The 49,558-nt window shown below is 70.9% G+C and carries 59 protein-coding genes and 1 tRNA gene; 49 read left to right on the top strand and 11 right to left on the bottom strand.

The window, feature by feature from the left end; all coding sequences use genetic code 11:
- Positions 1 to 53 precede the first annotated feature (53 nt).
- From asd to mshD, 7 genes are all read right to left on the bottom strand, one after another.
- On the bottom strand, positions 54 to 1,226 hold the full coding sequence (asd, locus tag CITRIK5_RS07320) for an aspartate-semialdehyde dehydrogenase (protein ID WP_044659549.1): 1,173 nt from the start codon (positions 1,224 to 1,226) through the stop codon (positions 54 to 56).
- 10 nt (positions 1,227 to 1,236) lie between these two features.
- Positions 1,237 to 1,467: an NF038396 family protein gene (locus CITRIK5_RS07315; RefSeq protein ID WP_044659550.1), complete on the bottom strand. Its 231-nt coding sequence runs from the start codon at positions 1,465 to 1,467 to the stop codon at positions 1,237 to 1,239.
- A 1-nt stretch (position 1,468) separates the two neighbouring features.
- Complete coding sequence (locus CITRIK5_RS07310; RefSeq protein ID WP_044659551.1) at positions 1,469 to 2,029, bottom strand: dihydrofolate reductase; 561 nt, start codon at positions 2,027 to 2,029, stop codon at positions 1,469 to 1,471.
- A gap of 22 nt (positions 2,030 to 2,051) precedes the next feature.
- Positions 2,052 to 2,882: a thymidylate synthase gene (locus CITRIK5_RS07305; RefSeq protein ID WP_002854751.1), complete on the bottom strand. Its 831-nt coding sequence runs from the start codon at positions 2,880 to 2,882 to the stop codon at positions 2,052 to 2,054.
- Between the two features lie 82 nt (positions 2,883 to 2,964).
- On the bottom strand, positions 2,965 to 3,321 hold the full coding sequence (locus CITRIK5_RS07300) for a GNAT family N-acetyltransferase (protein ID WP_041103569.1): 357 nt from the start codon (positions 3,319 to 3,321) through the stop codon (positions 2,965 to 2,967).
- 75 nt (positions 3,322 to 3,396) lie between these two features.
- The gene (locus tag CITRIK5_RS07295) at positions 3,397 to 4,407 is read right to left on the bottom strand and encodes an NUDIX hydrolase (protein ID WP_041103568.1); all 1,011 of its coding nucleotides are present in this window, start codon (positions 4,405 to 4,407) and stop codon (positions 3,397 to 3,399) included.
- A gap of 138 nt (positions 4,408 to 4,545) precedes the next feature.
- The gene (mshD, locus tag CITRIK5_RS07290) at positions 4,546 to 5,499 is read right to left on the bottom strand and encodes a mycothiol synthase (RefSeq protein ID WP_159833413.1); all 954 of its coding nucleotides are present in this window, start codon (positions 5,497 to 5,499) and stop codon (positions 4,546 to 4,548) included.
- Positions 5,500 to 5,600: 101 nt separating this feature from the next.
- On the opposite strand from mshD, the gene CITRIK5_RS07285 reads away from it, so the two are divergent.
- The 3 genes from CITRIK5_RS07285 (at position 5,601) to CITRIK5_RS07275 (ending at position 8,456) form a co-directional block, all read left to right on the top strand.
- The gene (locus CITRIK5_RS07285) at positions 5,601 to 6,407 is read left to right on the top strand and encodes a hypothetical protein (protein ID WP_230594474.1); all 807 of its coding nucleotides are present in this window, start codon (positions 5,601 to 5,603) and stop codon (positions 6,405 to 6,407) included.
- A gap of 187 nt (positions 6,408 to 6,594) precedes the next feature.
- The gene (locus CITRIK5_RS07280) at positions 6,595 to 7,263 is read left to right on the top strand and encodes an FABP family protein (protein WP_036337900.1); all 669 of its coding nucleotides are present in this window, start codon (positions 6,595 to 6,597) and stop codon (positions 7,261 to 7,263) included.
- Positions 7,260 to 8,456, top strand: coding sequence for a folate-binding protein YgfZ (locus CITRIK5_RS07275; protein ID WP_041103565.1), 1,197 nt, complete (start codon positions 7,260 to 7,262; stop codon positions 8,454 to 8,456). Before CITRIK5_RS07280 ends, CITRIK5_RS07275 begins: the two co-directional genes overlap by 4 nt.
- A gap of 13 nt (positions 8,457 to 8,469) precedes the next feature.
- Here CITRIK5_RS07275 and CITRIK5_RS07270 read toward each other — a convergent pair whose 3' ends face one another.
- The 3 genes from CITRIK5_RS07270 to CITRIK5_RS07260 form a co-directional block, all read right to left on the bottom strand.
- Complete coding sequence (locus CITRIK5_RS07270; protein ID WP_041103564.1) at positions 8,470 to 9,222, bottom strand: hypothetical protein; 753 nt, start codon at positions 9,220 to 9,222, stop codon at positions 8,470 to 8,472.
- On the bottom strand, positions 9,219 to 10,250 hold the full coding sequence (locus tag CITRIK5_RS07265; protein ID WP_036317733.1) for a 6-phosphofructokinase: 1,032 nt from the start codon (positions 10,248 to 10,250) through the stop codon (positions 9,219 to 9,221). The genes CITRIK5_RS07270 and CITRIK5_RS07265 overlap by 4 nt, the downstream gene beginning before the upstream one ends.
- A gap of 89 nt (positions 10,251 to 10,339) precedes the next feature.
- A complete protein-coding gene (locus tag CITRIK5_RS07260) occupies positions 10,340 to 11,404 on the bottom strand; it encodes a PspC domain-containing protein (protein ID WP_041103563.1) in 1,065 nt (354 codons plus the stop codon).
- A gap of 96 nt (positions 11,405 to 11,500) precedes the next feature.
- Here CITRIK5_RS07260 and CITRIK5_RS07255 point away from each other — a divergent pair, with 96 nt between their 5' ends.
- Both CITRIK5_RS07255 and CITRIK5_RS07250 read left to right on the top strand, forming a co-directional pair.
- Positions 11,501 to 12,760 carry an ATP-binding protein gene (locus CITRIK5_RS07255; RefSeq protein ID WP_036317738.1) on the top strand — a complete coding sequence of 420 codons (1,260 nt, stop codon included), beginning with the start codon at positions 11,501 to 11,503 and terminating at the stop codon, positions 12,758 to 12,760.
- Positions 12,757 to 13,455, top strand: a complete 699-nt coding sequence (locus CITRIK5_RS07250) for a response regulator transcription factor (protein ID WP_041103562.1) — start codon at positions 12,757 to 12,759, stop codon at positions 13,453 to 13,455. The genes CITRIK5_RS07255 and CITRIK5_RS07250 overlap by 4 nt, the downstream gene beginning before the upstream one ends.
- 47 nt (positions 13,456 to 13,502) lie before the next feature.
- Here the strand turns inward: CITRIK5_RS07250 and CITRIK5_RS07245 are convergent, their stop codons facing one another.
- Positions 13,503 to 14,711 carry a pyridoxal phosphate-dependent aminotransferase gene (locus CITRIK5_RS07245; RefSeq protein ID WP_041103561.1) on the bottom strand — a complete coding sequence of 403 codons (1,209 nt, stop codon included), beginning with the start codon at positions 14,709 to 14,711 and terminating at the stop codon, positions 13,503 to 13,505.
- 173 nt (positions 14,712 to 14,884) lie between these two features.
- Here CITRIK5_RS07245 and CITRIK5_RS07240 point away from each other — a divergent pair.
- The 44 genes from CITRIK5_RS07240 (at position 14,885) to rplQ (ending at position 49,036) form a co-directional block, all read left to right on the top strand.
- Positions 14,885 to 14,957 (top strand) — tRNA-Trp (locus CITRIK5_RS07240).
- A gap of 80 nt (positions 14,958 to 15,037) precedes the next feature.
- A complete protein-coding gene (gene secE, locus CITRIK5_RS07235; RefSeq protein WP_036317743.1) occupies positions 15,038 to 15,289 on the top strand; it encodes a preprotein translocase subunit SecE in 252 nt (83 codons plus the stop codon).
- A 104-nt stretch (positions 15,290 to 15,393) separates the two neighbouring features.
- Entirely contained in the window at positions 15,394 to 16,278 is an 885-nt protein-coding gene (nusG, locus tag CITRIK5_RS07230) for a transcription termination/antitermination protein NusG (RefSeq protein ID WP_036317744.1), read from the top strand.
- Between the two features lie 132 nt (positions 16,279 to 16,410).
- A complete protein-coding gene (rplK, locus tag CITRIK5_RS07225) occupies positions 16,411 to 16,842 on the top strand; it encodes a 50S ribosomal protein L11 (RefSeq protein ID WP_010080374.1) in 432 nt (143 codons plus the stop codon).
- Positions 16,843 to 16,919: 77 nt separating this feature from the next.
- Positions 16,920 to 17,627, top strand: a complete 708-nt coding sequence (gene rplA, locus CITRIK5_RS07220; protein ID WP_036317746.1) for a 50S ribosomal protein L1 — start codon at positions 16,920 to 16,922, stop codon at positions 17,625 to 17,627.
- A gap of 344 nt (positions 17,628 to 17,971) precedes the next feature.
- Positions 17,972 to 18,493, top strand: coding sequence for a 50S ribosomal protein L10 (gene rplJ / locus CITRIK5_RS07215; protein ID WP_002854782.1), 522 nt, complete (start codon positions 17,972 to 17,974; stop codon positions 18,491 to 18,493).
- 69 nt (positions 18,494 to 18,562) lie between these two features.
- Complete coding sequence (gene rplL / locus CITRIK5_RS07210) at positions 18,563 to 18,952, top strand: 50S ribosomal protein L7/L12 (protein ID WP_036317747.1); 390 nt, start codon at positions 18,563 to 18,565, stop codon at positions 18,950 to 18,952.
- A 285-nt stretch (positions 18,953 to 19,237) separates the two neighbouring features.
- Positions 19,238 to 22,744 carry a DNA-directed RNA polymerase subunit beta gene (rpoB, locus tag CITRIK5_RS07205; RefSeq protein ID WP_036381530.1) on the top strand — a complete coding sequence of 1,169 codons (3,507 nt, stop codon included), beginning with the start codon at positions 19,238 to 19,240 and terminating at the stop codon, positions 22,742 to 22,744.
- Positions 22,745 to 22,827: 83 nt separating this feature from the next.
- The gene (locus CITRIK5_RS07200) at positions 22,828 to 26,724 is read left to right on the top strand and encodes a DNA-directed RNA polymerase subunit beta' (RefSeq protein ID WP_036317751.1); all 3,897 of its coding nucleotides are present in this window, start codon (positions 22,828 to 22,830) and stop codon (positions 26,722 to 26,724) included.
- Between the two features lie 310 nt (positions 26,725 to 27,034).
- Positions 27,035 to 27,409, top strand: a complete 375-nt coding sequence (gene rpsL / locus CITRIK5_RS07195; protein ID WP_002854787.1) for a 30S ribosomal protein S12 — start codon at positions 27,035 to 27,037, stop codon at positions 27,407 to 27,409.
- On the top strand, positions 27,409 to 27,879 hold the full coding sequence (rpsG, locus tag CITRIK5_RS07190) for a 30S ribosomal protein S7 (protein WP_010080379.1): 471 nt from the start codon (positions 27,409 to 27,411) through the stop codon (positions 27,877 to 27,879). The genes rpsL and rpsG overlap by 1 nt, the downstream gene beginning before the upstream one ends.
- A gap of 118 nt (positions 27,880 to 27,997) precedes the next feature.
- Complete coding sequence (gene fusA / locus CITRIK5_RS07185; RefSeq protein ID WP_036381535.1) at positions 27,998 to 30,112, top strand: elongation factor G; 2,115 nt, start codon at positions 27,998 to 28,000, stop codon at positions 30,110 to 30,112.
- Positions 30,113 to 30,393: 281 nt separating this feature from the next.
- Positions 30,394 to 31,584: an elongation factor Tu gene (gene tuf, locus CITRIK5_RS07180; RefSeq protein WP_036317754.1), complete on the top strand. Its 1,191-nt coding sequence runs from the start codon at positions 30,394 to 30,396 to the stop codon at positions 31,582 to 31,584.
- A gap of 128 nt (positions 31,585 to 31,712) precedes the next feature.
- Positions 31,713 to 31,853, top strand: a complete 141-nt coding sequence (locus tag CITRIK5_RS07175) for a hypothetical protein (RefSeq protein ID WP_162833779.1) — start codon at positions 31,713 to 31,715, stop codon at positions 31,851 to 31,853.
- Positions 31,850 to 32,317 carry a DUF3817 domain-containing protein gene (locus CITRIK5_RS07170; RefSeq protein WP_041103558.1) on the top strand — a complete coding sequence of 156 codons (468 nt, stop codon included), beginning with the start codon at positions 31,850 to 31,852 and terminating at the stop codon, positions 32,315 to 32,317. Before CITRIK5_RS07175 ends, CITRIK5_RS07170 begins: the two co-directional genes overlap by 4 nt.
- A gap of 326 nt (positions 32,318 to 32,643) precedes the next feature.
- Positions 32,644 to 32,952, top strand: a complete 309-nt coding sequence (rpsJ, locus tag CITRIK5_RS07165; protein WP_002857463.1) for a 30S ribosomal protein S10 — start codon at positions 32,644 to 32,646, stop codon at positions 32,950 to 32,952.
- Between the two features lie 20 nt (positions 32,953 to 32,972).
- Entirely contained in the window at positions 32,973 to 33,623 is a 651-nt protein-coding gene (gene rplC, locus CITRIK5_RS07160; RefSeq protein WP_036317759.1) for a 50S ribosomal protein L3, read from the top strand.
- A 4-nt stretch (positions 33,624 to 33,627) separates the two neighbouring features.
- Entirely contained in the window at positions 33,628 to 34,263 is a 636-nt protein-coding gene (gene rplD / locus CITRIK5_RS07155) for a 50S ribosomal protein L4 (RefSeq protein ID WP_041103272.1), read from the top strand.
- Positions 34,260 to 34,565, top strand: coding sequence for a 50S ribosomal protein L23 (gene rplW / locus CITRIK5_RS07150; RefSeq protein WP_002857471.1), 306 nt, complete (start codon positions 34,260 to 34,262; stop codon positions 34,563 to 34,565). The genes rplD and rplW overlap by 4 nt, the downstream gene beginning before the upstream one ends.
- A gap of 37 nt (positions 34,566 to 34,602) precedes the next feature.
- Positions 34,603 to 35,442 carry a 50S ribosomal protein L2 gene (rplB, locus tag CITRIK5_RS07145; protein WP_010080386.1) on the top strand — a complete coding sequence of 280 codons (840 nt, stop codon included), beginning with the start codon at positions 34,603 to 34,605 and terminating at the stop codon, positions 35,440 to 35,442.
- Between the two features lie 15 nt (positions 35,443 to 35,457).
- On the top strand, positions 35,458 to 35,739 hold the full coding sequence (rpsS, locus tag CITRIK5_RS07140) for a 30S ribosomal protein S19 (RefSeq protein ID WP_002857475.1): 282 nt from the start codon (positions 35,458 to 35,460) through the stop codon (positions 35,737 to 35,739).
- A 51-nt stretch (positions 35,740 to 35,790) separates the two neighbouring features.
- Complete coding sequence (rplV, locus tag CITRIK5_RS07135; RefSeq protein WP_017487837.1) at positions 35,791 to 36,156, top strand: 50S ribosomal protein L22; 366 nt, start codon at positions 35,791 to 35,793, stop codon at positions 36,154 to 36,156.
- Positions 36,157 to 36,158: 2 nt separating this feature from the next.
- Positions 36,159 to 36,977, top strand: coding sequence for a 30S ribosomal protein S3 (gene rpsC, locus CITRIK5_RS07130; RefSeq protein ID WP_002857479.1), 819 nt, complete (start codon positions 36,159 to 36,161; stop codon positions 36,975 to 36,977).
- The gene (gene rplP / locus CITRIK5_RS07125) at positions 36,977 to 37,393 is read left to right on the top strand and encodes a 50S ribosomal protein L16 (RefSeq protein WP_036317764.1); all 417 of its coding nucleotides are present in this window, start codon (positions 36,977 to 36,979) and stop codon (positions 37,391 to 37,393) included. The genes rpsC and rplP overlap by 1 nt, the downstream gene beginning before the upstream one ends.
- Positions 37,394 to 37,397: 4 nt before the next feature.
- Entirely contained in the window at positions 37,398 to 37,667 is a 270-nt protein-coding gene (gene rpmC, locus CITRIK5_RS07120) for a 50S ribosomal protein L29 (protein WP_036317766.1), read from the top strand.
- Complete coding sequence (gene rpsQ, locus CITRIK5_RS07115) at positions 37,664 to 37,945, top strand: 30S ribosomal protein S17 (RefSeq protein WP_036317768.1); 282 nt, start codon at positions 37,664 to 37,666, stop codon at positions 37,943 to 37,945. Before rpmC ends, rpsQ begins: the two co-directional genes overlap by 4 nt.
- A gap of 342 nt (positions 37,946 to 38,287) precedes the next feature.
- Positions 38,288 to 38,656, top strand: coding sequence for a 50S ribosomal protein L14 (gene rplN, locus CITRIK5_RS07110; RefSeq protein ID WP_002857487.1), 369 nt, complete (start codon positions 38,288 to 38,290; stop codon positions 38,654 to 38,656).
- A 4-nt stretch (positions 38,657 to 38,660) separates the two neighbouring features.
- A complete protein-coding gene (gene rplX, locus CITRIK5_RS07105; RefSeq protein WP_002857489.1) occupies positions 38,661 to 39,002 on the top strand; it encodes a 50S ribosomal protein L24 in 342 nt (113 codons plus the stop codon).
- Positions 39,002 to 39,577: a 50S ribosomal protein L5 gene (gene rplE, locus CITRIK5_RS07100; protein ID WP_036337950.1), complete on the top strand. Its 576-nt coding sequence runs from the start codon at positions 39,002 to 39,004 to the stop codon at positions 39,575 to 39,577. Before rplX ends, rplE begins: the two co-directional genes overlap by 1 nt.
- A gap of 73 nt (positions 39,578 to 39,650) precedes the next feature.
- Positions 39,651 to 40,049, top strand: a complete 399-nt coding sequence (gene rpsH / locus CITRIK5_RS07095) for a 30S ribosomal protein S8 (RefSeq protein ID WP_002857494.1) — start codon at positions 39,651 to 39,653, stop codon at positions 40,047 to 40,049.
- 30 nt (positions 40,050 to 40,079) lie between these two features.
- Positions 40,080 to 40,613 (top strand): 50S ribosomal protein L6, encoded by a 534-nt coding sequence (gene rplF / locus CITRIK5_RS07090; RefSeq protein ID WP_036381545.1) that lies wholly within the window; start codon positions 40,080 to 40,082, stop codon positions 40,611 to 40,613.
- Positions 40,613 to 40,987 carry a 50S ribosomal protein L18 gene (gene rplR / locus CITRIK5_RS07085; RefSeq protein ID WP_002857498.1) on the top strand — a complete coding sequence of 125 codons (375 nt, stop codon included), beginning with the start codon at positions 40,613 to 40,615 and terminating at the stop codon, positions 40,985 to 40,987. The genes rplF and rplR overlap by 1 nt, the downstream gene beginning before the upstream one ends.
- Positions 40,984 to 41,733 (top strand): 30S ribosomal protein S5, encoded by a 750-nt coding sequence (gene rpsE / locus CITRIK5_RS07080; RefSeq protein ID WP_002857500.1) that lies wholly within the window; start codon positions 40,984 to 40,986, stop codon positions 41,731 to 41,733. The genes rplR and rpsE overlap by 4 nt, the downstream gene beginning before the upstream one ends.
- 3 nt (positions 41,734 to 41,736) lie before the next feature.
- On the top strand, positions 41,737 to 41,961 hold the full coding sequence (gene rpmD / locus CITRIK5_RS07075; RefSeq protein ID WP_002857502.1) for a 50S ribosomal protein L30: 225 nt from the start codon (positions 41,737 to 41,739) through the stop codon (positions 41,959 to 41,961).
- Positions 41,954 to 42,406 (top strand): 50S ribosomal protein L15, encoded by a 453-nt coding sequence (gene rplO / locus CITRIK5_RS07070; RefSeq protein ID WP_036317776.1) that lies wholly within the window; start codon positions 41,954 to 41,956, stop codon positions 42,404 to 42,406. Before rpmD ends, rplO begins: the two co-directional genes overlap by 8 nt.
- 165 nt (positions 42,407 to 42,571) lie before the next feature.
- Positions 42,572 to 43,879 (top strand): preprotein translocase subunit SecY, encoded by a 1,308-nt coding sequence (secY, locus tag CITRIK5_RS07065; RefSeq protein ID WP_036317778.1) that lies wholly within the window; start codon positions 42,572 to 42,574, stop codon positions 43,877 to 43,879.
- 51 nt (positions 43,880 to 43,930) lie between these two features.
- On the top strand, positions 43,931 to 44,548 hold the full coding sequence (locus tag CITRIK5_RS07060) for an adenylate kinase (RefSeq protein WP_044659554.1): 618 nt from the start codon (positions 43,931 to 43,933) through the stop codon (positions 44,546 to 44,548).
- A gap of 4 nt (positions 44,549 to 44,552) precedes the next feature.
- Positions 44,553 to 45,395, top strand: a complete 843-nt coding sequence (gene map, locus CITRIK5_RS07055; protein WP_159833411.1) for a type I methionyl aminopeptidase — start codon at positions 44,553 to 44,555, stop codon at positions 45,393 to 45,395.
- A gap of 204 nt (positions 45,396 to 45,599) precedes the next feature.
- Positions 45,600 to 45,821, top strand: coding sequence for a translation initiation factor IF-1 (infA, locus tag CITRIK5_RS07050; protein WP_010080397.1), 222 nt, complete (start codon positions 45,600 to 45,602; stop codon positions 45,819 to 45,821).
- A gap of 35 nt (positions 45,822 to 45,856) precedes the next feature.
- Entirely contained in the window at positions 45,857 to 45,970 is a 114-nt protein-coding gene (gene rpmJ / locus CITRIK5_RS07045) for a 50S ribosomal protein L36 (protein WP_002857509.1), read from the top strand.
- Positions 45,971 to 46,244: 274 nt separating this feature from the next.
- Positions 46,245 to 46,613 (top strand): 30S ribosomal protein S13, encoded by a 369-nt coding sequence (gene rpsM, locus CITRIK5_RS07040; protein WP_073116801.1) that lies wholly within the window; start codon positions 46,245 to 46,247, stop codon positions 46,611 to 46,613.
- A gap of 83 nt (positions 46,614 to 46,696) precedes the next feature.
- Positions 46,697 to 47,101, top strand: a complete 405-nt coding sequence (gene rpsK / locus CITRIK5_RS07035) for a 30S ribosomal protein S11 (protein WP_002857513.1) — start codon at positions 46,697 to 46,699, stop codon at positions 47,099 to 47,101.
- Positions 47,102 to 47,233: 132 nt separating this feature from the next.
- Entirely contained in the window at positions 47,234 to 48,232 is a 999-nt protein-coding gene (locus CITRIK5_RS07030) for a DNA-directed RNA polymerase subunit alpha (RefSeq protein WP_159833409.1), read from the top strand.
- A gap of 75 nt (positions 48,233 to 48,307) precedes the next feature.
- Positions 48,308 to 49,036 (top strand): 50S ribosomal protein L17, encoded by a 729-nt coding sequence (gene rplQ, locus CITRIK5_RS07025; protein WP_159833407.1) that lies wholly within the window; start codon positions 48,308 to 48,310, stop codon positions 49,034 to 49,036.
- Positions 49,037 to 49,558 lie beyond the last annotated feature (522 nt).

Here is a 49,558-nt window from a genome sequence, read left to right as displayed (position 1 = left end):
GGTACGGGGGCCGGGGCTGGGCCGGGTGCGCGCCGCCGCGCCGGCGTCGCGGCTCAGAGGTTGCCGGTGGCGATCATCAGCATGCGGCGCACGGGCTCGGCCGCACCCCACAGCAGCTGGTCGCCGACGGTGAACGCCGACAGGTACTCGGGACCCATGTTGAGCTTGCGCAGCCGGCCGACGGGGATCTGCAGGGTGCCGGTCGCGGCGATCGGGGTCAGGTCGGTGACCGTGGCCTCCTTGGTGTTCGGCACCACCTGCACCCACTCGTTGTCCGCGGCGATGATCTGCTCGACCTCGTCCAGCGGCACGTCCCGGGTGAGCTTGAGGGTGAGGGCCTGCGAGTGGGAGCGCATGGCGCCGATCCGCACGCACAGCGAGTCGAACGGGATCCGGTCCGCCCCGGTCAGTCCGAGCACCTTGTTGGTCTCGTCGTAGGCCTTGCGCTCCTCGCGGGAGACGCCGTCGCCCAGGTCGGAGTCGATCCAGGGGATCAGCGAGCCGCCCAGCGGCACGCCGAACTGCGTCGAGTCCAGGCCGTCGCGCTGCAGCTCGATCACCTTGCGGTCGATCTCGAGGATCGCCGACGCCGGATCGGCCAGCTCGGCCCGCACCGCGCCGCCCAGCTCGGCGTACTGGATGAGCAGCTCGCGCATGTGCCGGGCACCGCCGCCGGAGGCCGCCTGGTAGGTCATGGCGGTGCCCCACTCGACCAGGCCCGCCTTGAACAGGCCACCGAGGCCCATGAGCATGCAGGAGACGGTGCAGTTGCCGCCGATGAAGTCCTTCGTCCCGTTCGCCAGGGCGGCGTCGATCACGCCGCGGTTCACGGGGTCCAGTGCGATCACGGAGGTGTCCGCCATGCGCAGGGTGGAGGCGGCGTCGATCCAGATGCCGTCCCAGCCGGCGGCGCGCAGCTTCGGGTACACGGCCTGCGTGTAGTCCCCGCCCTGCGCGGTGAGGATCACGGGCAGGGCCTTGAGCGCGTCCACGTCGTACGCGTCCTGGAGCACGCCCGGGTCACCGGCCATGCCCTCGAGCACGGGCGCGGGACCGCCGGCGTTGGACGTGGAGAAGAAGACGGGATGGATACGGGCGAAGTCGCCCTCCTCGGCCATGCGCTGCAGGAGGACGGACCCCACCATGCCGCGCCAGCCGACCAGGCCCACGGTGGGCACGGCGGCCGCGTCGGGGGCGTTCACAGATGCGGGGGCAGCGGAAGTCATGCCCTCCAGGCTAGCGGCCCTGCTGCGCGCGCTTCCGCTTGTTCCACGCGATGAAACCGCCCACGGCGAACACCTGGGTCAGCACGAGCAGGAACACCAGCCCGGCGATGGTCTTGCCCTGCAGCACGAGGATCAGCCCGAACACGGCGCACACGAACGCCAGCACGGGCAGGACGACGAGCGCGAGGAACGAGACCGCCTGCGGGGAGAGCAGACGCTGGTCGGAGTCGGTCGGGGCCATGTCAGTCGCGTTCCCATCGTTCGAAGCGGTGGCGCGGGCCGGAGGCGGAGTCCAGCCACGCGTCGGGGGCGGGCTCGACGGCGGTGCGCCGCCAGCGGGCGTCGAGCAGCGGGGCGTGCGTGTCGCCGTCGACGTCGGCGTCGATCACGGTCACCTCGGCGCGCGAGGCCACGTCGAGGGCCTGCTCGTAGAGCGTCGCCCCGCCGATCACCCACACGGTGTCACAGCCGTCGGCCTCGGCCGCGGCGGCCAGGGCCGCCCCGAAGTCCGGCACGACGACGGCGCCCGCGGCCCGCAGCTCCGCGCCGGCCTCCTCGGTGGCCGTCAGGGTGCGGGAGACCACGATGTTCGTGCGCCCGGGCAGCGGGCGGAAGCGCGCCGGGAACGACTCCCACGTGCGCCGGCCCATGATCACGGGGTGGCCGTGCGTGTGGGCCCGGAAGTGCGCGAGGTCCTCCGGGACGTGCCACGGCATGGTGCCGTCGCGACCGATGACGCGCTCGGGGGTCTGGGCCCAGATCATGGCGATCACGGGCTCGGTGGGACGGGTGGCCCGGCTCATGGGGTCGCTGCGCATCCTCGGCTCAGACGGCGATCGGCGCCGTGATGGTGGGGTGGTGACGGTAGTCGAGGACCTCGAAGTCCTCGTAGTCGTAGTCGAAGATCGACGCGGGGGTGCGCCGCAGCCGCAGCCGCGGGTACGGGTACGGCTCGCGGGAGAGCTGCTCGCGCACCTGCTCCTCGTGGTTCGCGTAGATGTGCACGTCCCCGCCGGTCCACACGAACTCGCCGGGAGTCAGCCCGGTCTGCTGCGCGACCATCACCGTGAGCAGCGCGTACGAGGCGATGTTGAACGGCACGCCGAGGAACAGGTCCGCCGAGCGCTGGTAGAGCTGGCATGAGAGCCGCCCGGGGGCGCCGTCCTGACCGGGGGAGACGTAGAACTGGAACAGCGCGTGGCACGGCGGCAACGCCATCTCGTCCACCTCGGCGGGGTTCCACGCGGTGACGATGTGCCGGCGCGAGTCGGGGTTCGTCCGGATCTGCTCCACGACCTTGGCGATCTGGTCGATGTGGCCCCCGTCCGGGGTGGGCCACGAGCGCCACTGCACGCCGTAGACGGGGCCGAGCTCGCCGTCCTCGTCCGCCCACTCGTTCCAGATCCGCACGCCGCGCTCCTGGAGCCACCGCACGTTCGAGTCCCCGCGCAGGAACCACAGCAGCTCGAGCGCGACCGACTTGAAGTGCACGCGCTTGGTCGTGATCAGCGGGAAGGACTCGGCCAGGTCGAAGCGCAGCTGGCGGCCGAACACGCTGCGCGTGCCCGTGCCGGTCCGGTCCGTCTTGACGGCCCCGTGGGCCATCACGTCGGCGAGGAGGTCCTCGTAGGGGGTGGGGATGCTCACCCGGCCCACTCTAGCGATCCGAGCGGACGCGCTGAGCGTCGTCGACGGCCCGGCGGAGGCGGGTACCGGCAGGGCAGGGCCCCGCCCCCGGTCAGCCGTGGAAGACCATGTCCTGGTACTCGGGGTAGCGGCGCAGGTAGTCCTCCACGTAGGAGCACTCGGGCACGATCCGGTCACCCTCCGCGCGCAGCCGGTCCAGGACCATGGTCACGAGGGCGCGGGCATAACCGCGGCGGCCGAACTGCTCGTCGATGATGGTGTGCTGCAGGCGCAGGACCACGGTGTCCTCGCCGTCCGCGCCGCGCACGGTCTCCTGGTCGTAGCCGAGGAACCCGATGAAGGTCCCGTCCTGGCGCAGCTCGAAGCGCTGACGGTCCGGGTCCCGGGTCACCGTGAGGCGCTCGTGGACGATCTTCTCGGGCTGGCTCTGGGCGGCGGTGTTCTCCATGACCCGAGCCTAGGGCCGGGGGCGGGCCCGCTCAACGGTGGCCCGGTCGTGCGGGCCGAGGCCGGCGCGGGCGGCTCAGTCGTCCCAGGGGTCGTAGACCTCGACGGCCACCACGTCGCCGTCGAGGTCGAGCGCGCGGTGCGCCACCAGCACAGCGCCGGGCCGCAGCCACGGATCCTCGGTCGGCAGGGCCCGCAGCACGCGGTCCGCCTGGCCGGCGGCCGCGTCCTCGACCACCTCGAACAGGGTCGGCAGCACCGGCCGGTGCGTGCACACGACCAGCGGCCGGGAGCGGCCCATGAGCTCGGCCATCACCTTGCGGGTCTTCTTGGGCTTCTCCCGGGCCGTGGTCTCCGTGAACGCGCCCTTGGTCTTCAGCGGCAGCCGGCTGGACTTCACGAGCGGGGCCAGCGTCTCCACGCAGCGGCGCCACGGGGAGGAGACCAGCCGCTCCGGCCGCCAGGCCGACACGAGGCCCTCGACGGCGAGCGCCTGCCGCCGGCCCGTCGCCGCCAGCGGGCGCTCCTGCTCGGCGCGGGACCACGAGGAGCGGGGCTTGGCCTTGGCGTGGCGCAGCACCAGCAGCGGCACGGTCCGCAGGCGCCCCCGGGAGGCGGCACGCAGCAGCAGGTCGAGCGGTTCGTGATCCGAGTCGTTCGTCAGCAGCCGCCGGGCCTCGTCCGGCCCGACCCAGCGGACCTCGTCCACCTCGTCGCCGTCGGGGAGGGCGCGCTGGCCGTCGACCTCGGCGGCCCAGTACCAGACCTCCTTGCTCTGACGTGCGCCCCGCTTGCCGGGCACCTCGTACGCCGTCACGCACAGCGGGATGCCCGGCCGCAGCTCGAGGCCGACCTCCTCGCGCAGCTCGCGCACCGCGCACTCCGGCAGGGTCTCACCCGGATCGAGCTTGCCCTTGGGCCACGACCAGTCGTCGTAGCGGGGCCGGTGGATCACCATCACCTCGAGGCCGCCGGGCACGCGGCGCCACGGCAGCATGCCGGCGGCCAGCACCTCGGCGCGGGGGCCTTCCGAGACACGGTCCTCCGTGGACCAGCGGGCGACGCGGTCGGCGTGGGACGAGGGCATGGGGCGGGTTCCTCTCGGGGTGCGGCGGCCGCGACGACTGCTGGGGCAGGGCACGGGGCGTGGCCGACCCCGCGGGGGCCGGCCACACCAGGATACGAGGCCGCCGGGATGTGCCCGGCCGGCCCCCGCCCGAGGGTCTCAGGGGCGGCGGTACTGGGCGTCGGCGGCGAACAGCTCGAAGCCGAGGGACGCGTAGAGCGCGACGGCGGCCGTGTTGTCCGCGTCCACGTACAGGTCCACGACGTCGACTCCCTGTTCCGCCATCCGGTGCAGCCCCGCCAGCGTCAGGGCCCGACCGAGGCCGAGGCCCTGGGCGTCGGGGGAGACGCCCACGGCGTACACCTCCCCGACGCGCGGGCCGTCGGCTCCGGCATCCGGCTCCACCTTCGTCCAGTGGAAGCCGAGCAGCCGCCCGTCCGCCTCGCGGGCGGCGAGCAGGAGGCCGTCGGCGTCGAACCAGTCCTCCGCCATGCGGTCGTCGAGGTCGGCGCGGGTCAGGCTGCCCTGTTCGGGGTGGTCCGCGAAGGCGGCGGCGTTCACGTCCAGCCAGGCCTGCTCGTCCTGGCCGGGGACGAAGCCGCGCAGGGCCACCCCGTCGGCGAGCCGCACCTCCGGCAGGGCGGCGAGCGCCGCGTGCGACAGGCGCATCCGGCGCAGCTCGCGGACGGGCTCGAGGCCGTGCCGCCGGGCGAGCCGGACCGCCCCCGGGAGCATGCCGTGGGCCCAGACGCTCGTGGTCGCCTCCCGCGCCAGGTCCCGGACCGCGGCGGCCGCGGCGTCGGCCAGGACGGTCCCCCGTCCGGTGCGGCGTGCGGTCGGATCGACGACGAGCTCGAGCACGGCCGCCGCGCCCTCCGGCACGAGCACGGCCGCCCCGTCGATCGTCCCGTCCGTGCCCCGGGTGGCCCCCCACCAGAGCTGCCCGCCGCGGGCGAGCAGCACGCGCGTCTGGTCCGAGAGCGGGGGATGGCCGTCCGCCGCCCCGGCACGGTCGGCCAGGTCCAGGACGGCGCTCGCCTCCTCCGGGCGCGGGGTGACGACGCGCGGCATGCCGTCGGCGTCGGAGGTCGTGGGGGTGGGGTGTTCGGCCATGCCGGCCACCCTACGGAAGGAGGACGGTGGCCCGCGAGGTGCGCCCCGCCGTCGCCCGCCCAGGGCCCAGCCGGTGCGCACCTGGCAGGATGGGGCAGGTGATGCGCTTGTCCATGGCCCTGAGTGCGGCCGTCGCCGCCCTCGTCCTGGGCGGTGCCGCGTTGCTGGGCCCGGTCCCCGCCGCCCTCGCCGCCGCCGTCGTGATCCTGGTCATCGCCTGGGGCTGGCCGCGGCAGATGGGGGCGCCCGCGCGCCTCTCGCTCAGCGTCACCCTGGCCGTCGCCGGGGGCATCGCGGTGCTGCTCATGCTGCTGTGGCCGCCGCTCGAGGACGGCCACAGCGGGGCCTGGACGCTCTTCGAGCCGCTCGCCGTCGTCGTCGCCTGGAGCACCATGGCCTCGTTCGTCGTCCAGCTGGTGCGCGGGACCGGCCGGCCGCTGCGCCTCGAGTCCACCGTCGCCACGATGGGCGGGGCGTTCATGGCCGTCGTGACGGCGTGCTGGGTGGCCGTCTCACGCTGGAGCGACACCCCTGCGGTCGCCGGGCTGGTCATCACGCTGGCGGTCACGGTGGCCGCGGTCTCCCTCGTCGGCCTCACCCCGTGGATGCAGGGCCGGCCGGGAGTCCTGGCGCTCGTCGTCATCCCCCTCGGCACGGTGCTCGCCTGGCCCGTCTCGGCGCTGGCCGGCGTGGGCGCCCGGGACCGGCCGGCCGTCACGGCCGCGGCGCTCGCGGTGGCCGTGCTGGTGTCCCTGACCGCCGCCACGGCGCCGTCGTCGCGGCCGCGACCCGAGGACCGGCCGGTGGGCACCACCCTGCGCCCGCGCCGGGCGGGTTACGCCCTCGCGTTGGCGCCCGTGGGCGCGGCCGGCGTGGTGGCGCACGTCATGGTGGGCTTCCTGGCCTGACAGGTCGGGCCCGCTCGGTAGGATGTCCCGCATGGATACCCTTCTTGCGCTCGAGATCTTCTTCCTGGCCCTCGTGGTCCTGGCCGGCCTGGGCATGGCCGCCGTCGCCGCGGTCGTCATCAGCGGCCTCTTCAAGGGCCAGCGCTGAGGACGCGCGGCCCGCTGTCGGGCCGCGCCGTGATCTGCCATGGCGACTGAACTCCCGTACGACCTCACCCCCGAGCTCGCGCCCCTGTCCTGGCTCATCGGCAGCTGGGAGGGCCAGGGCCGCCTCGGCGACGGCTCCGCCGGGACCGAGATCTTCTATCAGCGGGTGGACTTCACCGAGCACGGTCTGCCGTTCGTGGAGTACCGCGCCGAGTCGTGGCTGTGCGAGGCGGACGGCACGCTGCTGCGTCCGCTGACCGTGGAGTCCGGCTTCTGGCAGGTGGACCGGGCGCGGCGCGACGGCGACGTCGGCCCCGGCATGCGCCCGGCGGACATCGTCCCCGCGTTCCGCTCCGCCGAGGACGTCGAGCGGCTGCGCGCCGGTGACGAGGGCTTCGGCCTGACCGCCACCATCACGCATCCGGGCTCGCTGTCCGAGCTGTACTACGGCCGCATCAAGGGCCCGCAGCTGCAGCTGGCCACGGACGCGGTCCTGCGTGGCTCCGCCGCCGGCCCGTACCACCGGGCCACCCGCATGGCCGGTCTCGTGAACGGGCAGCTGTTCTGGCGCTGGGACGTCGCGGACGCCGCGGGCGCCGAGCTCGAGGCGCACGCCTCCGCCATCCTGGACCGCATGCCGAGCGCGGCCGAGGGTCGGCTCGCTCCGGGGGCCGAGCGTCCTCGCGGGGCTCGCGGGGAGCAGTCGTGACGACCTCCCGCAGCCCGCTGCTGGACCTGGCCGTGGCCGAGCCGCAGGGGCCGGCCGGCGGCGCCGTCGAGGGCCGCGGCCCGGACGCCGGCGTCGCCGCGCACTACGGTCGCCCCCTGCCAGAGCAGCGCGCCCTCGCCCGGGGCCGCGCCCTGGTCGACCTCTCCCACCGGGCCGTGCTCTCCGTGTCCGGCCCGGACCGGCTGAGCTGGCTGCACACGCTCGGCACGCAGCACGTCGAGACGCTGCCCCCCGGCACGAGCACCGAGATCCTCTTCCTCGACGTGCAGGGGCGGATCGAGCACGCCGCCCACCTGCTCGAGGACGGTACCGCGGCCTGGCTCGTCACGGACCGCGAGGACGGCCCGGGCCTGGCCGCGTGGCTCACCTCGATGCGCTTCTCCCACGACGTCACGCTGCGGGACCACACCGGGGCGGTCGCCGTCGTGGGCGCCACCGCGCCCGTGCCCGGCTGGGAGGACCGCACCGTGTGGCTGGACCCGTGGCCGCGCGTCGGGGCGGGCGGCTGGGCCTACACGGCCGATCCGGATCCGGCGACCCACCCGGGTGCGGACTGGTCCTGGCGCGAGTACCTCATCACCCGGGCCGACCTCGAGGCCACCGTCCGCGCGCTCGGCACGGGCGTGCTCGCGGGCTGGTCCCTGGCGGGCACGACGGCGGCCGAGGCGCTGCGCATCGAGGCCGGCCGCCCCCGCCGGGCCCTCGACGTGGACGACCGCGCGATCCCGCACGAGCTGGACCTGCTGCGCACCGCCGTGCACCTCGAGAAGGGCTGCTACCGCGGTCAGGAGACCGTGGCGCGCGTGCACAACCTGGGCCGCCCGCCCCGCCGCCTCACCCGCCTGCTCCTGGACGGCTCCGTCCACGCGCTCCCCGAGCACGGTGCCCCCGTGATCCTCCGGCCGGCCGAGGACACGCCCGAGGCCCGCGCCGCCGCCCGTCCGGTGGGGACGGTCACCGCCGCGGCCCAGCACCATGAGGCGGGCGCCGTCGCCCTGGCGCTGCTCAAGCGCACGGTGCCCGTGGACGCCGAGCTGCTGGTCCGCGAGGACGCTCCCGGCGAGGACGGTGCCGCCGAGGGCGGCTGGATCGCCGCGAGCCAGGAGCCGCTCGTGTCCCCGGACGCCGGGCAGGTCGTCGGCCGACCGCGCGGCGTGGGCCGCCTGCGCTGACCGACTCGCCGGCTCAGTCCAGCGCGAGGACGGTCCGCGTGCCCGCCGCCTCCAGCCCGACGGCGATCGCCACGTGGTGCGCGGCTGTGTGGCCCGCCAGCACCTCGGCGAACGGCAGCAGCCCCTCCAGCGCCGCCCGGTCCATCGCCACGGCCACCGCGTAGCGGCCGAGCCCACGACCGCGCAGCCGCGGTGGGGTGAGGGTGCCCAGCGAGGCCAGCACGCCGCCCGTCACGCGATGCCCCGCCGCCGCCACCGCGGCTTCGATCGCCCGTCCCGCGCCGTCGTCGGGAACGAGCGCGACCGAGGACTCCCAGGAGGGGACACCCGCCTCGGCCATGTCGTCTGCGGGGGCCTGCGCGACCACGGCGTGGACGTGGGCGGGGTCGTCGGACACGGCGACGGTGCGCGAGGGGTCGACCGGCGGCGGTTCCTCGGTCGCGTAGAGCGTGAACTCGCCACGCGAGCGCACCGCCTCCCCGGCGGCGGCCCGCACCGCCGTCCGCAGCAGGGCCGACTCCACGCCCAGCGCCTCGGCGGGCACGCCGCGGCAGGCACGCGTGAACCACGCCGGCCCCGCCACGACGGTGGCCCAGGGCAGGGCCAGCACCTCCGCCTCGGCCCCATCCGGCCGGACCACCTCGATGCGGCGCGGCTCGGCGCCCGCCGCCGGGGCGTCGCCGGGCAGCAGCGCGGTGTCGGGCAGGCCGAGCCGACGCGCCAGCCCGAGGGCCAGCACGCCGACGGCGGGGTGGTCGGGTCTCACCGGCCGAACAGGATCTTCGCCTCGTCGTAGCGCGAGACCGGCACCTTCTTGAGGCCCTTGAGGGCGGCGCTCATGGGGATGGAGATGATCTCCGTGCCGTTGGCCGCCACCATCTGTCCCCAGCGGCGCTGCGCGACGAGGTCGACGGCGCCCATGCCGAAGCGCGTGGAGAGCACGCGGTCCGTGGCGGTGGGGGCGCCGCCGCGCTGGATGTGGCCCAGGATGGTGCTGCGCGTCTCGATGCCCGTCATCTCCTCGATCTCGCGGGTCACCCACTCGCCGATGCCGCCCAGACGCGGCCGGCCGGACGCCTCGACGCCGGCCTCGGCCAGCGGGTCGTCGTGGCCCTCGGGGACGAAGCCCTCCGCCACCACGACCAGCGGGGAGCGACCGCGGTCGTGGACCTGCTGCACCCACTCGGCGACCTGGGACATCGGGGTGCGGACCTCGGGGATGAGGATCGCGTGGGCGCCGGCGGCCATGCCCGAGTGCAGGGCGATCCAGCCGACGTGGCGGCCCATGACCTCGGCGACCATGCAGCGGTGGTGGGACTCGCCCGTGGTGCGCAGCCGGTCCATGGCGTCCGTGGCGATCTGCACGGCCGTGTCGAAGCCGAACGTGTAGTCGGTGCCCTGCAGGTCGTTGTCGATCGTCTTGGGCACGCCCACGATCGGCAGCCCGTCCGCGGCCAGGCGGTTCGCGCCGGCCAGGGTGCCCTCGCCGCCGATGGCGATGACGGCGTCGATGTCCAGCTCGCGCAGGTTGCGGAGCATGTTCTCCGGGCCGCCGCCCTCCGCGTTGTAGGGGTGCGTGCGGGAGGTGCCGAGGATGGTGCCGCCGGTGCGGGCCAGGCCGCGCACGCGGGAGCGGGGCAGGTCCTCGACGTCCTTCTCGATCAGGCCGGACCACCCGTTGCGGATGCCCACCATCTCCATGTCGTACGACTTGATGCCGTGCAGGACGGCGGAGCGGATGACGGCGTTGAGGCCGGGGCAGTCGCCTCCGGAGGTGAGCATTCCGACGCGCATGGGGGTCCTCTCGGGCGTTCTCGTGGGGGTCGGCACCACCCTAGGCGTGCCCGCCGCGTCGCGTCAGGGGACGGGCGACGGGCGGCGGGTCAGCCGAGGGCCACGAGGACGGCGACCTGGAGGGCCGTCGCACCCACGAGGATGCCGCTCGCCGGGCCGAGGGTGCCGGGACGACGGCCGCTGAGCAGAGCGCCCAGCAGGACGGGGGCGATCACCGCGAGCGCGGCGACGAGCATGGGCACCGCCAGCAGCGTGGGGGTCGGACCGACGCCGAGCAGCAGGCTGATCCCGAGGGCGGCGAGCGCGGCGAGGACGGCCCCGGCGTAGGTGGCGGCCTGCGCGATCGGCCCGAGGCGCGGCTTCGCGGCCGTGGCTGCGGACCCCGAGCCGGTCGGGGCGGTGGCCGCCCGGGGGGCCTCCTCGGCCAGGCGCGTCGCGGCTCGCCGCTCGCGGGAGTGGACGTGGTCGCGCCAGGTGCCGGTCGCGGGGTCGATCCACTCGGGGCGGAAGCCGTGCGGGTCGGTGACCTCGGCCGCCCGCTCGCGCGGACCTCCGCCGACGTACCAGGCCGGGCGCGGCACGGCGTGGGCGGGCTGGTCGGCGTCGGGGACCCGGCCCGGGGCCACGCGGGCCTGCGCCCGGCCGTCCCAGCGGGTCACGAGCCACCAGACGAGCACGGCCAGCGCGCCCAGGCCCAGGAGGGAGCCGGGGCCGCCCACGGCCGGGGCGATGAGGGTGAACCCGGCGCCGAGCAGCAGGTTGAGGGCGCCGATCGCCCCGATCACGCCGATGGCCACGGTGGCGTCCTGCCACTCCCTGCGGCGCAGGCGGCCGAACTGCACGCGTCCGTCGGCGTCGGGGAGCACGGCCCAGGCGGCCGCGTAGGCCAGCAGGCCCAGGCCCGCGGAGACCATGCACACGGCGACGAACACGCCGCGGGCGAGCAGCGGGTCGATGCGGTAGCGCTCGGCCACCCCGCCGAGCACCCCGCCGACCCACGAGGCCGGCGAGCGGCGCACGCCCCAGCTCAGGACGGCGCGGCGCAGCCAGCCCGGCAGGGCGTCCAGTCCGTCGGGGCCGGTCTCGCCCGAGGCGGCTCCGTCGGGGGCGACGTGGGGGCCGGGGCCGGTGAACGGGTCGTGTGTGCTCGTCATGTCTCCATCCTCGTCCGCCTGCGGCCCCCGCCCATCCGGGAACTCCCGGAATCCTCCCCGGATGTGCCGCCCCGTCCGACACGGCAGGATGGGGGCATGCCCACCCCGTCCGCGCCCGCGCCGGCCCCGCGTCCGCCGTTGATGCGGCACGGGGCCGACCGTCCGGTGTCCGGCGTCGCCGCGGGGCTCGCCCGGCACCTCGGGATGCCCGCCGGCCGCGTCCGCGCGGCCCTGGCGCTGCTGAGCCTGCTGGGCGGCGCGGGCCTGGCCCTGTACGTGTGGCTCTGGCTGCTCATGCCGGAGGAGGGTCCGGACGGCGCCCCCGCCGCCGACGCCCCCACCCTGCGTGGTCGCGCCCCCGAGGTGCTCGAGCGGGTGCGCGAGGGCGGCTGGCCGGTGCTGCTGGCCGCCGTGGTGCTCGGCGTGGGCGTGCTGACCGTCGCGGACGGCCTCGGCCTCACCGTCGACTGGGCGCTCGTGGGCCCGGTGGCCGTCCTCGTGATCGGCCTCGGCCTGGCCTGGATGCAGCTCGACCTGGCGGGCGGGCCCCGGGCCGGGCGGAGCGGACGACTGGTCCGCCTCGTGCTCGGCACGGCCCTCGTGCTGCTGGCGGTGCTGGCCATCGTCCTGGGCGCCGTGAGCTCGGGCGAGCTGTGGCGGGCTCTGCTGGCCGCCGTCGCGATGCTCGCCGGCGCGGCGCTGGTGGCCATGCCCTACGCCCTGGCCTGGCTGCGCCGACGCGACGCGGAGCGGACCGCGTTCGCGGTGCAGGCCCAGCGCGCCGAGATCGCGGCGCACCTGCACGACTCGGTGCTGCAGTCCCTCGCCCTCATCCAGCGGCGCGCCCAGGACGCGGACGTGGTGGCCCGGGTGGCCCGCGCCCAGGAGCGTGAGCTGCGTCAGTTCCTCGCCCTGGACTCCCGCGGCGGCCCGCACTCCCTGGCGGAGGCGCTCGACCAGCACGCCGCCGCCGTCGAGGACGCCCACGGGGCCCGGGTGGAGGTCGTGGCCGTGGGGCGGGCCGCGGGGGCGTGGCTCGAGCCGCTCGCGGCCGCGGCGCGCGAGGCCATGCAGAACGCGGCCCGGCACGCCGGCGACGCGCAGGTCTTCGCGGAGGCCGGTGAGGACGACCGCGGCCGCACCGTCGCGGAGGTGTTCGTCCGGGACCGCGGCCCCGGCTTCGACCTGCCCACGGTCCCGGCCGACCGGCTCGGCGTGCGGGAGTCGATCCTCGGCCGCATGGAGCGTGCCGGCGGGACCGCCCGCATCCGGTCCGGCCCGGGCGGCACCGAGGTCCACCTGACGCTGGCCGAGCCCGAGGGTGCGCGAGCGCGCACCGGACAGGAGCACCCATGACCGACCCCGCCCCGCGCACGGCCGTCATCGTGGACGACCACGCGATCTTCCGCTCCGGCCTGCGCGCCGACCTGGACCCGGACCGACTGGCCATCGTCGGCGAGGCCGGGGACGTGGACGAGGCCGTCCGCACCGTGCTGGACCTGGCGCCGGATGTGGTGCTGCTGGACGTGCACCTGCCCGGCGGGGCCGGCGGCGGGGGAGCGGAGGTGGCCGAGCGCGTCCTCGCGCGCCGACCCGCGCAGCGGTTCCTGGCCCTGTCCGTCTCGGATGCGGCCGAGGACGTCGTCGCCGTGATCCGTGCGGGGGCCCGCGGCTACATCACCAAGACGGCCTCCGGCGCGGAGGTGGCGGACGCGGCGGTCCGCGTGGCCGACGGCGACGCGGTGTTCTCGCCCCGGCTGGCCGGGTTCGTCCTCGACGCCTTCCGCGGCACGGCGCCCGCGCCCCCGCTCGTCCCCGCCGCGGCGGCGAGCGGGGCTGCGGCCCCCGACGAGGACCTCGACCGGCTCTCGGCACGGGAGCGGGAGGTCATGCGGCTGATTGCCCGCGGCTACACCTACCGGGAGGCCGGGGCGGAGCTGTTCATCTCGGACCGCACGGTCGAGACCCACGTGTCCTCCGTGCTGCGCAAGCTCCAGCTCTCCAACCGCCACGAGCTGACCCGCTGGGCCGCGCGCCGCGGATACGCCTGAGCCCCGCGGCACGCGGCGTCGCGGGGCTCAGGGGCGGGGTGTGCGGCTCAGGCGCTGAGCAGGGCGCGGATGCGCTCGACGCCCTCGGCGAGGTCCGCATCGCCCAGCGCGTAGGACAGTCGCAGGTAGCCGGACGGGCCGAACGCCTCGCCGGGGACCACGGCGACCTCCGCCTCGTCGAGGATGAAGGCGGCCAGCTCGGCCGACGTCGTGGGGGTGACGCCGCCGCGGTAGGTCTTCCCGAGCGCCTCCCGCACGTCCACATACGCGTAGAACGCACCCTGCGGGGTGGGACAGTGGAAGCCCGGCACGGCGTCCATGGCCTCGACCATGGCCCGGCGCCGGCGGTCGAACGCCGTCTTCATCTCCGCCACGGCGTCCAACGGGCCGGCGATGGCGGCCAGCGCGGCCCGCTGCGACACGTTGGCCACGTTCGAGGTGGCGTGGGACTGCAGGTTCGTGGCGGCCTTGACCACGTCCAGCGGGCCGGCCATCCACCCGACGCGCCAGCCCGTCATGGCGTAGGTCTTGGCGACGCCGTTGAGGATCACGGACTGCTCCGCCAGCTCGGGCACGGCGCGGACGATCGAGGTGAACGGCATGCCGTCGTAGGTCAGGTGCTCGTAGATCTCGTCGGTGACCACCCACAGCCCCCGCTCCCGTGCCCACCGGCCGATCGCCGCCGTCTCCTCGGGGGAGTACACGGCGCCGGTGGGGTTGGAGGGGGAGACGAACAGGAGCACCTTGGTGCGGTCCGTGACGGCCTCGTCGAGCTGGTCCACGGTGACCTTGTAGCCCTGCTCGGGGCCGGCGAACACCTCGACCGGCACGCCGCCGGCCAGGCGGATCGCCTCCGGGTAGGTGGTCCAGTAGGGGGCGGGGACGAGCACCTCGTCCTGCGGGTCCAGCAGGGCGGCGAAGGCGTTGTACACGGCCTGCTTCCCGCCGTTGGTCACGAGCACCTGGGCGGCCTCGAGGGACACGCCGGAGTCGCGCAGCGTCTTGGCCGCGATCGCCTCGCGCAGCTCGGGCAGGCCGGCGGCGGGGGAGTAGCGGTGGTTCTTCGGGTCCCGGGCCGCGGCGACGGCGGCCTCCACGATGTAGTCCGGGGTGGGGAAGTCGGGCTCGCCGGCGCCGAAGCCGATCACCGGGCGCCCGGCGGCCTTGAGCTCCTTGGCGCGGGCGTCGACGGCGAGGGTGGCGGAGGGCGCGATGGCGGACAGACGGGCGGAGACGCGGCGGGCGGGCGCGGCCATGAGGACCTTCTTCGAGCTCGACGGGGAGGGCGGGGCGGAGCGGGGCTCCGTCCTGCCAGGGTACTGACTGCCCGGGGCCCGTTCGACTCCCGCCGCCCGATGGCGTATCCTGGATCTCCGGTACCGCGTTCGCGGTCGATCCCGCGAGGGTTCGGTCGGCTCCGTCGGTTCGAAGGGTAGTGGCGCAATTGGTAGCGCAGCGGTCTCCAAAACCGCAGGTTGCAGGTTCGAGTCCTGTCTGCCCTGCTCGATGCCGGGCCTCGTGCTCGGCATCGGACGTGTAGAAAGCGATTCGGCGATCCGACGAGTGAGGCCACGTGACTGAGATGGCGGCGAACGGCGGGGGGCCCGCCCCCACGCCGAGCAGGCAGCGTCGCGGGCTGTTCGCGCGGATCGCGCTGTTCCTGCGCCAGGTGGTGGACGAGCTCCGCAAGGTCGTCACCCCCACGAGCGAGGAGCTGCTGCGCACGACCGGAGTGGTGCTCGCCTTCGTGGCGTTCATGATCCTGCTGGTCATGGGGCTGGACTGGGTGTTCGGCACCGTGGCGGGTCTCCTGTTCGGCGCCGGCGGCCTCTGAGCCCGGCGCGGACGGTCCCGACGTCGCAGGACGCGTCCCCCGCACGCCCGTGAGGGCCCTCCCCGACGGCAGGGCCCGCCGTCCGTCAGCAGAAAGCAGGAACCGTGTCCGAGCAGGAACTGGATCGTCAGCCCGCCGAGGAGTCCGTCCCGATGTCGGAGGACGCCGTGGCCGAGGAGACCGCCGAGACCGCGCAGGACGCCGGCACGCCCGTCGAGGACGCCCTGGACGAGGTCGCCGGCAGCGGTGACGAGACCGCCGAGGCCACCGTGCAGGAGGCCGACCTGGCCGTCGCCGAGGGCGAGGACGCACCGACCCCCGTCGAGGAGCAGTCCGACGACGAGCCCGCCGTGGACCCCGCCGAGGAGCTGCGCACCCGCCTGCGCCGCCAGCCCGGCGACTGGTACGTCGTCCACACCTACGCCGGCTACGAGAAGCGCGTGAAGACGAACCTCGAGGCCCGCATCCTGACCCAGGACATGGAGGACTCGATCTACGAGATCGAGGTCCCCATGGAGGAGGTCGTGGAGATCAAGAACACCACGCGCAAGATCGTCTCGCGCGTGCGCATCCCGGGCTACGTGCTCGTCCGCATGGACCTCGACGACGCCTCGTGGGGCGTCGTACGGCACACCCCGGGCGTCACGGGCTTCGTGGGCAACGACGCCCACCACCCGCAGCCGCTCAGCCTGGACGAGGTGTACGACATGCTCGCCCCGTCCGTGATCCAGGAGGCCGCCCGCGCCGCCGAGAAGGCCGGCCTGGCCGTCCCCGCCGCGGCCGAGTCCGGCGCGCCCGCCGCCCCCGCGATCCACGTGGACTTCGAGGTCGGCGAGTCGGTCACCGTCAACGACGGCCCGTTCGAGACCCTCCCGGCCACGATCTCCGAGATCAAGCCGGAGGCCCAGCAGCTCGTGGTGCTCGTCTCGATCTTCGAGCGCGAGACCCCCGTGACGCTGTCCTTCAACCAGGTGACCAAGGCCATCTGAGGACACCCGACGCTTCCGCACCGGGCCGGCCGCCTGCCGGCCCGGACGCGGCACCGGCCGCCGCGCCACGGCGGCCACCGCCCCCGGTGCGCTCCTGCGCCGAGGGTCCCCCAGTGAGAGAAGGATCCACTCATGGCTCCCAAGAAGAAGGTCACCGGTCTGATCAAGCTTCAGATCCAGGCCGGCGCCGCCAACCCGGCCCCGCCCATCGGCCCCGCCCTGGGCCAGCACGGCGTGAACATCATGGAGTTCTGCAAGGCGTACAACGCCGCCACCGAGTCGCAGCGCGGCAACGTGGTCCCGGTCGAGATCACCGTGTACGAGGACCGCTCGTTCACCTTCGTGACCAAGACCCCGCCGGCCGCCGAGCTCATCAAGAAGGCCGCCGGCGTCGCCAAGGGCTCCGCCACCCCGCACACGGCCAAGGTCGGCACGCTGACCCAGGCCCAGTGCGAGGAGATCGCCCAGACCAAGATGGAGGACCTGAACGCCAACGACGTCCAGGCCGCCGCCAAGATCATCGCGGGCACCGCCCGCTCGATGGGCATCACCGTCGAGGGCTGACGCCCACCCCCACCCCCTTCCAGTGGCAGGGCCGAGCGCGGCCCGCAGACCACGACTGCACAAGGAGAAGAACGCAGATGGCACAGCGCAGCAAGGCATACAAGGCGGCCAAGGCCGCGATCGGCGAGGATCTGTACTCGCCGGTGGAGGCGATCCGCCTCGCCAAGGAGACCAACCCCTCCAAGACCGACGCCACCGTGGAGGTGGCCCTCCGCCTCTCGGTCGACCCCCGCAAGGCCGACCAGATGGTCCGCGGCTCCGTGAGCCTGCCCCACGGCACCGGCAAGACCGCCCGCGTCGTCGTGTTCGCCACCGGTGACCGCGCCGAGGCCGCCCGCGCCGCCGGCGCGGACGTCGTGGGCGACGACGACCTGATCGCCCGGATCTCCGAGGGCTGGGTGGACTTCGACGCCGCCGTGGCCTCCCCGGAGCTCATGGGCAAGGTCGGCCGTCTGGGCAAGGTGCTCGGCCCCCGCAACCTGATGCCGAACCCCAAGACCGGCACCGTGACCCCGGACGTGGCCAAGGCCGTGGCCGACATCAAGGGCGGCAAGATCGACTTCCGCGTCGACAAGCACTCCAACCTGCACTTCATCATCGGCAAGACCTCCTTCGAGGCCAAGGCCCTGGTGGAGAACTACGCCGCAGCCCTCGAGGAGGTCCTGCGTCTGAAGCCGTCCTCCTCCAAGGGCCGCTACATCTCCAAGGCCACCGTGGCCACCACCTTCGGCCCGGGCGTGCCCATGGACCCGAACGTGACCTCGGTGGACTCCTCCGAGCTCTGAGCCACGCGGCCCCGGTGATCGGGGCCCACGACGTCGGCCGGTCGTCCCCGCAGCGGGGACGACCGGCCGGCGTCGTCCCGGGTCGATTTTGCGGGCCCGCCCCGGACGTGTACGCTGGTGCCTACCGAAGACCGCCGGTCGTGGTGCCCTGCCTCCGGGCAGAGCCCACCGAAGGATCTCCCTGACGGAGACGGCCCGCGCAGGTGAACGTGAGCCACGCTCGCATCCGCACGTCGACCCTCCGGGTCCGGCCGCGTCGATGCTCCTGCTGCGCCCCGTGCATCTGCACGGGGCGCTTTCTCGTCTCGGGGTGGCGGTTCCCACGCATCATCGAGAGGAGTGCCATGGCGACGTCCGCGAAGGAGTCGGCGGTGGCTGAGCTCACGGACCTGTTCCGTGAGTCCAGCGCCGCTGTTCTGACGGAATACCGTGGCCTGACGGTGACGGAGCTCAAGCAGCTGCGCGACTCCATCCGTCAGGACGCGACCTACGCCGTGGCGAAGAACACGCTGGCCGAGATCGCGGCCAAGGACGCCGGTCTGGAGGGCCTCGAGGCTCACCTGTCCGGTCCCACCGCGATCGCGTTCGTGACCGGGGACCCGGTCAACGTCGCGAAGGCCCTGCGTGACTTTGCCAAGGATCACGAGAAGCTCGTGCTCAAGGGCGGCTACATGGATGGCCAGCCCCTGGACGAGGCCGGCATCAAGAAGCTCGCGGACCTCGAGTCCCGCGAGGTGCTGCTGGCCAAGTTCGCCGGCGCGATGAAGGGCAGCATGTCCAAGGCTGCCGCCCTGTTCCAGGCGCCGCTGTCCAAGACCGTCCGCACGGTCGAGGCGCTGCGCGCCGCGCAGGGCGAGGCTGCCTGAGCAGTCCGCCCCGGGCTGCACGGCCCACCACTTCACACGTAGTCAAGACGTACCCGTAAAGGAGCCATCATGGCCAAGCTGACCACCGAAGAGCTGCTCGCCGCGTTCGAGGAGCTGACCCTCATCGAGCTGTCCGAGTTCATCAAGGCGTTCGAGGAGAAGTTCGACGTCACCGCCGCCGCCCCCGTGGCCGTGGCCGCCGCCGGCGGTGCCGCCGGCGGTGCCGAGGCCGCCGCCGCCGAGGAGAAGGACGAGTTCGACGTCGTCCTCGAGGCCGCCGGCGACAAGAAGATCGGCGTCATCAAGGAGGTGCGCGCCCTCACCTCCCTCGGCCTGAAGGAGGCCAAGGACCTGGTGGACGGCGCTCCCAAGCCCATCCTCGAGGGCGTCAACAAGGAGACCGCCGAGAAGGCCAAGGAGCAGCTCGAGGGCGCCGGCGCCACCGTCACCCTCAAGTGATGATCGCGGCCTGAGCCGCATCACGCCTCCTCACGAGGCCCCCGGACCCGCGCTGCGGACCGGGGGCCTCGTGGCGTCCCGGGTCACGCACCCCCGGCTGGACAGGGGCGACGGGCGCGGATAGGATGGATCTTTGCATCTCCCCTGTTCCGTGCCGCCCGCAGGACCTCGCGTCCCGCCGTGGCCCGCACGGTTCCGCACGGCCTTCATATAGCGGTGGGCCGGCGCCGCCGTCTCGCGGCAGGGGAGCGAACGGAACCCAGAAGGCCTGTGGAAGGATCCTACGTGGTCGCCTCGAGCACCTCCAACGAAACCGCTACCGTCTCCCCGCGATCCGGCGCCTCCGCCGGACGCGTCTCCTTCGCCAAGATCTCCGAGCCGCTGGACGTGCCGGACCTGCTGGCGCTGCAGACCGAGTCGTTCGACCGCCTGATCGGCAATGAGCGGTGGGCCGCGCGCGTGGACGCCGCCCTGGCCGCCGACGACCACTCCGTGCCCGTCACCTCGGGACTGACGGACATCTTCGAGGAGATCTCCCCGATCGAGGACTTCCAGGGCACCATGTCCCTGTCCTTCGCCGAGCCCGAGTTCGCCGACGCGAAGATGACGGAGGAGGAGTGCAAGGATCGCGACGCGACCTTCTCCGCCCCGCTGTACGTCAAGGCCGAGTTCATGAACAACACGACCGGCGAGATCAAGCAGCAGACCGTCTTCATGGGCGACTTCCCGCTGATGACCCGCAACGGCACGTTCATCATCAACGGCACCGAGCGCGTCGTCGTCTCCCAGCTGGTCCGCTCCCCGGGCGCCTACTTCGAGCGCACCCCGGACAAGACCTCGGACAAGGAGATCTTCTCCGCGAAGATCATCCCCTCGCGCGGCGCCTGGTTCGAGCTCGAGGTGGACAAGCGTGACCAGGTCGGCGTCCGCCTCGACCGCAAGCGCAAGCAGCCCGTGACGGTGCTGCTCAAGGCCATGGGCTGGACCGAGTCCCGCATCCTGGAGGAGTTCGGCCACTACGACTCCATCCGCGCCACCCTCGAGAAGGACGGCACCGCGGACCAGGACGAGGCCCTGCTCGACATCTACCGCAAGCTGCGCCCGGGCGAGCCGGCCGCCGTCGACGCCGCGCAGACGCTGCTGAACAACCTGTACTTCACCCCGAAGCGCTACGACCTCGCCAAGGTGGGCCGCTACAAGCTCAACCGCAAGCTCGGCGTGGACGTGCACCTCGGCGACCCCAACGCGTCTGTGCTCACCGAGGACGACATCGTCCAGATGGTGCACTTCATCGCCGCGCTGCACGCCGGCGAGACCGTCATCAAGGGCACGCGCGACGGCGAGCCGGTGGATGTGCGCGTGGAGATCGACGACATCGACCACTTCGGCAACCGTCGCATCCGTGCGGTGGGCGAGCTGATCGAGAACCAGATCCGCACCGGCCTGTCCCGCATGGAGCGCGTCGTGCGCGAGCGCATGACCACCCAGGACGTCGAGGCGATCACCCCGCAGACCCTGATCAACATCCGCCCCGTGGTGGCGGCGATCAAGGAGTTCTTCGGCACCTCGCAGCTGTCCCAGTTCATGGACCAGAACAACCCGCTGGCCGGCCTGACGCACAAGCGTCGCCTGTCCGCGCTCGGCCCGGGCGGCCTGTCCCGCGACCGTGCCGGCATGGAGGTCCGTGACGTCCACCCGTCGCACTACGGCCGCATGTGCCCCATCGAGACCCCGGAAGGCCCGAACATCGGCCTCATCGGGTCGCTGGCGACCTTCGGCCGGATCAACTCCTTCGGCTTCATCGAGACCCCGTACCGCCGCGTGGTCGACGGCCGGGTCACGGACACCGTGGACTACCTGACCGCCGACGACGAGCTGGCCTTCCAGATCGCCCAGGCGAACGCCCCGGTGGATGAGGACGGCCGGTTCGAGGAGGAGCTCGTGCTCTGCCGCCAGCGCGGCGGCGACGGCGAGCCCGTGCTCTCGACCGTGGACGAGATCGACTACATGGACGTGTCCCCGCGCCAGATGGTGTCGGCGGCCACCGCCCTGATCCCGTTCCTCGAGCACGACGACGCCAACCGCGCGCTCATGGGCGCGAACATGCAGCGTCAGGCCGTGCCGCTGCTCCGCTCCGAGGCCCCCTACGTGGGCACCGGCATGGAGAAGTACGTGGCCGTGGACGCGGGCGACTCCGTGACGGCCACCCAGGGCGGCGTCGTGACCGAGGTGGCCGCGGACCTGGTGACCGTCATGAACGACGACGGCACCACCACGCACTACCCGATCATGAAGTTCGCCCGCTCGAACCAGGGCAACGCCTACAACCAGCGGGTGCGCGTCTCCGAGGGCGAGCGGGTGGAGCCGCTGAGCATCATCGCCGACGGTCCCGCCACGGACAACGGCGAGCTCGCGCTCGGCAAGAACCTCCTCGTCGCGTTCATGCCCTGGGAGGGCCTGAACTACGAGGACGCGATCATCCTGTCCCAGCGCATGGTCTCGGAGGACGTCCTCACCTCGATCCACATCGAGGAGCACGAGGTCGACGCCCGCGACACCAAGCTGGGCGCCGAGGAGATCACGCGCGACATCCCCAACGTGTCCGAGGAGGTGCTCTCGCAGCTCGACGAGCGCGGCATCATCCACATCGGCGCCGAGGTGGAGGCCGGCGACATCCTGGTCGGCCGCGTGACCCCGAAGGGCGAGACCGAGCTGACCCCGGAGGAGCGCCTGCTGCGCGCGATCTTCGGCGAGAAGTCCCGCGAGGTCCGCGACACGTCCCTGAAGGTGCCGCACGGCGAGTCCGGCACCGTCATCGGCGTGCGCATCTTCGACCGCGACGAGGACGACGACCTGCCCCCGGGCGTGAACCAGCTGGTGCGCGTCTACGTGGCGCAGAAGCGCAAGATCACCGACGGCGACAAGATGGCCGGCCGCCACGGCAACAAGGGCGTCATCTCGAAGATCCTGCCGCTCGAGGACATGCCGTTCCTGGCGGACGGCACCCCGGTGGACATCGTGCTGAACCCGCTCGGCGTCCCCGGCCGCATGAACCTCGGCCAGGTCATGGAGCTGCACCTGGGCTGGGCCGCCTCGCGCGGCTGGGACATCCAGGGCGAGCCGGAGTGGATCAAGGACCTGCCGAACTTCCCGCGGCAGTCCGGTCCGGTCAACGTGGCCACCCCGGTGTTCGACGGCGCCGAGGCGTACGAGATCACGGGCCTGCTCGGCCACGTGAACGTGACCCGCGACGGCGACCGTCTCATGAGCGACAGCGGCAAGGCGCAGCTGTTCGACGGCCGCACCGGCGAGCCGTTCCCGGACCCGGTGTCCGTGGGCTACATGTACATGCTCAAGCTGCACCACCTGGTGGACGACAAGATCCACGCCCGTTCCACGGGCCCGTACTCGATGATCACGCAGCAGCCGCTGGGCGGTAAGGCCCAGTTCGGCGGCCAGCGCTTCGGCGAGATGGAGGTGTGGGCGCTCGAGGCGTACGGCGCGGCGTTCACCCTCCAGGAGCTGCTGACCATCAAGTCCGACGACATCCACGGCCGCGTGAAGGTCTACGAGGCCATCGTCAAGGGCGAGAACATCCCGGAGCCGGGTGTTCCCGAGTCCTTCAAGGTGCTCATCAAGGAGATGCAGTCCCTCTGCCTGAACGTGGAGGTCCTCTCCGCCGACGGCCAGGCCATCGAGATGCGCGACGCGGAGGACGAGGTCTACCGCGCCGCCGAGGAGCTGGGCATCGACCTCTCCCACGCCGAGCCCAGCTCGGTGGAGGAAGTCTGAGCCGGGCCCGATCCCGCATCCACAAGACGTCACCTGAGAACCACTGAACCAAGGGAGTTCACCGGAGCATGAGCGTGAACAGCATGTCCACTGACAACTCTTTCGGCCTGATGCGCATCGGCCTGGCCACGGCGGAGGACATCCGCCGCTGGTCCTACGGCGAGGTCAAGAAGCCGGAGACCATCAACTACCGCACCCTGAAGCCGGAGAAGGACGGACTCTTCTGCGAGAAGATCTTCGGCCCCACCCGTGACTGGGAGTGCGCGTGCGGCAAGTACAAGCGCGTGCGCTTCAAGGGCATCATCTGCGAGCGCTGCGGCGTCGAGGTGACCCGCTCGAAGGTGCGCCGCGACCGCATGGGCCACATCGAGCTGGCCGCGCCGGTCACCCACATCTGGTACTTCAAGGGCGTGCCCTCGCGCCTGGGCTACCTGCTGGACCTGGCGCCGAAGGACCTCGAGAAGGTCATCTACTTCGCGGCGTACATGATCACCTCGGTGGACGAGGAGGCCCGGCACCGCGACCTGGCCAACCTCCAGGCCGAGTACGACCAGGAGACCCGTGTCCTGGCCGACCAGCGTGACTCCGACATCGCCGCGGTGGCCGCCGACCTCGAGAAGGACCTGGCCAAGCTGGAGTCCGAGGGCGCCAAGGCCGCCGAGAAGAAGAAGGCCCGCGACGCCGCGGACAAGACCATGGCGCAGATCCGCAAGCGCGCGGACGCGGACCTGGACCGCAAGGAGCAGGTCTGGGACCGCTTCAAGAACCTCAAGGTCGCCGACCTCGAGGGCGACGAGGGTCTGTACCGCGCCATGCGGGACAAGTACGGCCAGTACTTCGAGGGCTCGATGGGCGCGGAGGCGATCCAGCGTCGCCTGCAGACCTTCGACCTCGAGGCCGAGTCCGAGATGCTGCGTGAGACCATCAAGACGGGCAAGGGCCAGCGCAAGACCCGCGCCCTGAAGCGCCTGAAGGTCGTCAACGCGTTCCTGACCACGGACAACTCGCCCGAGGGCATGGTCCTGGACGCCGTCCCGGTGATCCCGCCGGAGCTGCGTCCGATGGTGCAGCTGGACGGCGGCCGCTTCGCGACCTCCGACCTCAACGACCTGTACCGTCGCGTGATCAACCGCAACAACCGCCTGAAGCGGCTGCTCGACCTCGGCGCGCCCGAGATCATCGTCAACAACGAGAAGCGCATGCTGCAGGAGGCCGTGGACTCGCTGTTCGACAACGGCCGCCGCGGCCGGCCGGTGACCGGCCCGGGCAACCGCCCGCTCAAGTCACTCTCCGACATGCTCAAGGGCAAGCAGGGCCGGTTCCGTCAGAACCTGCTCGGCAAGCGCGTGGACTACTCGGGCCGCTCGGTCATCGTGGTGGGTCCCCAGCTCAAGCTGCACCAGTGCGGCCTGCCGAAGCAGATGGCGCTGGAGCTGTTCAAGCCGTTCGTGATGAAGCGTCTCGTGGACCTGAACCACGCGCAGAACATCAAGTCCGCCAAGCGCATGGTGGAGCGCTTCCGTCCGCAGGTCTGGGACGTGCTCGAGGAGGTCATCACCGAGCACCCGGTCCTGCTGAACCGCGCCCCCACCCTGCACCGTCTGGGCATCCAGGCCTTCGAGCCGCAGCTCGTGGAAGGCAAGGCCCTGCAGCTGCACCCGCTGGTCTGCTCCGCGTTCAACGCGGACTTCGACGGCGACCAGATGGCGGTCCACCTGCCCCTGTCGCCGGAGGCCCAGGCCGAGGCGCGCCTGCTCATGCTCTCGAGCCACAACATCCTGAAGCCCTCGGACGGCCGTGCGGTCGCCGTGCCGGCCCAGGACATGATCATCGGACTGAACCACCTCACCACGGTGCGTCCGGACGAGGTCGGCGCGGGCAACCTGTACGCGACCGTCGGCGAGGCCATCATGGCGTTCGACGGCGGCGACCTGCACCTGAACGCGCCCGCGCGGATCGGCGTCGAGGGCTTCGTGCCGTCGGCGGACGTGCCGGCCCCCGAGGGCTGGTCCGAGGGCGAGATCGCCCTCATCGAGACCACCCTGGGCAAGGTGCTGTTCAACGAGCTGCTGCCGGACGACTACCCGTGGCTGGACAAGCAGGCGACCAAGGGCACCCTCGGTCAGCTGGTCAACGACCTGGCCGAGCGCTACCCGATGGTCGTCACCGCGCAGACGCTGGACAACCTCAAGGACGCCGGCTTCCACTGGGGCACCTGGTCGGGTGTGACCGTGGCGATCTCGGACATCACCTCCGACTTCGACAAGGCCGCCATCATGGAGGGCTACGAGGAGCAGGCCCAGCGCGTGCAGCAGCAGTACGACAAGGGCCTGATCGCGGACGACGAGCGTCGCTCCGAGCTGATCGACATCTGGAACAAGGCCACCGACGAGGTCGCCGCGGCCATGAAGGACGGCCTGCCGGAGCTCAACACCATCAACCGCATGGTGTCCTCCGGTGCGCGAGGCAACTGGCTCCAGGTGCGCCAGATCGCGGGCATCCGCGGCCTCGTGGCCAACCCGAAGGGTGAGATCATCCCGCGTCCGATCAAGTCCTCGTACCGCGAGGGCCTGTCCGTGCTCGAGTACTTCTCCGCCACCCACGGCGCCCGCAAGGGCCTCGCGGACACCGCGCTGAAGACCGCGAACTCGGGCTACCTGACCCGTCGTCTCGTCGATGTGTCCCAGGACGTCATCGTCCGCGAGGACGACTGCGGCACCGAGCGCGGCCTGTCCGTCACGATCGCCGCCCCGAACGCCGACGGCGAGCTGGTGGCCCACGAGCAGGTCGAGAACTCGGCCTTCGCCCGCACGCTGGCCCAGGACGTCACGGGCGAGGACGGCACGGTGCTGGCCTCGGCCGGTGCGGACGTGGGCGACGTGCTGATCGGCGAGCTGGTGGCCGCCGGCGTCACGGAGATCAAGGTCCGCTCGGTCCTGACCTGCGAGTCCGCCGTGGGCACCTGCGCGAAGTGCTACGGCCGCTCCATGGCCACCGGCCAGCTGGTGGACATCGGCGAGGCCGTCGGCATCATCGCGGCCCAGTCGATCGGTGAGCCGGGCACCCAGCTCACCATGCGCACGTTCCACACCGGCGGTGTGGCCTCGGCCGACGACATCACGCAGGGTCTGCCCCGCATCCAGGAGCTCTTCGAGGCCCGCACCCCGAAGGGCGTGGCCCCGATCTCCGAGGTCGCCGGCCGCGTGACCATCGAGGACACCGAGGCGTCCGTGCGCCTGCTGCTCACGCCGGACGACGGCTCCGAGGAGATCGCCTACCCGGTGCTGCGCCGTGCGCGCATCCTCGTGGCCGACGGCGAGCACGTGCCGGTGGGCACGCAGCTCGTGGCCGGCGCCGTGGACCCGAAGCAGGTCCTGCGCGTGCTCGGCCCGCGGGCCGCGCAGCGGTTCCTCGTGGACGAGGTGCAGAACGTGTACCAGTCCCAGGGCGTGGGCATCCACGACAAGCACGTGGAGGTCATCGTCCGGCAGATGCTGCGTCGCATCACCGTCATCGAGTCCGGTGACACCGACCTGCTGCCGGGCGAGCTCACGGACCGGGCGCGCTTCGTGGCCGCCAACCGCGCCGCCGTCGCTGAGGGCCGCCAGCCGGCCTCCGGCCGCGACGAGCTGATGGGCATCACGAAGGCCTCGCTGGCCACGGACTCGTGGCTGTCGGCCGCGTCCTTCCAGGAGACGACCCGCGTCCTGACGCAGGCGGCCATGGAGGGCAAGTCCGACCCGCTGCTGGGCCTGAAGGAGAACGTGATCATCGGCAAGCTGATCCCGGCCGGCACGGGCCTGGACCGCTACACGAAGACCGTCGTGGAGCCGACGGAGGAGGCGAAGGCCAACCTGTTCGCCTCGCCGGCCGGCTTCGCGGACTTCGACTACCCGGGTCTGGACCAGTCGCTCGGCGAGAACGACTTCCACGCCGTCTCGTTGGACGACTACGACCGCGGGGGCGACTTCCGCGCCTGATCCCCGTCCCCCAGGGGGCCCGCCGTTCCGCCGCTCACGCGGGGGAGCGGCGGGCCCCTTGGCGTGCGGGGCCGGCTCGTCGACGGCGCCGGGGCGTGCTATGCTGTCAAGGATTGTTTTTCGTGTGGCAAATTGGACGCTGTCCGGGTCGCGGGGTCATTGCGCGGCAGATGCCACACTTTTGCACGCCTGCGGACGTCTGCTCGTTGCGAGCCCCCACAGGGAGAGGCAGAGCAGAGGAACGAGCAGCCGGCGCCCCGGGCGCCGGTCGATCACGTCAGCGATCACCGAAACACAGGAAGGCTGAAGAGTGCCTACGATTCAGCAGCTGGTCCGCAAGGGCCGCTCACCCAAGGTCGTCAATACGAAGGCCCCTGCCCTGCAGGGGAACCCCATGCGTCGTGGCGTGTGCACCCGTGTGTACACCACCACGCCCAAGAAGCCGAACTCGGCGCTGCGCAAGGTCGCCCGTGTGCGCCTGAACGGCGGCATCGAGGTCACGGCCTACATCCCCGGCGAGGGCCACAACCTGCAGGAGCATTCGATCGTGCTCGTCCGCGGCGGTCGTGTGAAGGACCTGCCCGGCGTGCGCTACAAGATCGTGCGCGGCGCCCTCGACACCCAGGGCGTGAAGAACCGCGGCCAGGCCCGCTCCCGCTACGGCGCCAAGAAGGAGAAGAAGTAATGCCTCGTAAGGGTCCTGCGCCGAAGCGCCCCCTCGTCGTCGATCCCGTCTACGGCTCCCCGCTGGTCACGCAGCTGATCAACAAGGTGCTCGTCGACGGCAAGAAGTCCACCGCCGAGCGCATCGTGTACGGCGCGCTCGAGGGCGCCCGTGCCAAGAACGGCGCCGATCCCGTGGCCACCCTCAAGAAGGCCATGGACAACATCAAGCCGGCCCTCGAGGTGCGCTCCCGCCGCGTCGGCGGCGCCACCTACCAGGTGCCCGTCGAGGTCAAGCCGGGCCGCTCCACGGCCCTGGCCCTGCGCTGGCTGGTCGGCTTCTCCAAGGCCCGCCGTGAGAAGACCATGACCGAGCGTCTGATGAACGAGATCCTGGACGCCTCGAACGGCCTGGGCGGCGCCGTGAAGCGTCGCGAGGACACCCACAAGATGGCCGAGGCCAACAAGGCCTTCGCCCACTACCGCTGGTGATCCGTGTGGCCCGGGGCGCGCGATCCGCGCCTCGGGCCGCAGGTGCGTCCTCTCGGACGGGCCACCCACCGCATCCACCTCACGAGCCCCCCCATTCCACCCGACCAAGGGAGACACCGTGGCACAGGACGTGCTGACCGACCTGCACAAGGTCCGCAACATCGGCATCATGGCCCACATCGATGCCGGCAAGACCACCACCACCGAGCGCATCCTGTTCTACACGGGTGTCAACCACAAGCTGGGCGAGACCCACGACGGCGGCGCGACGACGGACTGGATGGAGCAGGAGAAGGAGCGCGGCATCACCATCACCTCCGCCGCGGTGACCTGCTTCTGGAACGACCACCAGATCAACATCATCGACACCCCCGGCCACGTGGACTTCACGGTCGAGGTGGAGCGCTCGCTGCGCGTGCTCGACGGCGCCGTCGCCGTGTTCGACGGCAAGGAGGGCGTGGAGCCCCAGTCGGAGACCGTGTGGCGCCAGGCGGACAAGTACAACGTCCCGCGCATCTGCTTCGTCAACAAGATGGACAAGCTGGGCGCGGACTTCTACTTCACCGTCGACACCATCGTGAAGCGCCTCGGCGCGCGTCCGCTCGTGATGCAGCTGCCGATCGGCGCCGAGAACGACTTCGTGGGCGTCGTCGACCTGCTCTCCATGAAGGCCTTCGTGTGGCCGGGTGACGCCAAGGGCGACGTCACCATGGGCGCCTCCTATGAGACCCGCGAGATCCCCGCCGAGCTCCAGGAGAAGGCCGAGGAGTACCGCAACGAGCTCGTCGAGGCCGTCGCCGAGACCTCCGAGGAGCTCATGGAGAAGTACCTCGAGGGCGAGGAGCTCACCGTCGAGGAGATCCAGGCCGGCGTGCGCCAGCTGACCGTGAACGCCGAGGCCTACCCGGTGTTCTGCGGCTCCGCGTTCAAGAACCGTGGCGTGCAGCCGATGCTGGACGCCGTGGTCGCCTACCTGCCGAACCCGCTGGACGCCGGCTCCGTCAAGGGCCACGCCGTGAACGACGAGGAGGAGGTGCTGGAGCGCGAGGCGTCGAAGGAGGCCCCGTTCTCGGCGCTCGCCTTCAAGATCGCCACGCACCCCTTCTTCGGCACGCTGACCTTCATCCGCGTGTACTCCGGCCGCCTGGAGTCCGGTGCGCAGATCCTCAACGCCACCAAGGGCAAGAAGGAGCGCATCGGCAAGCTGTTCCAGATGCACGCCAACAAGGAGAACCCGGTGGACGAGGTGGTCGCCGGCCACATCTACGCCGTGATCGGCCTCAAGGACACCACCACGGGCGACACCCTGTGCGATCCCGCGAACCCGATCATCCTCGAGTCGATGACCTTCCCGGAGCCCGTGATCTCCGTGGCCATCGAGCCGAAGACCAAGGGTGACCAGGAGAAGCTCTCCACCGCCATCCAGAAGCTCGTCGCCGAGGACCCCACGTTCCGCGTGAACCTCAACGAGGAGACCGGCCAGACCGAGATCGGCGGCATGGGCGAGCTCCACCTGGACGTGTTCGTGGACCGTATGAAGCGCGAGTTCAAGGTCGAGGCCAACGTGGGCAAGCCCCAGGTCGCGTACCGCGAGACCATCAAGCGCAAGGTCGACAAGGTCGACTACACGCACAAGAAGCAGACCGGCGGCTCCGGCCAGTTCGCCAAGGTGCAGCTGTCCTTCGAGCCCCTGGACACCGCCGAGGGCGAGGTCTACGAGTTCGAGAACGCCGTCACCGGCGGTCGCGTGCCCCGCGAGTACATCCCCTCGGTGGACGCGGGCATCCAGGACGCCATGCAGTTCGGCGTGCTGGCCGGCTACCCGATGGTCGGCGTGAAGGCCACCCTGCTCGACGGCGCGTACCACGACGTCGACTCCTCGGAGATGGCGTTCAAGATCGCCGGCTCCCAGGCCTTCAAGGAGGGTGTCCGCAAGGCCAACCCGATCATCCTCGAGCCGCTGATGGCCGTGGAGGTCCGCACCCCCGAGGAGTTCATGGGCGACGTCATCGGCGACCTGAACTCCCGCCGCGGCCAGATCCAGTCCATGGAGGACGCCACCGGCGTGAAGGTGGTCAACGCCCTCGTGCCGCTGTCGGAGATGTTCGGCTACATCGGCGACCTGCGCTCCAAGACGCAGGGCCGCGCGGTGTACTCGATGACCTTCCACTCCTACGCCGAGGTCCCCAAGGCCGTGGCGGACGAGATCATCCAGAAGTCCCAGGGCGAGTGACCGCAGGTCACCTGCTCTGAACGACCTGCCCCGGGTCGGCCGCCGCAGCCGCGGCCGGCCCGGGGCGACCGGACCGCCCTCCCCGGCGCGGCGGTCCGCGATCAGGACGGGTCAGGTCCGGTCCGCTTCCGGCGGTCCCGACGGCCTGGAACCGGACTGGCCCTCGTGAGGCCGGGATTTCCCCAACCCCGCACCATCCGAGTAGACTCAGTCAAGTTGTCAGCACGTCGCAGGCGGCTGAGCAGTCTTCTTGACGATGAACCAGTTCTTAGGAGGAACTAGTGGCAAAGGCAAAGTTCGAGCGGACGAAGCCGCACGTCAACATCGGCACCATCGGCCACGTTGACCACGGCAAGACCACGCTGACCGCCGCCATCTCGAAGGTCCTGTACGACAAGTACCCGGACCTGAACGAGGCCCGTGACTTCGCGACGATCGACTCCGCCCCCGAGGAGCGTCAGCGCGGCATCACCATCAACATCTCCCACGTGGAGTACCAGACCGAGAAGCGTCACTACGCCCACGTGGACGCCCCCGGTCACGCCGACTACATCAAGAACATGATCACCGGCGCCGCTCAGATGGACGGCGCGATCCTCGTGGTCGCCGCCACCGACGGCCCGATGGCCCAGACCCGTGAGCACGTGCTCCTGGCCCGCCAGGTCGGCGTGCCGGCCCTGCTCGTGGCCCTGAACAAGTCGGACATGGTCGAGGACGAGGAGCTCCTCGAGCTCGTCGAGATGGAGGTCCGCGAGCTGCTGTCCTCCCAGGACTTCGACGGCGACGAGGCCCCGGTCATCCGCACCTCCGGTCTGAAGGCCCTCGAGGGCGACCCCCAGTGGGTCAAGTCCGTCGAGGACCTCATGGAGGCCGTGGACGAGTTCATCCCGGACCCGGTCCGCGACAAGGACAAGCCGTTCCTGATGCCGATCGAGGACGTCTTCACCATCACCGGTCGTGGCACCGTGGTGACCGGTCGCGCCGAGCGCGGCACCCTGAAGATCAACTCCGAGGTCGAGATCGTCGGCATCCGCGACGTGCAGAAGACCACCGTCACCGGCATCGAGATGTTCCACAAGCAGCTCGACGAGGCCTGGGCCGGCGAGAACTGCGGTCTGCTGCTGCGCGGCCTGAAGCGCGACGACGTGGAGCGCGGCCAGGTCGTGGTGGAGCCGGGCTCCATCACCCCGCACACCAACTTCGAGGCGAACGTCTACATCCTGTCCAAGGACGAGGGTGGCCGTCACAACCCGTTCTACTCGAACTACCGCCCGCAGTTCTACTTCCGCACCACCGACGTCACCGGCGTCATCACGCTGCCCGAGGGCACCGAGATGGTCATGCCCGGCGACACCACCGAGATGTCGGTCGAGCTCATCCAGCCGATCGCCATGGAGGAGGGCCTCGGCTTCGCCATCCGCGAGGGTGGCCGCACCGTGGGCTCCGGCCGCGTCACCAAGATCACCAAGTGATCTGACGCATCCCGTCTCGTGGCTCCGTTGAGCCGCTGACGCGCGACGCCCCCGTCTCCGGGTCCCCCGGAGGCGGGGGCGTCGCCGTGTCCGACGACGGCGCGGCGGCGGCGGCTAGGCTGGGGAGCATGCCTGAACTGCTCATCCTCATCGTGGTGCTCGCCGTGGCCGTCGTGGCCGTGCGCTGGGCGCTGCGGACCTTCCGTCCCGAGATCGACCGTGCCCGGCGCATCCGGCGCGCGAACCGCGGCGGGGAGCTGGAGCGATGAGCCTGCCCGGCCCGCGCCGCCTCTTCGCCGTCACGGCGATGGCCGAGATGTTCACCTGGGCCGGTCTGCTGATCGCCATGGGCCTCAAGTACGGCGGAGTCACGGAGCGGATGGTGCCGATCGCCGGCGGCGTCCACGGCTTCGTGTTCCTCTGCTACCTCGTGGTGACGGTCGCCGTGTGGATCGATGGGCGGTGGCCCGTGGCCCGCGGACTCCTCGGCCTCGGTTCGACGATCGTCCCGTTCATGACGGTCCCGTTCGAGCGGGCCCAGCGGCGGCGCGGCGAGCCGGCGTCGCGGTGGCAGGTCGTGGACCGCGCGCCGGGGGAGCGGGGGCCCCTCGAACGGCTTCTCGTCGTGGTGCTGCGCCATCCGGTGGTCAGCGCGCTCCTGGCGGTCGCCGTGGTCGCCGTCGTCTTCACCCTGCTGCTCAATGCCGGCCCGCCCACCGAGTGGGGCCGCTGAGCCCGGGGGACCGCCGGGCCCGGCCCGCCGATTGGCGGACTGGGCCCGCTTCTGTCTATACTGATTCGGTTGCTCAAGCGCCATTGCGCTGTCGTCGTGTGTCTCGCGGCGGCAGCTCGGCCCAGATGTGACGTCACCACTCCGACCCGCCACAGGCGTGTGCCCTCCCAGGAATGCGACACGCCCGACCGCGTGGACCGGAGTCCGGCGGCGGCGAGGAACCCGGTCCGACCGGATTCGCCCCGCGCGGGTGGAGGACAAGAAGGCGGGCACGATCCGCCGCACAGGGACAGGAACAGCACACCCGACGAGAGAGGCGTGACGCCATGGCGGGACAGAAGATCCGCATCCGGCTGAAGTCGTACGACCACGAGGTCATCGACGTCTCGGCCCGCAAGATCGTTGACACGGTCACGCGCGCAGGCGCGACGGTGGTCGGCCCCGTGCCGCTGCCGACGGAGAAGAACGTGTACTGCGTTATCCGTTCTCCCCACAAGTACAAGGACAGCCGCGAGCATTTCGAGATGCGCACCCACAAGCGGCTCATCGACATCATCGACCCGACCCCGAAGGCCGTCGACTCGCTCATGCGACTGGACCTGCCCGCGGACGTCAACATCGAGATCAAGCTCTGAGAGGGAGGTGCTGAGAGACTATGACCAACACCCAGAACATCAAGGGCCTGCTGGGCACGAAGCTCGGCATGACCCAGGTCTGGGATGAGGACAACAAGCTCATCCCTGTGACCGTGGTCAAGGCAGACCCGAACGTCGTCACCCAGCTGCGCTCCGAGGAGACCGACGGCTACACCGCCGTGCAGATCGCCTACGGCCAGATCGATCCCCGCCGCGTGACCAAGCCCCTGGCCGGTCACTTCGAGAAGGCCGGCGTGACCCCGCGTCGCCACCTCGTCGAGCTGCGCACCGCCGACGCCGCCGAGTACTCGCTCGGCCAGGACGTGACCGTGGAGGTCTTCGAGGCCGGCCAGAAGGTCGACGTCGTGGGCACCACCAAGGGCAAGGGCTTCGCCGGCGCCATGAAGCGCCACGGCTTCGCCGGTGTGGGCGCCTCGCACGGCCAGCACAAGAACCACCGCAAGCCCGGCTCCGTGGGCGGCGCGTCCACCCCCGGCCGCGTGTTCAAGGGCCAGCGCATGCCCGGTCGCATGGGCGCCGTGCGCCAGACCACCATGAACCTGACCCTCCACGGCATCGACGTGGAGAACAACCTCCTGCTGATCAAGGGCGCGGTGCCCGGCTCCAAGGGCCAGGTCGTGCTCGTCCGCAGCGCCGTGAAGGGAGCCTGAGACCATGGCTGAGAACTCCGTGAAGACCGTCCAGGTCGATCTGCCCGCCGAGCTCTTCGACGTGCAGTCCAACGTGCCGCTCATGCACCAGGTCGTCGTCGCCCAGCTCGCCGCCGCCCGTCAGGGCACGCACAAGACGAAGCGCCGCGGCGAGGTGTCCGGTGCCGGTCGCAAGCCGTTCAAGCAGAAGGGCACCGGCCGCGCACGTCAGGGCTCCATCCGCGCCCCGCACATGACCGGTGGTGGCGTCGTCCACGGCCCGACCCCGCGTGACTACTCGCAGCGCACCCCCAAGAAGATGAAGGCCGCCGCCCTGCGCGGTGCCCTGTCGGACCGCGCCCGCAACGGCCGCGTCCACGTCATCGAGGCCCTCGTGTCCGGGACCACCCCGTCCACCAAGGCCGCCAAGGCGGGCCTCGCGTCCCTGAACACCGGCCGCAAGAACGTGCTGCTGGTGATCGACCGGGCCGACGACGTCGCCGCCCTGTCCGCCCGCAACCTGCCCGCGGTCCACACCCTGTACGCCGACCAGCTGAACACCTACGACGTGCTCGTCTCCGACGACGTCGTGTTCACCCAGGCGGCCTACGAGGCGTACGTGGCCCAGGCTTCCGGCGCCAAGAAGGAGGATGCCCAGTGAGCGGCTCCATCAACAAGGATCCCCGCGACGTGATCATCGCTCCCGTCGTGTCGGAGAAGAGCTACGGTCTGATCGACGAGGGCAAGTACACCTTCCTGGTCGACCCGCGCTCCAACAAGTCCGAGATCAAGCAGGCGGTGGAGCGCATCTTCAACGTCGACGTGGCCTCGGTCAACACCCTGAACCGTTCCGGCAAGCGCCGTCGCACCCGCTTCGGGTGGGGCCAGCGCAAGTCCACCAAGCGTGCCATCGTCACGCTCAAGGACGGGACCATCGACATCTTCGGAGGTCCGCTCGCCTGATCGGCGTGCGGAGACCACTTAATCGAGGAACTGACACATGGCTATCCGTAAGTACAAGCCGACCACCCCGGGCCTGCGTGGCTCGTCCGTGGCCGACTTCGCAGAGATCACCCGGTCCACGCCGGAGAAGTCCCTTCTCCGTCCGCTGCACAAGACCGGCGGCCGCAACAACACCGGTCGCATCACCACCCGTCACAAGGGCGGCGGCCACAAGCGCCAGTACCGCCTGGTCGACTTCCGTCGCCACGACAAGGACGGCGTGCCCGCCACCGTCGCGCACATCGAGTACGACCCGAACCGCACCGCCCGCATCGCGCTGCTGCACTACGCGGACGGCGCCAAGCGCTACATCCTGGCCCCGGCCAAGCTGAAGCAGGGCGACGTGGTCGAGGCCGGCCCGAACGCCGACATCAAGCCCGGCAACAACCTGCCGATGCGCAACATCCCCGTGGGCACCACCATCCACGCGGTGGAGCTGCGCCCCGGCGGCGGCGCCAAGATGGCCCGCTCCGCCGGCGCGTCCGTGCAGCTGGTCGCCCGCGAGGGCAAGTACGCCCAGCTGCGCCTGCCCTCCGGTGAGATCCGCAACGTCGACGTGCGCTGCCGCGCCACGATCGGCGAGGTCGGCAACGCCGAGCAGTCGAACATCAACTGGGGCAAGGCCGGCCGCATGCGCTGGAAGGGCGTCCGCCCGACCGTCCGCGGCGTCGTCATGAACCCGGTCGACCACCCGCACGGCGGTGGCGAGGGCAAGACCTCCGGCGGTCGTCACCCCGTCAACCGGAACGGCAAGCCCGAGGGCCGCACGCGTCGTCCGAACAAGGAAAGCGACAAGCTCATCGTGCGTCGCCGTCGTACCGGCAAGAACAAGCGATAAGGGAGCAGGGAAGACATGCCTCGCAGCCTGAAGAAGGGCCCCTTCGTCGATCAGCACCTCTACCTGAAGGTTCTGGCCGAGAACGAGAAGGGCAGCAAGAACGTCATCAAGACCTGGTCCCGCCGGTCGATGATCATCCCGGACATGCTGGGTCACACCATCGCGGTCCACGACGGACGCAAGCACGTCCCGGTGTTCGTCACCGAGTCCATGGTGGGTCACAAGCTGGGCGAGTTCGCCCCGACCCGGACCTACCGCGGCCACGTGAAGGACGACAAGAAGGGCAAGCGCCGCTGAGCCTGAGGGCACAGCACGCTTGACCTTCTCGAGAATCGAAAGAGAGAAGCAATGGAAGCCAAGGCAATTGCGCGCCACCTGCGCGTGACGCCGATGAAGGCCCGGCGCGTCGTCGACCTGGTCCGTGGCAAGCAGGCCACCGAAGCACTGGCCATCCTGAAGTTCGCCCAGCAGGGCGCTTCGGAGCCGGTGTACAAGCTGGTGGCCTCCGCGGTGGCGAACGCCCGCGTCAAGGCGGACCGCGAGGGCCAGGCCTTCGACGAGGACGCCCTCTACATCACCGAGGCCTTCGTGGACGAGGGCCCGACCATGAAGCGGTTCCAGCCCCGTGCTCAGGGCCGCGCGTACCGCATCAACAAGCGCACGAGCCACGTGACCGTGGTCGTCGCGTCCAAGGACGAGAAGGGTGGGAACTGACAATGGGCCAGAAGATCAACCCCAACGGGTTCCGCCTCGGCATCACCACCGACCACGTCTCGCACTGGTTCGCGGACTCCCACAAGGAGGGCCAGCGCTACGCTGACTTCCTCAAGGAGGACGTCAAGATCCGCGAGCTGATGACCACCGGCATGGAGCGCGCCGGCATCTCCAAGGTGGAGATCGAGCGCACCCGTGACCGCGTGCGCGTGGACATCCACACCGCGCGTCCGGGCATCGTGATCGGCCGCCGCGGCGCCGAGGCCGACCGCATCCGCGGTGAGCTCGAGAAGCTCACCGGCAAGCAGATCCAGCTGAACATCCTCGAGGTCAAGAACCCCGAGACCGATGCCCAGCTGGTGGCGCAGGGTGTGGCCGAGCAGCTCGCCTCGCGCGTGGCGTTCCGCCGCGCGATGAAGAAGGCGATCCAGTCCGCCATGCGCGCCGGCGCGCAGGGCATCCGCATCCAGTGCTCCGGCCGCCTCGGCGGCGCCGAGATGAGCCGCTCGGAGTTCTACCGCGAGGGTCGCGTGCCGCTGCACACCCTCCGCGCGAACATCGACTTCGGCAAGTTCGAGGCCAAGACCACCTTCGGCCGCATCGGCGTGAAGGTCTGGATCTACAAGGGCGACCTGACCGCCAAGGAGCTCGCGGCCAAGGAGGCCGCGCAGCCCTCCGGCCGTGGCCGTGGCGGCGAGCGCCGCGGCGGCGGTGAGCGTCGTCGTCGCAACGATCGCGCCGAGCGTGCTCCCCGCCAGGAGAACGCCGGCGCCGGCGCCGAGACCCCGGCCGCCGCTCCCGCTGAAGGAGGCAACGCCTGATGCTGATCCCCCGTCGCGTCAAGCACCGCAAGCAGCACCACCCCAAGCGTTCCGGCGCCGCCAAGGGCGGCACCACCGTGACGTTCGGCGAGTGGGGCATCCAGGCGCTCACGCCGGCCTATGTGACCAACCGTCAGATCGAGGCCGCCCGTATCGCCATGACCCGCTACATCAAGCGTGGCGGCAAGGTCTGGATCAACATCTACCCGGACCGTCCGCTCACCAAGAAGCCCGCCGAGACCCGCATGGGCTCCGGCAAGGGCTCGCCGGAGTGGTGGGTCGCCAACGTCAAGCCCGGACGCGTGCTCTTCGAGCTGTCGGGTGTCACGGAGGACGTCGCCCGCGAGGCGCTCCGCCTGGCCATCCACAAGCTGCCGCTGAAGGCCCGTATCATCCGTCGAGAGGGTGGTGAGTGATCCCATGGCGATCGGCACCAAGGATCTGAACGTCGAGTCCCTGGACGGGATGGACAACGCCCGCCTGCTGGAGGCCCTGAAGTCCTCCAAGGAGGAGCTGTTCAACCTGCGCTTCCAGGCCGCCACCGGTCAGCTGGACAACGCCAGCCGGCTGAAGGCCGTCAAGCGTGACATCGCGCGCATCTACACGATCCTGCGCGAGCGCGAGCTGGGCATCCGCGGCGATGTCGCCGCCGAGGCGCAGGCCGAGAAGAACGAGGAGGCTGCCAAGTGACCGAGCAGACCCCGGCCGTCTCCGAGGAGCGCGGCTACCGCAAGGCCCTCCGTGGCATCGTCGTCTCCGACAAGATGGACAAGACCATCGTCGTCGAGGTCGAGGACCGCAAGAAGCACTCGCTCTACGGCAAGGTGCTGAAGACCTCGAAGCGCGTGAAGGCGCACGACGAGGACAACACCGCCGGCGTGGGCGACCGCGTCCGCCTCGCCGAGACCCGCCCGCTGTCCGCCTCCAAGCGGTGGCGTCTGGTGGAGATCGTCGAGCGCGCCAAGTGATCGACCCGGCCCCCTGAGGGCCGGCGACGCAGAGGGCCGCCCCGTGCACTGGCACGGGGCGGCCTTGTGCGTTAGACTCTGATATTCGTGCGCCCTCTCGTTGGCAGGACCATCCATCCTGTGTGCCGAGGGCCGCGCACGCCGATCCCGGATCCGCCTCGGCCCTGCCCTGCGCGCCCCTCCGCTCTCGACCTCCCCGACGCTGTCTGAACACGCGTCGCCGGGGGACGACGGCGGGCGGCCCGCCTCGGGGGAGGGGTAAGCGTCCCGGGATGCCCGTTCAACCGTTCCGCAAGGCTCGCCCATCGTGGGGGAGAACCGGCGCGACGCTAGGAGAGACAAGTGATCCAGCAGGAGTCGCGGCTCAAGGTCGCCGACAACACCGGTGCGAAGGAAATCCTGACCATCCGTGTTCTCGGCGGTTCCGGACGCCGCTACGCAGGCATCGGCGACACCATCGTCGCCACCGTGAAGGACGCCATCCCCGGCGGCAACGTCAAGAAGGGCGACGTCGTCAAGGCCGTGGTGGTCCGCACCCGCAAGCAGTCCCGCCGTCCCGACGGCTCGTACATCAAGTTCGACGAGAACGCGGCGGTCATCCTGAAGACCGACGGCGAGCCCCGTGGCACGCGCATCTTCGGCCCCGTGGGTCGCGAGCTGCGTGACAAGAAGTTCATGAAGATCGTGTCGCTCGCCCCGGAGGTGATCTGACCTCATGGCCAAGATCAAGAAGGACGACCTCGTCCAGGTCATCAGTGGCAAGGACAAGGGCAAGCAGGGCAAGGTCCTGCGCGTGTTCCCGACGGATGAGCGCGTGCTCGTCGAGGGCGTGAACCGCGTGACCAAGCACCTGCGCGCCGGCCAGGACAACAACGGTTCCACCGAGGGCGGCCTGCAGGTCGTCGAGGCCCCGATCCACATCTCGAACGTGGCCGTGGTGGACCCGGAGACCAAGAAGCCGACCCGTGTGGGCTACCGCTTCGAGACCGTCGAGAAGGACGGCGTGAGCAAGACCGTGAAGGTCCGCTTCGCCAAGGCCTCGGGGAAGGAGCTGTGATGACCGAGGTGCAGCAGACCGAGAAGGTCACCCCGCGTCTGAAGACCAAGTACCGCGAGGAGATCCGCGACGCCCTGCAGGAGCAGTTCCAGTACGGGAACGTCATGCAGGTGCCGGGCCTTGTGAAGGTCGTCGTCAACATGGGCGTCGGCGAGGCCGCCAAGGACTCCAAGATCATCGACGGCGCGGTCACCGACCTCACCGCCATCACCGGCCAGAAGCCGATGATCACCAAGGCCCGCAAGTCCATCGCGCAGTTCAAGCTGCGTGAGGGCATGCCCATCGGCACCCACGCCACCCTCCGTGGCGATCGCATGTGGGAGTTCCTGGACCGCCTGGTCACGCTCGCGCTGCCGCGCATCCGTGACTTCCGCGGCCTGTCCGACCGCCAGTTCGACGGCAACGGCAACTACACCTTCGGCCTGTCCGAGCAGACCGTGTTCCACGAGATCGATCAGGACAAGATCGACCGCGTGCGCGGCATGGACATCACCGTGGTGACGACCGCCAAGAACGACGACGAGGGCCGCGCGCTGCTGAAGGCGCTGGGCTTCCCGTTCAAGACCGACCAGTAAGACCTCCACGCCACAGGTCCTCCACCGGTGAACCGGTGGCGGAAACCACGGCGAGAAAGGGCGTGAAGCCCACATGACCATGACCGATCCCGTCGCAGACATGCTGACCCGTCTGCGCAACGCAAACTCGGCCTACCACGACACCGTGTCCATGCCGTCCTCGAAGCTGAAGACTCGCGTCGCCGAGATCCTCAAGGCCGAGGGCTACATCCAGGACTGGCGCGAGGAGGAGGCCGAGGTCGGCAAGAAGCTGACCATCGACCTGAAGTTCGGCCCGCAGCGTGAGCGTGCGATCGCCGGCCTGCGCCGCATCTCCAAGCCGGGCCTGCGCGTGTACGCGAAGTCCACGAACCTGCCCCACGTGCTGGGCGGCCTCGGCATCGCCATCCTGTCCACCTCCTCTGGTCTCCTCACGAACCAGCAGGCCGCCAAGAAGGGCGTGGGCGGAGAAGTCCTCGCCTACGTCTGGTGACGGGCAAGACGGAAGAAAGGCTGAACTGACATGTCTCGAATCGGACGTCTCCCGATCACCATCCCCGCCGGCGTCGATGTGACCATCGACGGCGACCGCGTCTCCGTGAAGGGCCCCAAGGGCCAGCTCGAGCACTCGCTGCCCACGCCCATCACGGCCACCCTCGAGGAGGGGCAGGTCACCGTGGCCCGCCCCGACGACGAGCGTGAGTCCCGCTCCCTGCACGGTCTGACCCGCACCCTCATCAGCAACATGGTCGAGGGCGTGACCAACGGCTTCTCCAAGCAGCTCGAGGTCGTCGGCACCGGCTACCGCGTGCAGGCCAAGGGCCAGGACCTCGAGTTCGCCCTGGGCTACTCCCACCCCGTCCCGGTGAAGGCGCCCCAGGGCATCACCTTCACGGTGGAGGGCAACAAGGTCACCGTCGCCGGTATCGACAAGCAGCAGGTCGGCGAGACCGCCGCCAACATCCGCAAGCTGCGCCGCCCCGACCCGTACAAGGGCAAGGGCGTGCGCTACGCGGGCGAGCAGATCCGCCGCAAGGCCGGAAAGGCAGGTAAGTGATGTCTACTCTGAAGGTGAAGGGCAAGGGCAAGTTCAACGCCCGCACCCGCCGCCACCTCCGGGTGCGCAAGCGGATCTCCGGCACCACCGTCCGTCCCCGCCTCGTCGTCAACCGCTCTGCACGGCACATGTTCGTGCAGGTCGTGGACGACACGCAGAGCCGCACGCTCGCGTACGCCTCCACCATGGAGGCCGACGTGCGTGCGCTCGAGGGCGACAAGACGGCCAAGGCCAAGCGCGTGGGCGAGCTCGTCGCCGAGCGTGCCAAGGCGGCCGGCATCGAGGCCGTGGTCTTCGACCGCGGCGGCAACAAGTACCACGGGCGCGTCGCGGCCGTGGCCGACGGTGCGCGAGAGGGTGGGCTGCAGCTGTGACCGAGAACATCAACCAGAAGGACACTCAGGTGACCGAGAGCACCGAGACCACCGTCTCCGAGACCGGGTCGGGCTCGGCGAGCCAGACCACCGAGCGCGCCACCGGTGGCCGCGGCGGTCGCGACGGCGGCCGCGGTGGCCGTGACGGCGATCGTCGTGGCGGCCGTCGCGACGACCGCAACCGTCGTGGCGCCCAGGACGACGAGAAGGACCAGTTCCTCGAGCGCGTCGTGGGCATCAACCGCGTCTCCAAGGTCGTCAAGGGCGGCCGCCGCTTCTCCTTCACCGCCCTCGTGGTGGTGGGTGACGGCGACGGCACCGTCGGCGTCGGCTACGGCAAGGCGAAGGAGGTCCCCGCCGCGATCCAGAAGGCCGTGGAGGAGGCCAAGAAGTCCTTCTTCCGCGTCCCCCGCGTCGGCTCCACCATCCCGCACCTGGTGCAGGGTGAGGACGCCGCCGGCGTCGTGCTGCTCCGCCCGGCCTCCCCGGGTACCGGCGTGATCGCCGGCGGTCCGGTGCGCGCCGTGCTCGAGTGCGCCGGCATCCACGACGTGCTGTCCAAGTCCATGGGCTCCGTGAACGCGATCAACATCGTGCGCGGCACCGTGGACGCCCTCAAGAAGCTGGAAGAGCCCCAGGCCGTCGCCGCCCGCCGCGGCAAGGCCCTGGACGAGATCGCCCCCCATGCGATGCTGCGCACCATGGAGAACGATCGCGCCCAGAAGAGCGCGAAGGCAGGTGCGTGAGCCGTGTTTGAGCCCACCCGCAAGAACATCCAGCCCTCGGACGCCACCCTGGTCATCACCCAGACCCGCGGCGTCACGGGCTCCAAGCAGAACCATCGGGACACCCTGCGCTCGCTGGGCCTGAAGCGGATCGGCCACCAGGTCACCCGCAAGGCCGACGCGGTGACGGTCGGCATGGTCAACACCGTGCCGCACCTGGTGTCCGTGGAGGAGGTCAACAATGGCTGACAACGACGCCATCAAGGTCCACGACCTGCGTCCGGCCCCCGGTGCCAAGACCGCCAAGACCCGTGTGGGTCGCGGTGAGGCGTCGAAGGGCAAGACCGCCGGTCGCGGCACCAAGGGCACCAAAGCCCGTTACCAGGTCCGTGCGGGCTTCGAGGGCGGCCAGCTGCCCCTGCAGATGCGTCTGCCGAAGCTCCGCGGCTTCAAGAACCCGTTCCGCACGGAGTACCAGGTCGTGAACCTGGACAAGCTCTCCGCGCACTTCCCCGAGGGCGGTGAGGTCACCGTGGACGCGCTCGTGTCCAAGGGCCTCGTCCGTCGCGGTCAGCCCGTCAAGGTGCTGGGCACGGGGGAGATCACCTCGGCCGTGCAGGTGAAGGCGAACGCCTTCTCCTCGTCCGCCGTGGAGAAGATCCAGGCCGCCGGCGGGTCCACCGAGACCCTCTGACACGCCGACCCATCCACCGAGGGCCCTGGCCCGGAGCAGCCGCTCCGGACCAGGGCCCTCGGTCCATCCGTGTAGACTCGCACAGCGGCCGCCCCGGTGTGGCCGCCGTCTCGTGCCCCGCCCCGCGGCCGGCGCGCGCCCCACAGGACCACCGCAGGAGGACTCGTGCTCAAGGCCATCGCCCGGATCGTCCGGACGCCTGACCTGTTGCGGAAGATCGCCTTCACGCTCGCGCTCATCGCCGTCTACCGGATGGGCGCCTTCGTGCCGGCCCCCGGGGTGGACTACCCGGCGGTGCAGCAGTGTCTCGCGGCGGGCAACGCCCAGGGCGGCCTGTACTCCTTCGTGAACATGTTCTCGGGCGGGGCGCTCCTGCAGGTGTCCGTCTTCGCGCTCGGCATCATGCCCTACATCACGGCGTCGATCATCGTGCAGCTGCTGCGCGTGGTGATCCCGCGCTTCGAGCAGCTCCACCAGGAGGGCCCGCAGGGCCAGGCGACGCTGACGCAGTACACCCGCTACCTGACCCTCGCCCTCGCCCTGCTGCAGGCGACCACGATGGCCTCGCTGGCCCGCACCGGGGCCCTGCTCGGATGCAGCCTGCCGCTGCTGCGCGACGGCTCCATCCTCACGGTGCTGCTCGTGGTCATCGCCCTGACCACCGGCTGTCTCATCGTCATGTGGTTCGGCGAGCGGATCACCGAGAACGGCGTGGGCAACGGCATGTCCCTGCTGATCTTCACCTCCATCGCGGCGGGCTTCCCGGCCGGCCTCGGCCAGGTGGTCCAGACGCAGGGCTGGCGCGTGTTCGCGATCGTCATGGGGATCGGCCTGCTCACCATGCTGGCCATCGTCTTCGTGGAGGAGTCGCAGCGCCGGATCCCGGTCCAGTACGCCAAGCGGCAGATCGGCTCGCGGACCGTGGGCGGGTCGAGCACCTACATCCCGGTCAAGGTGAACATGGCCAACGTCATCCCGGTCATCTTCGCCTCCTCCGTGCTGATGCTCCCGAGCATCCTCATCCAGTTCAACACGCCGCAGGACGGCAGTGCGCCGGCCCCGTGGATCACGTGGCTGAGCCGGTACTTCGGCCCCGGCGACCACCCGGTGTACATGGCCCTGTACTTCCTGCTCATCATCGGCTTCACGTACTTCTACGTGTCCATCACGTTCAACCCGGTGGAGATCTCGGACAACATGAAGCGCTACGGCGGCTTCATCCCCGGCGTCCGCGCCGGCCGGCCCACCGAGCGTTACCTGCAGTACGTCATCAGCCGCATCACGCTCGTGGGCGCCCTCTACCTGGGTATCGTGGCCATGATCCCGCTGATCGCCTTCGCGGTGATCGGCACCAGCCAGAACTTCCCGCTCGGCGGCACGTCCATCCTCATCATGGTGGGCGTCGGCCTCCAGACCGTGAAGCAGGTCAGCGCACAGATGGAGCAGCGCCACTACGAGGGCCTGCTGCGCTGAGCCCCGACCCGATCCCGCAACGCCGTCCGTATCGACAGTGAGGAACACACGATGACCCGCATGCTGCTCATGGGCCCTCCCGGTTCCGGCAAGGGCACCCAGGCCGCCCGGATCGCCGACAAGCTGGGGATCGTCCCGATCTCCACCGGTGACATCTTCCGCCACAACGTGAAGTCGATGACGCCGCTCGGCGTCGAGGCCAAGAAGTACATCGACAACGGCGACTTCGTCCCCGATGAGGTCACGAACCGCATGGTCGCGGACCGCATCGCCCAGGCCGATGCGGAGCACGGCTTCCTGTTGGACGGCTACCCGCGCACGAAGGGCCAGGTCGAGGCGCTGGACGCCATGCTCGCCGAGGCCGGCCTGTCGCTGTCCGCCGTCGTCGAGCTGGAGGTGCCCGACGAGGAGCTCGTGGAGCGCCTGCTCAAGCGTGCCGAGATCGAGGGCCGCGCGGACGACACCCAGGAGGTCATCGAGCACCGCCTGGACCTGTACCACCGCGAGACCGAGTCCGTCATCCAGGAGTACGTGGAGCGCGGCATCGTCGCCCGCGTGGACGGCACCGGGCAGATCGACGACGTCACCGAGCGCCTGCTGCAGGCCGTGTACTCCGTGCGCGCAGCCACGGGCTCCCTGCCCGTGATCCAGCCGGGCGCGGAGTCCTGACCCCGTGATCGGCTGCCGCTCGCTCGAGCTCAAGACCGCCCCCCAGCTGCAGGCCATGCAGCGCGCGGGGGTGGTCCTGTCCGAGGCCCTGGACGCCACGCTGACCGCGGCCGCGCCGGGCGTCACCACCGCGGAGCTGGACGCCGTGTTCGCGGGCGTCCTGGCCGAACGCGGTGCGACCTCCAACTTCCTGGGCTACTACGACTTCCCGGCCTCGATCTGCACCTCGGTCAACGACGAGGTCGTGCACGGCATCCCCGGGGACCGGGTCCTGCAGACCGGCGACGTGCTGAAGGTCGACGGGGGCGCGATCGTGGACGGCTGGCACGCGGACTCGGCCCGCACGGTGATCCTGGGCTCCTCCGCGGCCGGCACCGCGGACCCGGCCGACGAGCGCCTCTCGGCGATCACGCGGGAGGCACTCTGGGTCGGCATCGCGGCCTTCGCCTCCGCCACCCACGTCGGGGACATCGGGGACGCCATCGACGACTTCGTCTCCGCGCAGCCGGGCGAGGAGCTCGGCATCCTCGAGGAGTACGTGGGGCACGGCATCGGCTCGGCCATGCACCTGCCGCCGGACGTGTTCAACTACCGCACCGGCCACCGGGGGCCCAAGATCCGCCCCGGTCTGGCGCTCGCCATCGAGCCGATGCTGGTGCGCGGCTCCATCGACACGAAGGTGCTCGCGGACGACTGGACCGTGGTGACCCTCGACGGCGCCCGCGCGAGCCAGTGGGAGCACTCGGTCTGCCGGCACGACGCCGGCGTGTGGGTGCTCACCGCTCCCGACGGCGGCGCCTCCGAGCTCGCCCGGTTCGGCGTGGTCCCGGTCCCGCCGGGGGAGTGAGGGGCCCGAGCTGTCGGCCGTCCGTCCCGCCCGTCCGGCGGACCGGGCGGCCGTCCTCGTCTGTGCTGGTTCTCAGGCCGAGAATGCGGTATCATCGAACGTTGTTCGTGTGCGCGCACTCGTGTGCGCCGGCGAGCAGACCCGTTCCCGCCCCGTCATCCGGCCCTCCGCGGCCGTGCCCGGGGCATGACGATTGTGGAGGACATGGCTAAGAAGGAAGGTGTCATCGAGGTCGAGGGCACGGTGTCGGAGGCATTGCCGAACGCGATGTTCCGGGTCCGTCTGCAGAACGAGCACGTCGTGCTCGCCACGATCTCCGGAAAGATGCGTCAGCACTACATCCGCATCCTCCCCGAGGATCGCGTCGTGGTGGAGCTTAGCCCGTACGACCTCAACCGGGGTCGGATCGTGTACCGATACAAGTAAGAACCCCCGTCCAAGCGAGCGCAGGAGGAAGAGCCGTGAAGGTTCAGCCGAGCGTGAAGCGGATTTGTGACAAGTGCCAGGTCGTGCGCCGTAAGGGCCGCGTGCTGGTGATCTGCTCGAACCCGCGCCACAAGCAGCGCCAGGGCTGATCGCCTCCCCGGGAGCCCGGGGAGCGACGCCGTCGCGTTGACCACACCACCCACCGGCCATCGGGCCGAACAGCAGGGACAGCGGTCCACCCCGTGAGGGGAGGGCCCCCACCTCCGGCCGCAGGGGCCGGAGACCGACGACGGCGGACGCCCGCCGCGGAGCACGCCGGATCTTCCCCGGCGCCGCGACGACGGGTCCGCGTGGCCGAGTGCCGCGTCGTACGGGACGTCCCTGGTGCAGACCCCTGCTGCAGAAGAACAGGAGGACGGCCACATGGCTCGTCTTGCAGGCGTTGACATTCCGCGCGAGAAGCGCGTGATCATCGCACTCACGTACATCTACGGTGTGGGTAAGACCCGCGCTGAGGAGACCCTCGCCGCCACGGGCATCGACCCGAACGTCCGCGTGAAGGACCTCTCCGACGAGCAGCTGGTGCAGCTGCGCGACCACATCGAGGGCAACTACAAGGTGGAGGGTGACCTCCGCCGCGAGGTGGCCGCCGACATCCGTCGCAAGGTGGAGATCGGCTCCTACGAGGGCCTGCGCCATCGCCGCGGTCTGCCGGTGCGCGGCCAGCGCACGAAGACCAACGCCCGTACCCGCAAGGGCCCCAAGAAGACGGTCGCCGGCAAGAAGAAGTGATCCTGCACCGGCGGTGACCGCGTCCACGTCCGGACGCCCCGCCCGCAGCATCAGCACCAGCAGCTTTCCCGGAGGAGAATCACATGCCCCCCAAGACTCGCGCATCGGCTGCCCGCAAGCCGCGTCGCAAGGCCAACAAGAACATCACCGTGGGCCAGGCCCACATCAAGAGCACGTTCAACAACACCATCGTGTCCATCACGGACACCACGGGTGCCGTCATCTCCTGGGCCTCGTCCGGCGAGGTCGGCTTCAAGGGGTCGCGCAAGTCGACCCCGTACGCCGCGCAGATGGCCGCCGAGCAGGCCGCCAAGCGTGCGCAGGAGCACGGCATGAAGAAGGTGGACGTCTTCGTGAAGGGTCCGGGCTCGGGCCGCGAGACCGCCATCCGCTCCCTGCAGGCCGCCGGCCTCGAGGTGGGGTCCATCCAGGACGTCACCCCCATGGCCCACAACGGCGCTCGCCCGGCGAAGCGCCGCCGCGTCTGACCTGAGCGCTGTGTCCGCGTCCGTCCCCGCCCGGGGCGGGCGCGGACAGGTCTGCGGACCTGCCCCCACCCCGTCCTCGTTTCCACCCACCGCGTGCGTCATATGGCGGACGCTCGCCGAAAGGAAATGTCCGTGCTCATTGCACAGCGCCCCACGCTGACCGAAGAGGTCGTCTCCGACCATCGTTCCCGGTTCGTCATCGAGCCCCTGGAGCCCGGCTTCGGCTACACCCTCGGCAACTCCCTGCGCCGCACTCTGCTCTCGTCGATCCCCGGTGCTGCCGTGACCAGCATCCGCGTGGACGGCGTGTTGCACGAGTTCAGCACCGTCAACGGAGTCAAGGAGGATGTCACCGAGATCATCCTCAACATCAAGAAGCTCTCCGTCTCCTCGGAGAACGACGAGCCCGTGGTGGCCTACCTGCGCAAGCAGGGGGCCGGCGTCGTCACCGCCGCGGACATCACCGCGCCGGCCGGCGTCGAGATCCACAACCCGGACCTGCACATCGCGACCCTGAACGCGAAGGGCAAGTTCGACATGGAGCTGACCATCGAACGCGGTCGCGGCTACGTGACCGCCGCCCAGAACAAGTCCGCGGATGCGGAGATCGGCCGCATCCCGGTCGACTCCATCTACTCCCCGGTCCTCAAGGTGACCTTCAAGGTCGAGGCCACCCGTGTGGAGCAGCGCACCGACTTCGACCGTCTGATCCTGGACGTGGAGACCAAGGAGAACATGCTGCCGCGTGACGCGGTGGCCTCTGCCGGCTCCACCCTGGTCGAGCTGTTCGGCCTGGCCCGCTCGCTCAACGTCGAGGCCGAGGGCATCGACCTGGGCGACGAGCCCGAGGTCGTCGAGGGCTCCGCCGACCTGGCCCAGCCGATCGAGGACCTCGAGCTCACCGTGCGCTCGTACAACTGCCTCAAGCGCGAGGGTATCCACACCGTGGGCGAGCTCGTGGGCCGGTCCGAGGCCGACCTGATGGACATCCGCAACTTCGGCGCGAAGTCCATCGACGAGGTCAAGGAGAAGCTCCAGGAGCTGGGCCTGTCCCTCAAGGACTCGCCGGCCGGCTACGACCCGCAGGCGCACGCGCGCCAGATGGACGACGACCCGTTCTCGGACTACTGAGCCGATTCCGCACCACCTGACATCTTCGACCCGACGCCGCAGCCGGCTGAAGGGTCCCACCCGAGGAGAAACACCATGCCTACCCCCACCAAGGGTCCGCGTCTGGGCGGCAGCCCGGCCCACGAGCGCATCATGCTGGCGAACATGTCCGCCCAGCTGTTCGAGCACAAGTCGATCACCACGACGCTCACCCGCGCCAAGCGCCTGCGCCCGTACGCCGAGCGCCTGATCACCTTCGCCAAGAAGGGTGATCTGCCGGCCCGCCGCAAGGTGCAGGGTCTCATCGCCGCCAAGAACCGCACCAACAAGGCGGTCGTGCACGAGCTGTTCACCGTGATCGGCCCCGCGATGGCCGAGCGCAACGGCGGCTACACCCGCATCACCAAGATCGGCAACCGCCATGGCGACAACGCGCCCATGGCCGTGATCGAGCTGATCATGGACCCGATCTCCGGCAAGCAGGCCGTGGTGCGTGAGGCCGAGCAGGCCGCTGCGTCCGCGCCGGCCGCCCCGGCCGAGTCCACCCCGGTGGAGGCCGTCGACCCGGCCGCCACCGAGGAGGTCACCGTGGCCGAGTCGCAGGAGGCCGCCGCCGAGATCGACGGCGCCGTGCCCACCACCGAGGACGGCTCGGCTCCGGCCGAGGCCACCATCAAGGGCAACGCCAGCTCGAAGAAGTACCACGTCCCCGGCTCGCGCTGGTATGACCAGACCACCGCCGAGGTCTGGTTCTCCACCGTCGAGGAGGCCAAGGCCGCGGGCTTCGAGCCCGCCGGTGGCGAGGCCGCCCAGAAGATGGCCTGACGCCATCGCCTGAGTCCGCGTCCGTCCCCGTGACGACGCATCGGCGAAGGGCCGCCCACCACTCGGTGGGCGGCCCTCTGCCGTCCCGGTCCCGCCCCGCGTGAGGAGCAGCATGAGCGAGCAGCACCGCCCGGACGCCCCGCCGGCGCCCGGGGATCCCGCGTCCGTGCGCGTCCGCCTGGACCTGGCCTACGACGGCGGCGCCTTCCACGGCTGGGCCCGCCAGCCCGGTCTCGACTCGGTCCAGGGTGCGCTGGAGGACGGGCTCGATCGGATCCTGCGCCGGCCCGTGCGCACGGTGGTCGCCGGACGCACCGACGCGGGGGTGCACGCGCGCGGCCAGGTCGTCCACCTCGACCTGACCGAGGCGGAGTGGGCGGGCCTGACCCGCGGCCGGCCCGGCCTGGAGCCGGCCACCTCCCTCACCCGACGCCTCGGCGGGGTGGTCTCCGGGCGGTCGCTTATACACATCTCCGAGCCCCCGAGACTCCTGAGCCTCTCGTATTCCGTCCTCTGCTTGGA

Origin of the sequence: Micrococcus sp. 116 (genome assembly GCF_902506395.1) — a bacterium.
GTDB classification, from domain to species: domain Bacteria; phylum Actinomycetota; class Actinomycetes; order Actinomycetales; family Micrococcaceae; genus Micrococcus; species Micrococcus luteus.
This window is presented reverse-complemented; position numbering and strand designations above follow the sequence as displayed.

Excerpts from the sequence above, each read along its gene's own strand:
- asd (WP_044659549.1), bottom strand. The coding sequence starts at position 1,226 with ATGACTTCCGCTGCCCCCGCATCTGTGAACGCCCCCGACGCGGCCGCC.
- CITRIK5_RS07315 (WP_044659550.1), bottom strand. The coding sequence starts at position 1,467 with ATGGCCCCGACCGACTCCGACCAGCGTCTGCTCTCCCCGCAGGCGGTC.
- CITRIK5_RS07310 (WP_044659551.1), bottom strand. The coding sequence starts at position 2,029 with ATGAGCCGGGCCACCCGTCCCACCGAGCCCGTGATCGCCATGATCTGG.
- CITRIK5_RS07300 (WP_041103569.1), bottom strand. The coding sequence starts at position 3,321 with ATGGAGAACACCGCCGCCCAGAGCCAGCCCGAGAAGATCGTCCACGAG.
- CITRIK5_RS07295 (WP_041103568.1), bottom strand. The coding sequence starts at position 4,407 with ATGCCCTCGTCCCACGCCGACCGCGTCGCCCGCTGGTCCACGGAGGAC.
- mshD (WP_159833413.1), bottom strand. The coding sequence starts at position 5,499 with ATGGCCGAACACCCCACCCCCACGACCTCCGACGCCGACGGCATGCCG.
- CITRIK5_RS07285 (WP_230594474.1), top strand. The coding sequence starts at position 5,601 with ATGCGCTTGTCCATGGCCCTGAGTGCGGCCGTCGCCGCCCTCGTCCTG.
- CITRIK5_RS07280 (WP_036337900.1), top strand. The coding sequence starts at position 6,595 with ATGGCGACTGAACTCCCGTACGACCTCACCCCCGAGCTCGCGCCCCTG.
- CITRIK5_RS07265 (WP_036317733.1), bottom strand. The coding sequence starts at position 10,250 with ATGCGCGTCGGAATGCTCACCTCCGGAGGCGACTGCCCCGGCCTCAAC.
- CITRIK5_RS07260 (WP_041103563.1), bottom strand. The coding sequence starts at position 11,404 with ATGACGAGCACACACGACCCGTTCACCGGCCCCGGCCCCCACGTCGCC.
- CITRIK5_RS07255 (WP_036317738.1), top strand. The coding sequence starts at position 11,501 with ATGCCCACCCCGTCCGCGCCCGCGCCGGCCCCGCGTCCGCCGTTGATG.
- CITRIK5_RS07250 (WP_041103562.1), top strand. The coding sequence starts at position 12,757 with ATGACCGACCCCGCCCCGCGCACGGCCGTCATCGTGGACGACCACGCG.
- CITRIK5_RS07245 (WP_041103561.1), bottom strand. The coding sequence starts at position 14,711 with ATGGCCGCGCCCGCCCGCCGCGTCTCCGCCCGTCTGTCCGCCATCGCG.
- secE (WP_036317743.1), top strand. The coding sequence starts at position 15,038 with ATGGCGGCGAACGGCGGGGGGCCCGCCCCCACGCCGAGCAGGCAGCGT.
- rplK (WP_010080374.1), top strand. The coding sequence starts at position 16,411 with ATGGCTCCCAAGAAGAAGGTCACCGGTCTGATCAAGCTTCAGATCCAG.
- rplA (WP_036317746.1), top strand. The coding sequence starts at position 16,920 with ATGGCACAGCGCAGCAAGGCATACAAGGCGGCCAAGGCCGCGATCGGC.
- rplJ (WP_002854782.1), top strand. The coding sequence starts at position 17,972 with ATGGCGACGTCCGCGAAGGAGTCGGCGGTGGCTGAGCTCACGGACCTG.
- rplL (WP_036317747.1), top strand. The coding sequence starts at position 18,563 with ATGGCCAAGCTGACCACCGAAGAGCTGCTCGCCGCGTTCGAGGAGCTG.
- CITRIK5_RS07200 (WP_036317751.1), top strand. The coding sequence starts at position 22,828 with ATGTCCACTGACAACTCTTTCGGCCTGATGCGCATCGGCCTGGCCACG.
- rpsG (WP_010080379.1), top strand. The coding sequence starts at position 27,409 with ATGCCTCGTAAGGGTCCTGCGCCGAAGCGCCCCCTCGTCGTCGATCCC.
- CITRIK5_RS07175 (WP_162833779.1), top strand. The coding sequence starts at position 31,713 with ATGCCTGAACTGCTCATCCTCATCGTGGTGCTCGCCGTGGCCGTCGTG.
- CITRIK5_RS07170 (WP_041103558.1), top strand. The coding sequence starts at position 31,850 with ATGAGCCTGCCCGGCCCGCGCCGCCTCTTCGCCGTCACGGCGATGGCC.
- rpsJ (WP_002857463.1), top strand. The coding sequence starts at position 32,644 with ATGGCGGGACAGAAGATCCGCATCCGGCTGAAGTCGTACGACCACGAG.
- rplC (WP_036317759.1), top strand. The coding sequence starts at position 32,973 with ATGACCAACACCCAGAACATCAAGGGCCTGCTGGGCACGAAGCTCGGC.
- rplD (WP_041103272.1), top strand. The coding sequence starts at position 33,628 with ATGGCTGAGAACTCCGTGAAGACCGTCCAGGTCGATCTGCCCGCCGAG.
- rplB (WP_010080386.1), top strand. The coding sequence starts at position 34,603 with ATGGCTATCCGTAAGTACAAGCCGACCACCCCGGGCCTGCGTGGCTCG.
- rpsS (WP_002857475.1), top strand. The coding sequence starts at position 35,458 with ATGCCTCGCAGCCTGAAGAAGGGCCCCTTCGTCGATCAGCACCTCTAC.
- rplV (WP_017487837.1), top strand. The coding sequence starts at position 35,791 with ATGGAAGCCAAGGCAATTGCGCGCCACCTGCGCGTGACGCCGATGAAG.
- rpsC (WP_002857479.1), top strand. The coding sequence starts at position 36,159 with ATGGGCCAGAAGATCAACCCCAACGGGTTCCGCCTCGGCATCACCACC.
- rplP (WP_036317764.1), top strand. The coding sequence starts at position 36,977 with ATGCTGATCCCCCGTCGCGTCAAGCACCGCAAGCAGCACCACCCCAAG.
- rpmC (WP_036317766.1), top strand. The coding sequence starts at position 37,398 with ATGGCGATCGGCACCAAGGATCTGAACGTCGAGTCCCTGGACGGGATG.
- rplX (WP_002857489.1), top strand. The coding sequence starts at position 38,661 with ATGGCCAAGATCAAGAAGGACGACCTCGTCCAGGTCATCAGTGGCAAG.
- rplE (WP_036337950.1), top strand. The coding sequence starts at position 39,002 with ATGACCGAGGTGCAGCAGACCGAGAAGGTCACCCCGCGTCTGAAGACC.
- rpsH (WP_002857494.1), top strand. The coding sequence starts at position 39,651 with ATGACCATGACCGATCCCGTCGCAGACATGCTGACCCGTCTGCGCAAC.
- rplF (WP_036381545.1), top strand. The coding sequence starts at position 40,080 with ATGTCTCGAATCGGACGTCTCCCGATCACCATCCCCGCCGGCGTCGAT.
- rplR (WP_002857498.1), top strand. The coding sequence starts at position 40,613 with ATGTCTACTCTGAAGGTGAAGGGCAAGGGCAAGTTCAACGCCCGCACC.
- rplO (WP_036317776.1), top strand. The coding sequence starts at position 41,954 with ATGGCTGACAACGACGCCATCAAGGTCCACGACCTGCGTCCGGCCCCC.
- CITRIK5_RS07060 (WP_044659554.1), top strand. The coding sequence starts at position 43,931 with ATGACCCGCATGCTGCTCATGGGCCCTCCCGGTTCCGGCAAGGGCACC.
- infA (WP_010080397.1), top strand. The coding sequence starts at position 45,600 with ATGGCTAAGAAGGAAGGTGTCATCGAGGTCGAGGGCACGGTGTCGGAG.
- rpsM (WP_073116801.1), top strand. The coding sequence starts at position 46,245 with ATGGCTCGTCTTGCAGGCGTTGACATTCCGCGCGAGAAGCGCGTGATC.
- rpsK (WP_002857513.1), top strand. The coding sequence starts at position 46,697 with ATGCCCCCCAAGACTCGCGCATCGGCTGCCCGCAAGCCGCGTCGCAAG.
- rplQ (WP_159833407.1), top strand. The coding sequence starts at position 48,308 with ATGCCTACCCCCACCAAGGGTCCGCGTCTGGGCGGCAGCCCGGCCCAC.